We start from the raw sequence: 57,671 nt of genomic DNA on the forward strand, positions 1-57,671 counted from the left end.
GGACAACCCACACACCCACCCACACCGAGCACCCCCACACCGAGCACCCCCACACCGAGCACCCCCACACCAAGGACCCCTGAAGCGAGCCCACCGGAACAGGACCCACCACCAGGTCGATGACCACCAGCAGGCTGCCAGCGGCACACACGCTCCACGTGTGCCGCGCACAGTCATGCCCGCAGAAGCAAAGCAATGCGTAGTAGCAATATCAGTGCGCCACAGGGTCGATCATCGCAGCGGGCAGCGGGCAGCGGGCAGCGGGCAGCTGGCAGAGGGCAGCGGGACAACGCCGTGGCCTGAGCCCTAGCCCAAAGCCCGAGCCTAAGTCGTCGCTCGGTGCCGAGGAATTACCCACGTCGCCCGGGTAGTTCTACTCAGGACTCGGGGGTGGGCGACGACAACACTGAACCGCATGACAACACCAGGGATCGATCCGCGATTGGTTTCCGGCCTCGCGAGCCAGTTCGCCTCCTTGAGCGAGCAGATGCGCCGGGTGTCCGGCGACCTCGGCGTCCTGCAGAGTCAGCTGACTGTGCCTCGGACGGAACAGCCCAGCCCGGCTTCGCAGCCTGCGATCCACTACCCGTCGCAGGGAGTTCCGTACGCGTACCCGGGTTCGTCTCAGCAAATCCATCCGCATGCGCCCACGCACCAGCCTGCATCCATGCATCCACAAATGCCCGTACATCCGCAAACGCCCGTACATCCGCAAACGCCGGTGCGCCCCCAGGTGCCGGCGCAGCCTCGGACGCCGGTGAGGTCTCCGGTTGCTCCGAGGCAGCCTGCGCCGAAGGCGGAGCCCTGGTGGCAACGCGACGGTGTGATCAGCCGCGTACTCGCAGTCGCGGGTGCAGGAGTCACTCTGGTCGGCGTGGTCATGCTTCTCGTGCTCGCGGCACAGGCCGGATGGTTCGGCCCCGAGCTCAGGGTCGTAGCCGGGGGAGCTTTCTCTGTCGCACTGGTGTACGCAGGGTCGCGGATCTACCGCAAATCCGGTGGACGGGTCGGTGGAATCGCAACCGCAGCAACAGGTATCGCTGGGCTCTATTTGGACGTCGTGGCGGTGACCGTCATCTACGAGTGGCTGGAGCCCGCGATCGGACTCGTAGCGGCATTCGGGATCGCGGCGGCAGGCGTCGCGCTGGCCGTCTCGTGGCGCTCGCAACCGATGGCAGTCCTCATCCTCGCCGGCGTTGCGGTGTGTGGGCCGGTGGTCACCGGCGGAATCACGTTGTCGCTCATCGCGTTCTTCACTGCCACGTTCATCGCGAGCTTCGCTGCGCAGCTCGGCCGTGACTGGCCGTACCTCGCTGCCGTGCGGACGCTCCCCGTTGTGGTGGCCACTCTCGTCGGGATCGCTCAGGCGGTCAGCTTGGATGTGATGGGGAGCGACGCATTACCGCTCCTGATCGTTTCGGGGATCGTGGCCGCGTTCGGTGTCGGTAGTTCGGTGGAGTTGTTGCGTCGCAATGCAGCCGACGTCATGGCGTCGGTGATGGCCGGAGTATCCGCTGTTCCAGTCCTCGCGGTGGGGACGTTGTTCGAGCCGTGGACAGTGACCTTGGTCGAGGGTGTGGTCGCGATAGCCTGCGTCGTCGTGATCGCGATGGTCTCCTGGCTGCCTGCCTTCGCCCGTACGATCTTGACGGTCGTCGGCTCGCTTGCGCTGCTGCAGGCAGTGCTCGTACCGACGGCGACCGAACTGCGACCGCTTGCCCTGCTGGTCGTCTCCGCTGTGCTGCTCGCTACGGCGCACCGCGGAACCTCGAAGCCGGCGTACTACTCGGCCCTGGCGTTCGGCCTGTTCGGCGCACTGGGATATCTGGTGGTCTCCCCGCCCGCAGCGATGATGGATGCGCGTTATGCAACAGACGAATTCGGTGTCGTGCTCGCTGGCGTGCTTCTCGCGATCGTATCGGCCGGACTGGTACTGGTCGGTATCCAGCTGAAGATCGTGGAGAAGAACGCGCAAGCGTGCTCGGTGGTTGCCGGACTGGCGTCTCTCTACGCACTGGCGTCGGCAACGGTTGCCCTCGGAGTGGCGGCGATCGGCGGAACCACCGGATTCGTCGCCGGACACTGCGCCGCAACCATCGAAGCCATGGCGATCGCGATGGCACTGCTGGCTTTCGGCCTCAAGAGCGAAAAGTACGCGCACACTGCACTGTTGGCCGGACTGTCTCTGACCGCGGTGTCCGTCGCGAAACTGTTCCTCTTCGACCTCGTGGCCTTGGACGGACTGTTCCGAGTCGGAGCTTTCATCGTTGTCGGACTGCTGCTGCTCTTCGCAGGCACACGCTACGCAAAGGTGTTCGCCGACCGCGCCGCGAGCTGAATCAGCACGACGCTACCCGTCGCGGTTCCTGCTGCTCAGGAGCTGCGACGGGTAGCGCTGGCTACAGGTACTTCTCGCCGAGACCCAGCTTCTGTTGAACTTTCTTCATGGACTTCGGTGCCCACCAGGCGCTGTCGCCGAGCAGCTTCATGACCGACGGCACGAGGAACATTCGAATGACCGTGGCGTCGATGATGAGTGCGGCGATCATCCCGTACGCGATGTACTTCATCATCACCAAGTCCGAGAATGCGAACGACCCGGTGACGACGATCAGAATCAGCGCCGCAGCAGTGATGATTCGCCCCGAATGGGCTGTCCCGATGCGCACCGCGTCCGTGGTGCTGGCACCCTTCTCCCGCGCTTCGACCATCCGTGAGAGCAGGAACACTTCGTAATCAGTGGACAATCCGAACACGATGGCGCCGATCAACAACAGAATCATCGCCATGATCGGCCCTGGTGTGAAGTTCATCAGGCTCGCACCGTGGCCGTCTATGAAGATCCAGGTGAGGATCCCCATCGTCGCACCGAGCCCCAGGGCGGTCATGAGGACGGCTTTGATGGGCAGGACCAGCGATCCGAATGTCAAGAACATCAGCAACGTCACAACGAGGACGACGAGGACCGCCGTCAGTGGAAGTCTTTCCTCCAACGCCTCGATGGAGTCGTATTCGATTGCAGGAGTTCCGGTTACGGATACCGTCGCGCCGTCGGGAACCTCGATTCCGCGTAGGTACTCGATTGCCTCGGACGATTCGTTCCTGTCTTCGAGACCAGCTTTGAAGACGATGATGCCGTTCTTGCTGGTGCCCGTCGGTGAGAATTTCTCGACGAGACCGGGTGCCTCGTTCGCCTGCTTGGTGATCTGCCCGAGCGAAGATCCCTGCGCGCCCTCGATGACCAACTTCAGGGGCTCGGTACGTTGCCCGGGAAACAACTCGTCGAACTGAGCCTGGGCGACGCGTGTGGGGTTGTCCGGCGGCAGGTAGGTCTCGTTGATTCCGCCGAACTCGATCTTCCCGACGGGAAGAGTCAGTACCAGCAGGCCGAGAACGATGACCACGGCCACCTTGATCGGACGCCGCATGACCCAGGAAGTGAGCTTGCCCCACATCCCGTTCTCGATTTCCTCGGACGAGCGGGTCTTTCGCATGAACTTCAGACCCAACGCGTCCACGCGTGGCCCGAGAATTGCGAGGAGCGCGGGAAGCACCGTCACCGCGGTCAGGGCGGCAAGCGCAACAGTCGCAATCGACCCGTAGGCAACCGATTTGAGGAACCCGTGCGGAAAGAGCAGGAGACCGCCCAGGCTGGCCACGATCATCGTCGCCGAGAAGACCACCGTTCGCCCGGCCGTCATGACCGACCTCTTCACGGCGTCCGCGGTGGTGCGACCGTCTCCGAGTTCTTCACGGAAACGCGAGACGATGAACAGGCCGTAATCGATGGCGAGACCGAGACCGACCATCGAGACGACCGGGGCGACAAAAGTGTTCACCTCGGTGAAATCGGTGAACAGGCGCACGATTCCGTTGGCGCCGACAACCGTCAGGCCACCCACGATCAACGGCAGCGCCGCAGCGACCACACCGCCGAAGACGAAGAACAGCAGAACCGCGACAGCAGGGATGGCGAGGATTTCCATCCGGTGAATGTCTTCGGACATCGTCGACTGCAGGGCCCCTGCCACCGCCTGCAGACCGGTCACCTGGACATCACCGCCCTGGCTGTCGACATCAGGAATGTAGAACGCGTCCTTCACGTCCTGAAAGTTGTTGGTCAGCTCGGTGTCGTCGTCTCCGACGATGGCGATGCTGGCGATCGCGTGACGCTTGTCCTCGGTCGCGAGCGCCGCAGCGCTGACGACGCCGTCGACCTGGAAGTAGGTGCCGTTGATCTTGGCGATTCGATCCGGGTGGTCGGCGACGAGCGAACCGAGGCTCTTCGTCACGGCCGCGGTGAAGGCCGGATCGTCGACGGTCTTGCCCTCGGGCGCGGTGTACAGAACGATGACGTCGCCCTCGGTGTCGCGTCCGAACGTGGAGTCGGCGAGCGTAGCCGCAGCCACCGATTCCGAACCTGGATCGTCGAACCCGCCCTGGCTCAGATGGTTCTCGAAACCCACTCCGTACGCAGCCATCGCGAGGAGGCCCGCGACCATCACACCCAACACCGTGTACCGCCAGCGATGGACGAGATCTCCCCAGATGGCGAACACTCAGTCTGCTCCTCGTTGTCGTCGAAAATCGGCCACCGACGCCGACGAACGTGCAGCGTGGCGGGGTCCTAGGGGACAACGGCCGAGAATGCGTCGACGTTCCGATCGAGCGTTGTGACACCGAACAATGCTGCCCGACGAATCTGTGCCCGAACACGACGAAGGCCACCCGAGCCGCCTCGGGTGGCCTTCGACATGGTGAAGATTCGTTACTTGCGACGCTCGCGCGCCAACAGCTCGCTGACGCTCAGTGCCTGACGGCTGTCGCCTCCGCGGTGTCGACCGCTGTCCGGGTCCTCGGTACTGGAATTACCGTCGGCCGGGGCAGTCTGTTCGTCCGAACGACGTGACGAACCTGCCGGACGCTCGTCCGGTGTCGGTGTCGGTGTCGGTGTCGGTGTCGGTGTCGGTGCCGGCCACGACCTGGTCGACTGATCCTCCGGCGCTGGGGTGCGTGGAGCATTGCGCGTCGAAATGTCGTAGCGAGCCCGGGGAGCGGCCTGCGTGCGCGGCGGCGTCGGCTGTTCCGGTTGCGGGGTCTCCGGGCGTGACGCTGCAGAAGAAGCCTCGGCGTCACGGCTCTGATCCTGCGAGTACCCGCGAATCCCGCCGGTCCTCGGCGCGGTCGGCCCTGCTTCCGGCGGCTGGCCGGTGCCGCGCGCGCCATACGCCGAGCCGTTGGAGCCGGCGGAACCGTAACCCGAGCCGTTGGAGCCATGGCCGGAACCGTTGGAGCCTTCAGTGGAACCGTTGCTGGAGCCGTATCCCGAGCCGTTGCTGCCCGACGCGGAGGAACTGCGGCCGTTCGAACCGTTGCCGTTCGAGCCGCTGCCGTTGACGCCGGAGCCGTAGTAGCTGTTTCGTCCGGAGCCGTTCGTGCCCGAGCCGTTCGTGCCCGAGCCGTTCGTGCCGGAGCCATGTGTGCCGGATCCGTTCGCGCCGGAGCCGTTGGTTCCCGAGCCGTTCGGTGTTGCGCCGTACGCAGCTGAACCGTTGCGGCGTGGTTCGTCCGACCGACTGGATGCGTTGACGGACGTCCGGTCGGCGTCGGCGCGGGTGTTGTCCGTTGTCGAGCCGACGGGAGCCTGCGTCTCGGGTTTCGGCGTTTCGGGTTTCTGTGGCTCCGACGGCGCACGAAGGTCGGCCAACCAACTCTCGATGGACCGTGGGTCGGGGGAGGAGCTTCGGTTGCTCTGTGCGCGGACCGGTTCGCGCTTCGGAGGTTCGGGCCGCGGCACCGGTGGAGGTGTCGGCCTCTCGACGGCGGGTTGCTTCTGGGTAGCCGGCGGCAGGGGGCCGGGAGCGGAGCCTGCGGAGTGACCCAGGGGGCTGGGAGCGGAGCCTGCGGAGTGACCCAGGGGGCTGGGAGCGGAGCCTGCGGAGTGATCCTGAGTTTCGGGGGCTGCGGACGGCCTGCCGGTGGCGGATCGGCGTTCGTCCTCCCGGGCGGCGTGCGTTGCGCGGATCGGCCCGGATCCTGTCGGTGCGACGACGGGGATCGGTTCGGTCAGCGGTTCGCTTCGGCGTGGGGCGGTGCGCACCGGGGGTGCGACGGGTGCCGGTGCGCCTGCGGTGGCGAGTTCGGGGACGTCGGTAGGCATCAGTTCGTCCTCGAGGATGGTCTCGCCGAGGCCGAGCTTCTCCTGGATTCGCTTCATCCATTTCGGTGCCCACCAGCAGTCGTCGCCCAGGAGTTTCATGGTCGCCGGGACGAGGAACATGCGGATGAGGGTGGCGTCGATGATGAGCGCGGCGATCATTCCGTAGGCGATGTACTTCATCATCACCAAGTCGGAGAACGCGAATGCGCCGGTCACGACGATGAGGATCAACGCCGCCGCGGTGATGATGCGTCCGGTATGCGAGGTTCCGACGCGGATGGCTTCGCTCGTGGACGCACCTCTCTCCCGGGCCTCGACCATGCGTGAGAGCAGGAAGACTTCGTAGTCGGTCGACAATCCGAACACGATCGAGATGATCAACACCAGCACCGGGGCCATGATGGGCCCGGGTGTGAAGTTCATGAAGCTGGCGCCGTTGCCGTCGATGAATATCCACGTCAGGATGCCCATCGTCGCGCCGAGTCCCAGCGTCGTCATGAGCACAGCCTTGATCGGCAACACCAACGATCCGAACGTCAGGAACATCAGCAGCGTCACGACGAACACGACGAGTATCGCCATCAGCGGCAAGTTGTCGATGAGGGCCGCGATGGAGTCCTGTTCGATCACCGGAGTGCCGGTGATCTGCACCGACGAGCCCTCGGGGACATCGATGCTGCGCAGGTAGTCGATGGCGGGCTTCGACTCGTTTCGATCGACGAGGCCTGCCTTGAAGACGATGATGCCGTCTTTGCTGGCGCCGGTCGGGGAGAACTTCTCGATCAGGCCGGGAGCCTCGTTGAGTTGGCTGGTGATCGCAGCGAGGTTCGGACCCTGCGCGTTCTCGATGACGGCCTTGATCGGCTCGGTGCGCTGGCCGGGGAACAGTTCGTCGAACTCGTTCTGGGCCTGGCGGGTGACGTTGTCCGGCGGCAGGTAGGTCTCGTTGATGCCGCCGAACTTGATGTTGCCGACGGGCAGCGTCAGCAGAACCAGGCCGAGGACGATGGGAATCGTGACCTTCAGCGGGTTGCGCATGACCCACCGGGTCAGCTTTCCCCACATGCCGTTCTCGATTTCCTCGGACGACTTGGTCTTGCGCATGAACTTGAAGCCCAGCGCGTCGACCCGTGGACCGAGGATTGCCAGGATGGCAGGCAGGATCGTGACCGCGGTGAGGGCCGCGAGGGCCACCGTCGCGATCGATCCGTAGGCCACCGATTTGAGGAAGCCCTGCGGGAACAGCAGCAGGCCGCCGAGGCTGGCGACGATCATCGTCGCCGAGAAGACGACCGTCCGACCCGCGGTCATGACCGACCGTCGAACAGCCTGCTTCGTCGAATAGCCGTCACCGAGTTCCTCGCGGAATCTCGACACGATGAACAGTCCGTAGTCGATCGCGAGACCGAGTCCGACGAGCGAGACCACAGGCGCGACGAAGCTGTTGACCTCGGTGAAATTGGTGAAGACCTTGACGATGCCGTTGGCGCCGACGACGGTCAGGCCGCCCACGATCAGCGGAAGGGCCGCGGCGACGACGCCACCGAAGATGAAGAACAGCAGCACTGCGACAGCCGGAATGGCCAGCAGCTCCATGCGGTGGATGTCGCCCGCCATGGTCGATTGCAGGGCACCCGCGACGGCTTGCAGTCCCGTCACCTGCACGTCGACGCCGTCTATGTAGAAGACGTCCTTGACGGCTTGGAAATTGTTGGTGAGTTCGGTGTCGTTGTCGCCGAGCATCGCGATGCTGGCGATCGCGTGGGTGCGGTCTTCGGTCGCCAGGGCATTGACGCTGACCACACCGTCGACCCGGAAGTAGGTGCCGTTGATCTTCTCGATCTGCTCGGGGTTGTTCGCGACGAGCGAGTTGAGACTGTCGGTGACCTTGGCGTTGAACTCCGGATCGTCGACGGTCTTGCCCTCGGGCGCCGTGTACAGCACGATCACGTCGCCCTGTTTGTCGCGGCCGAACGTCTGATCGGCGAGGCGCGCGGCCTGCACCGACTCGGAGCCCGGGTCGTCCCAACCGCTCTGGCTCAGGTGGTCGTTCAGGTCGAGGCCGTATGCGGCGAAGCCCAGAAGCGCGGCCACCATGACTCCGATGACCGTGAACCGCAAGCGGTAGACGAGATCTCCCCATCTGGCGAACACTTAAGAAACTCCTTGGCGCCCGACGAGCAGGGCGGACAGTGGGCGGAACGGCTGCAACCATGCGCCCTCGTCCGGGAGCGAGTCCAGGCTCACCCGTGGCAGAGGCTCACGGAAGACGCCGGGGATGTCCTCGAGGTCGAGGAATTCCAGCGTCTCCGACGTCACCGCCCAGCTTGCGTGCTCACGGAATCCGAGCACCTGAACGGGTACGCCAGTTGCAGCGATGTCCTCCAACGGCTCGCGAAACGCTTGTCCGTCCGCAGACGCGACCATGACGCCGGCCAGCCCGCCGCCGCGATTACGCAGCTCGATGTGGTCCAGCATGTCGGCGTCGACATCACTGTCCTCGTCGACCTTCGGCTTGGCGAACACCGCGAAACCCACGTTACGCAATGCTTCGACCCACGGTCTAACCACATCGGCGCTGCCAGGGGCGATGTTGGTGAACACCGTCGCCTCGGGTTCGAGCGTCGACGTGCCGGTGGCGGACAGTTCCGCCGTCCGTTGAAGCAGCCATCGGCCCAGCGCATCGAATCGCGGGCGGTAGGCAGCCGTCGGCCGACCGCCGAGAATCGCGCCGAGGCCCATGTCGAGATTCGGCGCATCCCACACGAGGAGCACTCGTCTGGTGTGTCGAGTATCACCCGTGTCGATGTTCGGGATCGGGGCCAGCGACGTGTCGACGCTCTGCTCGCTGTACGTCATCGTGGACTCTTCCCCCATATCAGCTCCGTCACCGAGCTACCCACCAATTGGGCTTTGCCCTCGAACTTGGTGACGGGCCGCTCGTGTGTCATCGGAGATTCCCAGTCGAGAACGGTCAAACCGGGCTCTGCGTTCCCGGCTTCGGCAATCCACTCCGCATAGTCTGCGTGATCGGTCGCGACGTGCAGTACTCCGCCAGGTTTCAGACGGTCGACGATCATCGCGAACGTGGGGGCCTGCAACAGGCGGCGCTTGTGGTGACGCGCCTTCGGCCAGGGGTCGGGGAAGAACACGCGGACCCCGGTCAGCGACTCGGGCGTCAACATGTTCTCCAGAACGTCCATCGCATCGCCGCGGAGCAGCCTGATGTTCTCGATGTCGTCGCGCTCGATCTGCTGAAGGGTCTGAGCCAACCCGGGCCGGTAGACCTCGACCGCCATCAGGTTGACGTGCGGCTCGGCCTTGGCCATGGACGTCGTGGCAGTTCCGGTTCCCGATCCGATCTCGAGGATCGCCGGAGCGGAACGACCGAACCAGGCGTCGACGTCGATCTTCTCGTCGGCGACGTCACGGCCGATGCGCGGCCACAGCGAATCCCACGTGGCCTGCTGGGCATCGGTCAACGCGCCGCGCCTGGACCGGAAACTGGTGACGCGCGGGTACAGCCGAGAGCCTCGATTCGACTCTCCACCGGCCACGTCCGGCGAGTCCGGGGTCTCCGAATCGAGATGTTTGGCTGTGCTCCGTGCGTCGTTCACCGCACCATTGTCGCGCATCGACGGACTGTGTGACAGGTGGGTCTCGAGTTGAAGTTGAGACTTGTCGTGAAGGCGCAGGCCAGAGCCCGCGACCTCACGCCCGTGTCGCCGAATGTGTGCCAGAATTGCCCGGCGCGACGGGGTGGGGACCGCGCACGCGTGACGATGTGAAGGGGGATCACATGGGTGGGGACAGTGCGGGCGGGGATCGCGAGATCTCGGAGGGTCGGGTGCGAGCGCTCGCTCCGAGCGGAACCGTGCTGCGGCGGGAGGTCGATGCCGAGGCGGATGTGTGCTTTCGGGACATCCGCATCCAGGTGACCGGACGCGCAGGCGTCGGGAAGACGACGGTTCGGTCGGTGCTGGCGGCCCATCACGAGCTGCGCACGATCGCGGCGTCGATCGAGGAGACGGCGTCGATCGATGTCCCGCGGGTACCGGATCCCGAGCTCGACGGCGATGTCGTCGTGTACGTGGTGGCAGGGGACGCCCAGGTCGTCGACGTCGACGCGGCACGAGGCACACGCGGCGTCGTGGTCCCCGTTCTCGCGAAGGCAGACGCAGTGGACCGCCTTCAGGACGTCGTCGACGGTGTGTCGACCAAGCTGGGTTGCACTGTCCACCCACTGATGGGAACCATCGCGATCAGTGTCATGAACGGCCGGCCGTCGACGTTCGACCCGCTGCGAGAGTCGGCCGCGTCGGTGACGCCGGAGATGCTGCTGACTCCCGAGCGGTTCCTTCGAGCCGGCATTCCCATGTCGAAGCAATCGCGGGCCGAACTCGTCCGCAGTGTCGAGGTGGCGGGAGTCGGCATTGCTGCACGGGCTCTGACGGAGTCTCCCGGGATGGACGACGTCACCGTTCGGTTGCTGCTTGCGGAGAAGAGTGGAGTCGACGCCGTCGTGAAAGCCGTCCGGCGAGCAGTGGACGACGTTCGCGCCGCACGACAGGGTCGGTTGTTGCTTCGGCTGAACCAACTCGCGGCCCGGCACCAGGAGTCGATGGAGGTCGAGCGGTATCTGGCGTCCGACGAAGCCGTGTTCGCAGGCATGCGGGCGGCTCTGCACACCCTGGGCGAAAGCGAACACCCCAACCCGACCCTCGCCACCGTCCGCTCCTGGCGCGAACGCCGCGACACCGCACTCGAACCAGCGGTTGCGCGAGCAGCGACCGCTGTCGGCCGCGGGTACCTGAGGATGCTGTCGCGGTGATCGACCTCCCGAGCGACATGGACGGCGTGATCAAGCGGTGGTACCCCGCAGGAGTCGACGAGATCGCCTCGGGCCGAGCCGCGGATCCCGTAGGGGTGTTCGTGCACGGTTCGAGCGGAGCCGGAGTGTCCGCCGTCGACGCGCAACTGGACCTGTGGTCCGTGGACGGGGTCGACCGGGCGCCGGACGTCGAGTCGGCAGCGGTGGTCCTGTTCGTCGTCGACGCATCGGCGCCCATCGGCCGGACAACACTCGCCGCTCTTGCGCCGGTGCTCGAATCGACGGCAACCGGCGTTCTCGTCAACAAGGTCGACGCGCATCGCGGCTGGAGGGACGTGGTCCGTTCGGTCACCGAGTCCATCGCCGAGTTCGTTCCGCGAGCAGTGGACGTCGCGGTGCTGCCCACGTCCGCTCTGCTCGCCGAAAAGGCTCGGGCAGTGCAGGATCCACTGACTCGTACGACGATGGTCGAGGAATCGGGAATCAGGGACGTCCTCGATTTCGTGGAGAGCGCCGCAACGCAGCACACCGAGGTTCTCCGAAGACGCAAGTACGACGCGGCCGTTCGGCATGCCGCGGCCGGGGCGCGGCAGCGGATCGTGGACAAGGCCAGAGCGGTCACGAGCGCGTCGAACACCGCCGCGCTGCGTGCCGAACGGGCCCGGTTGACCGATGTTCGCGATCGGACCAGGGCAGAGCGGACCGCCGCGCTGCGGACCGGACTGCAACTCGCTCGCGCGGAATCGGTGCACGACGTGTCCGAGGCCGTTCGTGAATTCGCTTCGTCCGCACGACAATCGATCGATACTGCCGGCCGGTCCGAGCTTCGTCACCTCCAGCCGGAGATGACAGCACGGCTCGACGCGGTCGCGTCCACGGTCGACGCGCGGTTGTCCGACAGGCTCCGCGCGATCGACATCGATCTGGAATTGTCCGTCGAGCTCCCTGCGGTCACCGGTTCGCCACTCGCGCACCCCGAACCGTCGATTCGGCGCGGAGGGGTCGAGGACAAGATGATGATCGTCCTCGGTGCGTCGGCGGGAGTGGGGCTGTCGCGGCTCGTGGTGTCGCCGCTGTCCGTCGTCCCGGCGCTGGAGATCGCGGTGATTCCGTTGTCACTGCTGTTGGGCGCGTTCTGTGCGTGGTGGCTCGTCGGCTCGAGGAAGCTCGTCGCGGACCGGGCTCACCTGAGAACTTGGGTCGCCGACGCGTCGGCCGCGGCGAGGTCGACGCTGGAGCAGCGCGTCCTGGCCCGAATCCTGACCGCCGAATCCGCGTACTCGGCCGCCGCCCGCGAGACCTCCCGCGCAGCTGCGCGGGCTGCGGACACAGAGCTCGAGAGAGTCGAAGCGGAGCTGCGGGTGGTGTCGGAGAACCGCGCATCCGTGCTCGCTGCGTGCGACCGAGACCTCGCGGCGCTGGACCGCGGCGCCCTGAGGTTCGCCGCCGGTGGACGCGAGGAACCGGAGACGCCGCCGATGCGTCTGAACCAGTAGAGGCTGTGTCCGCGGAGATCGGAGAGATACGCGTGGAGTGGAACGAGTTGTTCGACGGCAGCGGTGACGGCGATGCCGTCGACCCGGCGCACGATCCGGTCTCCGGTCCGTCCGGTGTCGGCTCGATCGAGTTGTTCGATCTCGACGACGACGGGTACGAGGAGACCAGGGTCAGCCACACCGAGGCGGGAATGACCGTCGCCAGGGATCGTGACGGGGACGGTGTGATGGACACGTTCACTTCCATCCAGAGTGGCGGCCGTTACCAATCCTGGGAGATTTCTCGTGCCGACGACGGCACGGCGAGGTGGGAACAGACGTCCTCGGGGGACGCCTTCGAGTAGGAAACTCGCATTGTTTTTAATGTCCTTACAAGGAGATTCGGCTGCTGGGGGGCCTCGAATGCGCACGTAGGAGTAGCTGAATCGGTCTTGTGACCAATCGGACAACAGCCTGATTCCGGATTGGCAACTCACGGCGTTAACCTGAAACCAGGACACCCGGCGCCCGTGTCCTCGGTTTGACGTTGCCGCTATGATGCGGTATACGCAGATCGTGCGATCGGGCAGCTCCCCACCGAGAGGGGAAGATCGGATCTGCGTCTGCCTCGCCGAACTGCCCTGTGCGCGAGCAGACACCAGAATCTGGTTCCGGCTCACCCCAGGAGAGTTAGATGACCTCAGCGACCATTCCCGGTTTGAACGGCACTGACGCCGCGCCTCCCACCCAGCACAAGGAACTCCTTGCGTGGGTGCAGCAGGTAGCGGAACTCACCGAGCCGGATCGTGTGGTCTTTGCTGACGGATCCGACGAGGAGTGGGAGCGTCTGACCACCCAGCTGGTGAACGCCGGTACCTTCACGCGTCTCAACGACGAGAAGAAGCCCAACTCGTTCCTCGGCAACTCGGACCCGTCGGACGTTGCCCGCGTCGAGTCACGCACCTACATCTGTTCCGAGCGCGAGATCGACGCAGGCCCGACGAACAACTGGATGGACCCGTCGGAGATGCGTTCTCTGATGACCGACCTGTACCGCGGCTCCATGCGCGGCCGCACCATGTACGTCGTTCCGTTCTGCATGGGACCGCTCGGCGCCGACGACCCCAAGCTGGGCGTCGAGATCACCGACTCGGAGTACGTCGTCGTCTCCATGCGTGTCATGACCCGCATGGGCGCGGCAGTTCTCGACAAGCTCGGCACCGACGGCTTCTTCGTCAAGGCTCTGCACTCGCTCGGCGCTCCGCTCGCCGACGGCCAGGACGACGTCCCGTGGCCGTGCAACGACACCAAGTACATCACTCACTTCCCCGAGGATCGTGAGATCTGGAGCTTCGGTTCGGGTTACGGCGGCAACGCCCTTCTCGGCAAGAAGTGCTACTCGCTGCGTATCGCATCGGCGATGGCGCACGACGAGGGCTGGCTCGCCGAGCACATGCTGATCCTCAAGCTCATCTCGCCGGAGGACAAGGCCTACTACATCGCCGCGGCATTCCCGTCGGCCTGTGGCAAGACCAACCTCGCGATGATTCAGCCCACCATTCCGGGGTGGCGCGCCGAAACCATCGGCGACGACATCGCGTGGATGCGCTTCGGTGAGGACGGCCGCCTCTACGCCGTCAACCCGGAGTTCGGTTTCTTCGGTGTTGCACCGGGAACCAACTGGGACTCCAACCCCAACGCGATGAAGACCATCGACCAGGGCAACTCCGTCTTCACCAACGTCGGCCTCACCGACGACGGTGACGTGTGGTGGGAAGGCCTGGAGAACCGGCCGGATCACCTGATCGACTGGAAGGGCAACGACTGGACGCCGGATTCGGATTCGCTTGCCGCGCACCCGAACTCGCGTTACTGCGTACCCATGGCTCAGTGCCCGTCGATGGCCGACGAGTGGGACGACCCGAAGGGTGTCCCGATCTCCGCGATCCTCTTCGGTGGGCGCCGCAAGACGACGGTTCCGCTGGTCACCGAGGCTCGCGACTGGCAGCACGGTGTCTTCATGGGCGCCACCGTCGGCTCGGAGCAGACGGCCGCCGCCGAAGGAACTGTCGGCACCATCCGTCGCGACCCGATGGCCATGCTTCCGTTCCTCGGCTACAACGTGGGCGATTACTTCCAGCACTGGATCGACCTCGGCAAGAACGCCGACGACTCCAAGCTGCCGAAGGTGTTCTACGTCAACTGGTTCCGTCGTGGCGACGACAAGCGCTTCCTGTGGCCCGGATTCGGTGAGAACTCCCGCGTCCTGAAGTGGATCGTGGAGCGCATCGAGCACAAGGCCGCCGGCGTCGAGACTCCTATCGGTGTCGTTCCCACGGCCGAGGCCCTCGACATCTCCGGGCTCGACACCACCACCCAGGACGTCGCCGAGGCACTCGCGGTGAACGTCGACGAGTGGAAGGCCGAGATCCCGTTGATCGAGGAGTGGTTCGACTTCGTCGGCGAGAAGCTCCCCACCGGCATCAAGGACGAGTTCGACGCGCTCAAGCAGCGCTTGGGTGCCTGAGTGTCGTAACTAGCACCCTTTTCGTAGACCTGGCACCCCTGTTCCGATGCGAACAGGGGTGCCAGCCTCGTAAACAGGGTGTCAGGTTCCCGGCCGCTGAGCCGATTCAGCCACCGGACGCCAACACCGCTGCGCCCGTCAGGGTCCCGACGGCTCCGAGCTTCGCCGGCACGATCTCGAGGCCGTCGAGAAACTTGAGCTTGGCGTGCAGGGCGGCGGACTCCTGGATGGGATCCCACAGCGGTGGGCCCGCTTGAGCGAAACCGCCGCCGACCACAACAAGGTTCACGTCGACCAAGGCTGCCGCCGACGCGATCGCCTGACCCAGCGCGACACCGGCACGCTGAAGAGTGGTGATGGCGACGATGTCCCCGTCGCTCGCGGACTGTGCGAGGTCGGCGCCGGTGCTGCCGGTCCATCCCTGTTCCTGGGCCCACCGGACCGCCGACGGCCCGCTGGACACCGTCTCCACGCAGCCGAGGCCGCCGCACGTACAGGGCGTCGCCGATCCGGGTACGACGATGTGTCCGATGTGGCCTGCGTTTCCGCTACGCCCGTGCACGATGCGGCCTCCCAGCACCAATCCGCCGCCGATCCCGGTCGACACGACGAGGCTCAGTACGTCGTCGACGCCGACAGCAGCCCCGAAGCGGTGTTCGCCGAGCGCAGCGCACCCACCGTCCATCGCCAGCGTGACCGATGCGCTGTCGAACCGCGTCCGTACGGCGTCGGTGAGGGCGAAGCCGTCCTTCCATTCCGGGATGTTGATCGGCGCGACCGTGCCTGCGACGGTGTCGACCGGGCCGGCGCACGCTATCCCGATCGCGTCGACGTCCGAGCCGACGGACACCGCGTCCAGCAGTTCCTCGCAGGCTTGCCATACGTCCGACTGCGGGGTCGGCACGGTCAGCGGTTCCCCCGGCCTTCCGTCTTCGCCGACGACGGCTGCGGTGATCTTGGTTCCCCCGATATCCAGTGCCAGCGCTGTCATCGTTCCAACGTACCGGCGCGAGTGGAGCCTGCGGAATGAGCCGGGTGAGCGCCGCGAGTGGAGCCTGCGGAAAGAGCCGGGTGGGCGGCGCGAGTGGAGCCTGCGGAATGAGCCGGGTGAGCGGCGCACTCGCGTCAGGTGGCGCGGAAGACGAGGACGAGGTTGCTGGCGAGGAGTTCGCGGAGGCCGGGAACCCTCATGATCCACCATGCCCATCGGGGGTGGTATCGGGGGAATGCCGCGAGAAGGGTTCCGCTGGAAGTGTTTCGAGCCCAACGTAATCCGTCGCCTGCTCCGATGTCGAACAGGGATTCGCCGAATCTGTTCTTCGGCTCGTGTCCGTGTGTACGCAGGTATCGCCGGGCCGCGTATTCGCCGCCGACGTAGTGCCACGGCCGTGTTTCGTGCCCGCCGAACGGGCTGAGCCACAGTGTGTAGGACAGGACCGTCAATCCGCCGGGTCGGGTGACGCGGAGCATTTCCTCGGCCATGACCCAGGGCTCGCGGACGTGCTCGGCGACGTTCGAGGAAAAGCAGATGTCGACGCTGTCGGTGAGAAATGGCAGCGCCATTCCCGAGCCCCGGACGCTGCCGTGGACGGTCAGGCCTGCAGCGTGCAGTTCGGATGCGTCGGGTTCGACGGGGAAGTACCGAGCTCCGCTGCGTTCGAAGCCCTCCGCGAAGTAACCGGGCCCCCCGCCGACGTCGAGTACGACACGGTTCTCGAGAGAGTCGCCAGTCATGCCCCGGTAGAGGTCGCCGATCAATTCGACGGAGTCACGGGCGAGCGCGCCGTAGAAGATGTCGGGCGCGGTCTGCTCGTGCCCGAAGTCCCGGAGCAGCCCGACCGACCTGCTGAGGGTGGCGCGTTTCGCGAACAGTCGAGTGACCCGGTCCCTACGCACGAGGAAGAACACTAGGCGAGAGTCCATGTCGAGCGACCGCTGGGCCACACGAACGGCTAGGGTGTCCAGAAGTTTCAGCTGTCCAGAAGTTCAGCTGTCCGGAAGAGTCAGCTGTCCGGAAGAGTCAGCTGTCCGGAAGTTTCGGTGATGGTGTCGGCCGCGAAGGGGGTACGGGCGTGCGCGAGGTGCTGCTGCTCTGCTGGCGCGACACCGGGCACCCCCAGGGCGGCGGCAGCGAGCGGTATCTCGAGCAGGTCGGGGCCGGGCTGGCTGCCCAGGGAGTGAAGGTGACGCTGCGGACGGCGTCGTATCCGGGCGCGCCCGCCGAGGAGATCGTCGACGGAATCCGCATCAGTCGCGCCGGTGGACGGTTGAGTGTGTATCCGCGGGCACTCGCGTCGATCGTCGCGGGGCGCCTCGGGTTCGGTTCGCTTCGCGGAATAGCTCCCGACGCCGTCGTCGACACCCAGAACGGCATTCCCTTCTTCTCCCGGATCGTGTCCGGAGCACCGGTGACGTTGCTGGTGCACCACTGTCACCGTGAGCAGTGGCCCGTCGCCGGACCCCTCATGGCCAAGCTCGGATGGTGGCTCGAAAGCACGGTCTCTCCGCGGATTCACCGTCGTAACCAGTACCTGACGGTGTCCTTGCCGTCGGCCGACGAGCTGGTTGCCCTCGGTGTCGATCGCGAGCGAGTTGCCGTCGTGCGCAACGGCGCGGACGAGATTCCCGCAGGAACGCCGGTGGACACCAGAACTCCGTACCCGTCGCTGTCGGTGCTGTCGCGGCTCGTTCCGCACAAGCAGATCGAGGACGCACTGGCTGCGGTGGCCGCTCTGAGGTTCCGAGTCCCCGGACTGCACTTGGACATCATCGGAGGCGGTTGGTGGGAGGAGAACCTGCGTGAGCGGGTCGAGCAACTCGGCATCGCGAGCGCGGTGACGTTCCACGGCCACGTCGACGAGGTTCGCAAACACCAACTCCTCGGACAGTCGTGGGTGCACGTCATGCCGTCGAGGAAGGAAGGCTGGGGTCTCGCAGTGGTCGAGGCGGCCCAGCACGCAGTGCCGACCGTCGGATACCGCAGCTCCAAGGGCCTCACCGACTCCATCATCGACGGTGTCACCGGTGTGCTGGTCGGCTCGGACGGCGCCGATCGTGATGTCACCGCGCTGACGGACGCTCTCGCCGAGCTACTGCTCGACGACGACATGCGTGCCGATCTGGGTGAGAAGGCCAGGGTCCGCGCGCTCGAATTCTCGTGGAGGCAGACCGCTCGCGGTGTGCAGAGCGTTCTCGCGGCCTCGATGCGCGGCTCGAACGTGTCAGGTCTCGTGTCCGCCGGCCTTCCGGGTGCGGACCGCCCAGCCGAAGCCGCCCACCAGTAGCACCAGCCACACGAGGTGCGCGGCGACGACCGCCCGGTCGTCCGTCGGTTCGATGCGGATCTCGCCCGGCACCCGGTACAGCGCGAGCTCGTCGTCCTCGTACTCCACCGTCAGCTGCCGCAGCGCCGCGGCCGAGTTGCCCAGCTGCCCGGGCGTCGTCCGTTCGACGAGCACCCACCCGACTCCGAGCCCGGCCACGTCCTCGGGAGTACCGCCGTCCAGAAGAACCTGTTCGACGGCCTCCGCCCTGCTGCCTTCTCCGCGGACCGACCCGCCTGCGACGAGGAGCTCCCCGGTCTGCAGTACGTCCAGCGGCAGCATGCGAGGCGCAGGGTCGAGAACAGCGGCGTCCCCGCTGTACGGGAACCGGCGGAACATACCTGCGGGCAGCACGGCGACGTCTCCGTCCTCCCCGGCCAACTCGTCGGCGACCACCGACCACGACGCCGGATATTCGACGGGTTTCACCTGGCCTCCGACTCCCCAGGCGAGGTCCGGCAACGCGATCACCACGGCCAACGCCGCTGCGACTCCGGGAAGCCAGCGGTTCCCGAGTTTCGCGGCAGCCCACGTGACACCTGCCGCCGCGGCGAGAACGTAGAAGGGCACGGCGAGCGCAACCCACTTCTGGGCGTCGCGCAGCAGACCGGCGCCGGGCACCTCGGCGGCAGCCCATTCGCCGACGCGAATCCCTGGAGCCGTCGCGGCGAGGGCAGGCCCAGCGATCGCGAGGACGGCCGCCACGGCCAGAGCGGTCACGACGGGGTTGCGTCGGCGTCGCCACAGGGGTCCGATGCCGAGCGCGACGATCGCGAGCAGCAAGGCGGTGCCCAGGACCGCGAACGCCGATGTTCGCGTGACGGGAACGGCATCGGCGTTCCAGATGCCGCCGAGTCCCGCGAGGGAACCGACCGTCCCGAGTCCGGGCTCGGCGCGGGCTGCGAACGCGGCGACGCCGGCGGGGTCGGTACCGGTGGCCCCCGAGCCCGACACCGCCGTCGCGACGAGCCAGGGCGCCGACGCCAGCAAGGTCAATCCCGCTGTGAGCGGAAATGTTTGCCTGGACGCGCATAACCACGCACATGACGCGGCGAGCAGCGCACCCGTCGGCGTCAGGCCCGCGACGGCCAGACAGACCGCGAGCCACCCCCACCGGCCCGTCCGCCTGAGATCGAGCGCAGCGACGACCGTCCACGGTAACGCCGCGTACCCGATAAGAAGACTCCAATGCCCCTGCAGCAGACGCTCGGCGACGTAGGGATTCCAGATCGCGACCGTCGACGCCACCAGCAGTGCAGGCAGCGGTGCCGACGGCAGCACGGTCCGCGACATCTGCGCGGCACCCCAGCCGGCGAGCCACAGCGCGAGCAGCAGAGCAGCTTTCACGACGAGTCCGCCGTCGACCACCGTGGACAGGGCGGCCACCACCGCGTCCTGCGGGACCGCCCGGGCGGCGGCGTCGCCGACCCCGAGAGCCGAGTCGGTGAAGTAGGACCTGGGTGTACTGACGGCGTCGCGCAGAAGTAGATAGCCGTTGCCGAACAGTGGGCCGAGCACCACGGACGCGAGGGCGACGCTGTAGAGCGGAGGCGCCCACCGGGACCGGCCCGCAGCCCACCGACCACCCGACGCCATGTCCGGCACCCTATACCGTGGGCGCATGCCGACTCGCCCTGTCTCCGCCTCCGGGTCCGCAGGCAGAGCGATGGTCGCCGGAATGACGATGGTGACCATCGGATCGATGACGGCCAACATCGCCTCGTATCTCCTGCATCTTCCGGCGAGCCGCCTGCTGGGTGTGGCGAAGTACGGCGAGTTCGCGAGTCTGCTCGCCGCTCAGTTGGTGCTCGCAGTTCCGGCGCTCGCGTTGCAGTCGGTCGTGGCCAGGGAAGTGGTGCGCGGACGAAGCACCGGCAAGCTCCGAAGCCTCGGATACCGCTGCGCCGGCGTCGTCGCCGTTCTGTCGGTGCTGGCGGCACCGATAGTGGCGGTGGCGATGGACACGAGTGTTCTGGCGACGACGTCGGCGCTGGTCGTCGCCCCACTACTCGTGCTGCTCGCGACCGAACAAGGGCTACTGCAGGGCACCGCGCGGTTCGGCCGATTGAGCATCGTGCTGGCATCCGCGGGCTTCGGCAAGGTCGTTCCCGCGGTCGTCGCGCTGTTCCTCGGCGCGGGTCCCGGCACAGTGCTCGCAGTAAGTGCCGCCGGCACAGGACTGGTCGCCCTCGGCGCACGGCTGGCCAACCGAGAGCCACCCGGGCCCGATGGTCCGCACACCGGTGACGTGCGCATCGGCGTCGCCACCGTGCTGCGGGCGTCGCAGGTTCAATTGGTGCTGATTCTGCTGTCGTCGGTGGATCTGCTCCTCGCGCGCGCACTGCTGACCGAAGCCGACGCAGGCATCTACGCCCTCGGCGCCGTCGCCACGAAGGCAGCGTTCTGGCTGCCGCAGGCAGTGGGGGTAGTGCTGTATCCGCGTATGGCCAACCCTGCGCACTCGGCGTCGGCGCTGCGATCGGCACTGTCCGTCGTCGCCGGAATCGGTGCGGTTCTGATCCTCGGGGCGGCCGTCGCCGCGGGGCTGATCCCGCTGATCGTGGGCGAGGACTACGCAGCCGTGCAGGGATACCTGTGGATCTTCGCGTTGCAGGGCGCCTGTCTCGCGGTGCTCCAGAGCGCGTTGCTGTGGGCTATTGCAGGGGAACGCACGACGCTTGCGATCCTGGCGTGGCTCGGGCTGGCCGCCGAAGTCGCCCTGTTGACGCTGTGCGCGTCCACGGTGCTGCAGTTCGTCGTGGTCGCGGTGTCCGTGGCCGCGACAACTGCACTCGCGGTGTGCGTGGCCGCCCTGCGTTCCTGAGTGCACTCGAATCCGCCTCGGACGGCACATCCGGCCCTGCCGCATCGGTCTGTGTGCAACTGGGACCGGCCACCCTCGGCCTGAGAACGACCAACGGCGCGACCCGAATGGGCCGCGCCGTTGTTGTTCGTGAAGGTGCTACTCCTTGGAGAGGTTGGTCCTCGGAATGACCTCGGTCTGATCGGTCGTCCAGTCGCGGTTCTGCGGAGCTGCCGGTGCTGCACCGCCGCCTCCGCCCTGCTGCGGGCCGCCGGTACGCACGGGACGACGCGGGCCGTTGCCGCCGCGGAGTCCGAGCACGATACCTGCGATCAACGCGATGACGCCGAGGATTCCGGCGATGATCGGCACGGTACGTCCGAACGTCGACAGTTGGTCCTGGCCGTCCTTGGCGCGCTGGATCTGGTATTCGACGGTGTTCTCGTCGAACTTGATCGGCGCATTGAGCACGTCTACCTCGGGCTGGCCCGCAGTCCGCGAGTAGTACTGGTGGATCTGCTCTTCACCGTCGACGATGACACCGGTCTTGGGCTCCACCCACACCGTCCGTGTGTTCTCGTACCAGCGGGTCATGGTGACGGGAGCTTCGCCGCCCTCGACGCCCCACGTGTCGGCGGGGAGGGTGACCTTGTTGGTCGGGAGGTTGACGACGCCGGACAGATCTACGGGGCCGACGGTCTGCTCGTACTTGTAGACGGGCGTGCCGTTGATCTCGGTCTCTTCGACGAAGTCGATGTCCTGCGACGCGCGGGCGTTGATGTCGAAGAACGGGTACGCCTTCTGCTCCGCGTTGAACGGGAACTTGTACTGCAGGCCGGTGTGCGGAACTTCCTCGGCCGGCTTGTCGCCCTGGACCTGGATGGTGCCGACGGGGTTCTCGACGGGCTCGGACGACACACGATCGAGCGTCACACGGTCGACGCTGGCGGTGAGCAGCCCGGTGTCGCCCTGCTTGTCGGTGCGGCGCAGCGTCTGCCCGGCCTGCACGGTGATGTCGTCGGCGTTCGACGGCTCCTCGGTGGTGACGAAGCGCTGCGACACGAGGTTCACGTTCTCGTCCACCTGAGCGCGGCCCGCGGCCAGCGATGCAGCGTTGAGAACGCTTCCGGTGCCGGTCGATACCGTCGTGACCTCGAGATCCAGCGGTGTCTTCTCCAGGCGGGGCACGGTGTACGTCGGGATCAGAATCGCTGCTACCAGCAGGAATGCGCCCAATCCGACGAGTACGAGGGCAAGAATCCGGCTCGGCCCTGAGCGCTCCGCCATGTGAGAATCTCCTTAGTCTTATTTCCTTGGCGCGCCGCTGCTTCCACCCCCGACAGGTCAGGGTAGGAAACGCCCGTTCCTGGAGTGTCCGATTGGTATCGCCACGTCGCTGGTGACAGTAACAGTCATCACGTCGTACGGTCGCGGGCACGCCCGACGACCGTGGACTTTCACAAGCGGACGACGCGGGGTGCTTGACTGGTCGCGTCATGACTACGTCCACCGAATCGCTGCCGAAATCCGTCGCACCGCTGCGCGGATTCATCCCGTCGCTCGAGGGAATGCGCGCGTTCGCGTCGATCGGCATCATCGTCACCCACGTGGCCTTTCAGACAGGCGCCGCGAATTCTCCCGTCATGGGCCGAATCTGGGGCAGGTTCGACCTGGCTGTCGCGCTGTTCTTCGCGTTGTCCGGGTTTCTGCTGTGGCGTCCGCACGCGGCGCAGGCGCGCGGGTTGGGTCGTGCTCAGCCGATCGGCCGCTATCTGTGGTCGCGCGCCGTGCGCATCCTTCCGGCGTACTGGGTCGTGGTGACGCTGGTTCTGCTGTTCCTGCCCAACACGGGAAGCAGCTGGCGGGTGTGGGCCGCCAACCTGTCCTTGACGCAGGTGTTCGTGCCTCTGACTCTCACCGAGGGCATGACTCAGATGTGGTCTCTGTCGGTCGAGGTCGCCTTCTATCTGGTCTTGCCGTTCCTCGGCCTGGCGTTGGCTGCCCTACGAGGCGATCGAGCACGGTTCCGCATTCCCGTCGTCGCAGCTGTGGCCGCGATCAGTCTGTGCTGGGCGTTCGTACCAGTGTCCACACCCGAAGCGATTCACCACGACAACTGGTTGCCTGGATACTTCCCGTGGTTCGCGGCCGGAATGCTCCTGGCCGAGTACACGACCCGCCCCCCGACGTGGTTGCACCGTCTGGCGAGCCACCGAGTACTGATGGCCGCGATCGCACTGGTGGCGTTCGGCCTGTCGGCGACTCCGCTCGCCGGGCCGGAAGGGCTGGTGCGTCCCGAGCCGTGGCAGTTCGAGGTCAAGATCGTGCTCGGTGCAGTCCTCGCGTTCGCGTTGTTGGCGCCTCTCGTCCTGGCCGACGGACCCCGACGCATCCTCGAGCACCCGGTCACCCTTGCTCTGGGCCGCTGGTCCTACGGCATCTTCATCTGGCATCTGGTGATCCTGGCGATGGTCTTCCCCGTGTTCGGGATCATCCCCTTCAGCGGACACTTCCTGCTGGTTCTGGTCGTGACCGTCGCATTGTCGATTCCCGTCGCCGCCGCGAGCTACGCGCTGATCGAAGAACCGATGCGGGTGTGGCTTCGCCGCCGGTGACGTGACCGCCGGTTATCGGCGAGCCCGCAGAGCACTCACTGCCACGGCGACGAGTGCCACCAACGCGGCAAGCTGGATCAGCGACGAGTGGCCGATGTAGCCGTCGGGAGATCGCCACGGACCCTTCGACAGCAACGCCGTCGCGAGCAGCGTTCCGACCCCGGCGACCCACACCGCCGCCCTGGCTTCCGCCGATCGACCGAAGCGTCGGCCCACGGCCACTGCCACGGCCGCGACTGCGGCGACGACGGCAACTCCGGCCGGCCCGGAGATCACGGCGACGGCCGCGGTCAGTCCGAACCACCCGAGCACCGCGCTGAGCCAGGGCCGTGGTGCCGGGTCCTGGGTTACGCGACTTCGACGAAGAGCGAAGAACGCCAACGGGATCAGCAGGAACAATCCGCCGAAGATTCCGAGTCGGTACCACTTGTCCGACGGGAACGCGAGCGTCACCGTTCCCGACGTCCCGGCCGGCACGATCCAGCCTTGCTGCCAGCCGTTGACGGTGACAGCCTGCAGTTCTGGGGCGGGAGTGGAGCCTGCGGATGCTGCGGTTGCGTGCCAGCCGGTGTTGCTGCTTTCCGGTACCACGAGCAGTTGATCGACGTTCGATTCGCGAATGGTCACTTCTCGGTGGTCGGCGTCCCACGCCGTCGTCTCCGCGGTTCGGGGAGACGAGCTGGTTGCGCTGACGGCGGGGACGGGCATCGTGCGGAGTCGCACTCCGTCGACGACGAAGGCTGCACCTGGGTCGACGACGACGTCCTGTCTGCCTTCCGGCAGGGGTATCGGATTGAGCGTCTCGTTCGGAACGGGGAAGGGACCCTCGCAGATGGTCGCCTGCAGTGGTTCGCCCGACAGGAATTGCCGCGCCGTCGCCGTCACCGACGCCCGGATGGTCTGGCCCGCAATGGACATGATCGGCCCGACGTCGCAGGCGACGGTGATCGTGCGGTCATCGGCTGCGTCGGGAGCGGCGCTGATGTCGCGGCCCCCCGACAGCACGGCGACGTCGGCGAGACCGGGCGGTTGCGGGAGGACGAAGCCGAGGGAGTTCTTGTCCAGCCGATCGTCCCAGTCGACGATGGAGAGCACGATCCGATCCGTCACCTGTGGCGCGAGATCGATGGTCGTCGGCCCGTCGGGATCCACCTCGCGAACCTGCGGTCCGCCACCGAGATTCACGGCGACGGTCGTCGGATGAGCGGGCAGGTCGCCGAGGCTCGGGGTCACGGTGAGGCCGTCCACCAGCGTCGGCGCGGGCAGGTCGATCGTCAGTGTCGGCTGCGTTCCGGCTCGCTGCTCGATGCTCTTCTCGGGCGCGGTCCAGGATGTTCGGTCGTCGCCGTCGGTGGCCGCGAAGGCGGATCCTTGGAGGTCGCCGACGTCGGATGCGCCCGTTGCCACGGGTCGTCCCGGTTGTGCCAGCAGCGCTTCCAGCTCGGGGCTCTGTCGGGTGCGCAGGGTCAGTTCCGGCAGCACTGCGGTTCCGGTCGGCACCGACAGGGTGCGCGAGAACCTGCCGAGCTCCTCGGGTGCCGCGGACAGTCCACTGCTGCATCGGATTCGGTCCTCGGTGTCCAGGCAGGCCGGTCGTCCGGGGAACTCCTGGCCGAGGTTCCACGACGTGACGTCCGCTCCGGGCGTGACGCCCGGCAGCACCGCACGGTGCACGATCGACACGGGCTGCGGGTTGTCGCGGTCCGAGTAGTCCTCCACCGACAGTTCGCTGATTCCGAATTGACTTCCCCGAGTGCCGTCCACGGTCGATTTCGCCGTGATGCGCACCCACGGTGTCGATCCGCCGGGGAGCGAGACGGTCATGGGCTCACCCGCAGTGTCGACCCGCGCCGCGGTACTGCCACCCGGAGTGGTGATCTCGAGCCACTTCACCGGGTCACCGATGGTCCCCGGGCTGGTACGCAGATGCAGGAGCCCGCCGGAGATCGGCTCGTCGAAGTCGAGTTGAAGCCACTGTCCCACAGCGCTTTCGATGCCGTTGCTGACCCAGCTCGTCGCAAGATCGCCGTCGACGACCGCCGCGACCCCGCTTCCCGGTTTGGTGCCACCGATCTGAGTGGAATCCGATGCGGAACTCGAGGCGGTGATGCTCGCGCCCTCCCATTCGCCGTCGACGGTGTCCGCGCCCACGACGGGATAGTCCGCGACTTCGTTCAACGAGCGACGAGGATCGTCGGCGGTTCTCAGCGCCGAATTGTGGTTGTCGACCTGCCCGAAATCCGTCTCCCTGTTCATCGGAGTATCGGTGACAGTGACCGAATCGACGTCCAGGCCCGCGGTGGTGGCGTCGGACGCGAGGATGACGGGGCCTGCGGGCACCGGGTCGGGGACACCGGATCGCCGCTGTTCGTTCAGTCGCTGAACGGATTCCGGGCCACCTTGAACGAACGGGACACGGTTCAGATCGACGGTGTAGGGCCCCGAAACTTCAGGCTCCTTCGAGCTTGGCTCCTGCAGCTTCACCGAATAGATCTCGACAGCCGGATACGGCGGCCGCATGTCACCGTCGACCGTGATGCCGTCGACTGTTCCCGGTGCGATGTCCTCGCCGAACTCCGCGACTTTCTCGAGGCCGGGGGAGCCGTCGAGTGCGGCGTGGACCTGGACGGGGCGTGCGGAACGCGACGTCTCGGGATCGAGATCGTTGCGGACGACCACGTAGTGAATGCCCTGCCCGACGAGGGTGTCGGCCAAGCCGACCGAGGATCGGCCGTCGGCGATCAGTCGTTGGACGGAGTCGAGGGCCCGGATCGCACCGGGCGGGGTCAGTGGTACCGAGTCGCGGACGGCCCACGGCGTCGTCGCGAGGGCTTGGAGTGGTTCGTCGCGAGTCAGTCCCCACGTCTGAATCGCGAAGGGCGCGCCGGGAACAACGAGCGCGCGCTCGGCATCGGAGCCGTCGGGTGAGTTGCCCGACGCGTGAGCGGTGAGCCAGTCCGCGGCGTCGTGCCAGTACTGCGGGATGGACTGGTATGCCCCTCGGGGTGCGAGTTTGCCGGTCCACGCGAGGGAGGTGGAGAACGTCAGCGCGACGAGCACGAGCCCGGCGACGGCGACCATCTTGTCCTTCTCCGGGTGTGCGATGGCTGCTCGCCAGGTGCGCGTCGGTGCGGCACCGGGAAGCGGGACTCGGGCGAGAAGGTGAGCGAGTCCGAGTACCAAGGGGATTCGGACGAGCGGCTCGAGTTTGTGGACGTTGCGGAGCGGCGCGCCGCCCGAATCGAGGAACACGCGAACGGTGTCGGCGATCGGCGAGCCGAGTCCGCCGACGTATCCGGCTGTGAGACCGAGGATTCCGACGAACAGCATGACGGTCAGGCGGCCACGGGCGGGCATCGATCGCATCGCGAGACCGACGACACCGGCTGCGGCGACGACTCCCGTCGCGACGACGGCGGCCGGCTGCGTGACCAGCACTGCTCCGGCGACGCGCTCGGGCGAGACGAACGGTGTCCAGCTGCTCGTCCCGCGGAGGATCTCGATCAACGAGGCCCACTGGGTCGTCGTCCCCGAGGATTCGATGTAGTCCAGGAACGGTGGGCTGACCGCGCCGAGCAGAAGAAGCGGAACGATCCACCACAGGGTCGCGAGGGCCAGGAAGCCGGCCCACCACGCACCGAAGACGATCCACAGTCGGTTGGGTCTGTGGCAGAGAATCCAGACGACGCCGACGAGGCACGCGGCTGCCGTCGCGACAGCGTTGACGGCGCCCATCAACGCCACGGCCACCGCCGATTGCGCGGCGAGAGTGCGGGTGGAGGTGCTGCTGCGGAACGCCCGGACGATGGGAATCAGTACCCAGGGCGCCAGCATCATCGGCATGGATTCCGACGAGATCGATGCGAGCGTCGTGATGACTCGGGGAGACAGCGCGAACGCGACGGCGGCGATGATCCGCGAGCTGCGGCTGCCGATTCCCAGAGCTTCGGCGAGGCGAACGATGCCCCAGAACCCGGCTGTCAGCAGTAGCGCCCACCAGATGCGCTGTGTGATCCACGGGGGAATCGACGCGATGTCGCCGAGCGCGAAGAACGCGCCGTGCGGAAAGAAGTAGCCGTACGCCTGGTTCTGCACCTGGCCGAGGGGAGCTTGCGACGTCCACTGATGGGAGGCGCGCGCGAGGAAGCCGAGGGGATTCTGCGTCAGGTCGTACTTGGTGTCGGCAACGGTGTAGCCGGGAACCTGCAGGAAAGCGAGGAGAAACGCCAGAGTGGAGACGCCGAGCAACCACCTACGACCGAGTGGTTCGGAAGAGATCGAAGCAGGTGCGTCAGCGGCTGCCGTACTCAACCTGGTTCAGCAGGGACGAATCAGCGTTGCCGGAGCGATCGATCTCGGGACGCGTGTTGTCGGCCGCCGCAGCAGTGACTCCGAATACCACCCCGGCACCGAGCACAGCGCCGACTACCGCAGCAACAACTCCCGGGACAGCGAACTTCATCTCGGTTCTCCACTTTCGTCGACTGGCACGCGTGCGCGGCTCACGCTATCACCCGCAGGCCCGGTAGCCGGAGCGCACGCGCGGCTACTTTCCAGGCGGCACGATCAGAACAGGCCGGTGACTGTGGCGAAGCACATGGTCCGCGACCGAGCTCTGGAGAAGTGAACGCAACCCCGTCGTGCCGCGAGTGCCGGTGACGATGATGTCCACGTCGAGATCGTCGGCCTTCTCCACGATGGCACTCCAGATGGCCGTCGTGCACTCCGCGCAGTGGCCCTCGACCTGAAGGCCGGCCTGCTGGGCGAGGCGAACGCCCTCGTCGTTGGTCACCTTCGCGTCGGTGAGCGCCACATCCTCGGCCTCGTCGTCGGGAACCCATTCGGGCTGCATGACGCCGGACAGCCCGGACATCCGTGCTGCCTGGCGCACCATCGGCTCCCACGCGGTGACGACGATCGCGCGTGTCGTCGTCAGGAATCGGCCGGCGTACTCGATGGCGCGTTTGGCGTTGTCGGAGCCGTCGTAGGCAATGAGAATCAGGTCTGCGGACATCTCGTAGTCCCTCCTCGTGTCGCTTTTGTCCTTAGGTTACTGCGCGCGTACAGCGGTGTGGGACCACTCCGCTACGGTCGGGGGCATGAGGAAATTCCGATCGCCCGTCGCGGTCGCTGCAGTGGTGATCGGGGTCGGGTTCACGGCCTCGTGTTCGTCCGGTGACTCGGTTCAGGTGGCCACGGAGTCTGCGTTGCCGCCGACCACGACCACCACGACGACGCTTCCCCCCACCACCGACGCTCCGGTGAACTCCTGTGAGGCTTTCGTCGAGACACTCAGCGAGCGGCAGCGATTGGCGCAGCTGCTGACCGTCGGCGTGACCGGGACTGCCGATGCCGTCGACATCATGGCTCGTGAACAGGTCGGCGGAATCTTCATCGGAAGCTGGACGGACTCGTCGACGCTCGCGAACCGCGAGGTTCCGCAGATCGACGCCGCGGCAGCGGTCCCTCCGATGGTCACCATCGACGAGGAAGGCGGGCGTGTGTCCCGCGTCGCGGATCTGCTGGGCGAGGACCCGTCGGCGCGTCGGACGGCTTTGACGATGTCCGTGGACGCCACGTATCGGATGGCGCTCGAACGCGGCCGCGGCCTGCGGGACCTCGGGATCACCGTCGACTACGCGCCCGTCGTCGACGTCAGCAGTCAACCGAACGATTCGGTGATCGGCGACCGTTCGTACTCCGCCGACCCCATTCAGGTCGTCGCCTACGCCGGTGCCTACGCGCAGGGCTTGCGCGACGCCGGTGTTCAGCCCGTCATCAAGCACTTCCCCGGACATGGTTCTGCATCCGGCGATTCGCACACCGGTGCGGTGACGACGCCGCCGTTGGAGGACCTGATCCAGTCGGATCTGATCCCGTTCGCGCAACTGTCCGCCGGGGGTGTCGGTGTGATGGTGGGACACCTCGATGTACCGGGACTGACCGAGCCGGGTGAGCCTGCCAGCATCAGCCCGGCGGCGATGTCGCTGCTGCGCGACGGAGTCGGGTACGGTGCGGCGCCCTTCACCGGACCGATCTTCACCGACGACCTCAGCGGGATGGCGGCCATCACCGATCGGCTGGGCATCGTCGCGGCTGTCGAGGCAGCTCTCGTTGCAGGCGCGGACGTCGCTCTGTGGCTCACCACCGACGACGTTCCGCAGGTGCTCGACAACCTGGAGGACGCCGTGGTGACAGGTCGCCTCGATGCAGCGCAGGTCGACGAGTCCGCGGCGACGGTGGCTCGCTTCAAGGGTGTCTGCTAGAACTTTCCGGGTGCGTCCGGATTTCTTCGGCGCCGCGGCATGCATCCGGCAGGCGCAGTAGTGACGCAGGCCTCCTTACCGTGGAGTAAGGTCATGAGTTCGATATCGGTTTGGAGGACTCATGGCTGGTGGCACCAAGCGATTGCCGCGCGCCGTACGTGAGCAGCAGATGCTCGACGCGGCAGTCGACGTGTTCTCCGACAACGGTTTTCACGAGACCTCCATGGACGCGATCGCCAAGAAAGCGGCGATCTCCAAACCCATGCTCTATCTGTACTACGGCTCCAAGGACGAGCTCTTCGCGGCGTGCATCAACCGTGAAGGCGTCAAATTCGTCGAGGCACTTACGCCCGCGGCAGACCCCACCCTCACCCCACGTGAACAGCTCCGACGCGCACTTCTCGGCTTCCTCGGCTTCGTCGGCGAGAACCGTAAGTCCTGGATGGTGCTGTACCGGCAGGCAATAGGCCAGACAGCCTTCGCCTCACAGGTCCAGAGCAGCAGGGACCGACTGATCGAACTGACCGCCCGTCTCCTCGAGATGAGCACCAAGGAACCGGATCCGGACCAGAACTTCCCCCTCATGGCAGTGGCCCTCGTCGGTGCAGGCGAAGCCGTCGCCGACCGCGTCGCCGGCGGAGAAATCGAAGTCGACGCCGCCGCGGACCTGCTGGAAAACCTCGCCTGGCGCGGTCTGGCGGGCAAGAAAACCGCTCCGACGCAGTAGCCGGCGTACCCCTCGTTGTGGGAGCGGGCCGGCCCTGCTTTCGGAGCGAACGTGCCGTTCGGTCACTTGAAGTGACCGAACGGCACGTTCGGTCCCGGAAGGGGGTGAAACTGCACCTATCGCAGGGTTGCGGTGAGGTGGGGGTAACCCTTTTTCGGGTTCTTGAGTGACAGGTCCCAGCCGGCGCCGACGGATTCGGCGTAGAGGTTGACCGTTGCGGGCAGGACTATGGGCTTGCCGAAGCGGACGTTGTAGGTCACTTTGTCGGGGATGCGACCTTCGATGACCTGCAGTACTGCTGCTGCACTCCACATTCCGTGTGCAATGGTCCGCGGGAAGCCGAAGGCCTTGGCGCCCAACGACGACACGTGGATCGGGTTGCGGTCCCCGGAGACCGATGCGTACCTGCTGATCGTTTTCTGATCCACTCGCAGTGTGCGTGTCGGGGGCGGCGGGACCTCGTCGGCGGGCGGTGCTTCGCGAGGTCCACCGGACAGTGAGGTCTTCTGCAGGCTCAGGAAGCTCGAGGTCTGCTTCCAGACGAGCTCGCGTCCGACGCTGACTTCGCTGATCACGTCGATCAACAAGCCCTTGCGGTGTTCACGCAGGTTCTCCGCGTGCACACGTACATCCAGGGGCTCCGAGGAGGAGATTGCCCGGTACTGCTCGATGACGTTCTCGGCGTGGACCGATCCGATGGCGGCGAACGGAAATGCCTTGGACACCATCAGTTTCATGACCGTCGGGAAGACGAGCGTGAACGGATACGTCACCGGCAGAGTGTCGCCGAACCGCAGTCCGGTGGCCCGGCAGTATGCGGCCAGGTTGTCGGGGTCGACGCGAAGTCCGCGGAGCTCGTACACCGTCGACGGCGCCGTGGTGGACTTCGATCCGAGGAACGGCAGGGCTCCGAGCGCAGCGGAAGTGTAGATCTCCGACGTCTTCGGCTGCTCCGTGAGCTGGACGACGCTCATGCGCCGAGGAGGCTCTGGCCGCAGACTCGGACGATCTGTCCGGTGACGGCGTTGGACGCGGGGGAGGCGAAGTAGGACACCAGCTCTGCGACGTCGACGGTCTGGCCGCCCTGCAGCAGCGAGCTCATGCGTCGGCCTGCCTCGCGTGTCGCGAACGGAATCGCTGCCGTCATCGCGGTCTCGATGAATCCGGGGGCGACGGCGTTGATGGTGATGTTCTTCTTCGCGAGAACCGGTGCCGATGCGTGTACGAGGCCGATGACGCCTGCCTTGGACGTGCCGTAGTTGGTCTGGCCGCGGTTGCCGGCGATACCGGCGATGGAGGAGACGTCGACGACGCGTCCGCCTTCCTTGAGTGCTCCCGATGCCACGAGCTGGTCGGTGATGCGCTGCGGTGCAGCCAGGTTGACGCCGATGACGGAGTTCCAGCGGCTGTCGTCCATGTTGGCGAGCGTCTTGTCGCGGGTGATGCCTGCGTTGTGGACGATGATGTCCGCGCCGCCGTGGCGTTCGAGCAGATGCTTGGAGAGCACCTCGCCGGCGTCGGGTGCCGTCACGTCGAGGGCGAGGGAAGTGCCGCCGACCTTGTTCGCGGTCTCGGACAGTGCTTCACCGGCAGCGGGGATGTCGGCGGCGATGACCGTCGCGCCGTCACGAGCGAGAACTTCGGCGATGGTGGCGCCGATACCGCGGGCAGCGCCCGTGACCACGGCCACCTTGCCCGCGAGCGGCTTGTCCCAGGACGCGGGTGCTTCGGAGTCGGCGTCCCCGACGGCGATCACCTGGCCGTCGACGAATGCCGACTTGGCCGACAGTAGGAATCGCAGGGTGGATTCGAGGCCGGAAAGCCCGGTGGAGGCGTTCGGGGAGATGTAGACCAGCTGGGCCGTCGCGCCGCGCTTGACCTCTTTGCCGACGCTGCGGGTGAAGCCTTCGAGTGCGCGCTGGGCGACGTGCTCGTCGACGCTGGATGTCTCTTCCGGCGTCGTGCCGATGACGACGACGCGAGCCGACGGTGCAAGGTTGCGGATGACGGGCTGGAAGAACTGGAACAGCTGCTCGAGCTCGGCGACGTTGCCGATGCCGGTGGCGTCGAACACCAGGGCGCCGTACTTGTCGTCGTGTGCCTGGGCCTGCGGGTAGTCCGACAGCAGTTCACGCAGCGGCTCGACGAGTCGGCCCTGTCCGCCGATGAGCACGGGGCCGGCGAGAGGCGGCTCGCCTGCCTTGTAGCGACGCAGCTTCTCGGGCTGCGGCAGACCTGCCTGCTTGGCGATGAAGGCTCCGGGCGCGGACGCCAGGAACGTGGAGTAGAGGTCTGGGGCTCCCTTGGTGGCTGCCACTGTCCTACCTTTCGATTTGGCGCCTCCCTTCTGTGAAGCAGGGAGCGCACGACCGGGTGTCGACAACCAACTTACTCGTCAGTAAGATGATTCTCCACCAGGGTCTTTTTCCACGATGTTTGGAGACGAAAAGTGACAAGCAAGCAGCTACGACCGGTCGCAATCGTCGGTGGCAACCGCATCCCGTTCGCGCGCTCCGACAAGAAGTACGCTCTGGCTTCCAACCAGGATATGCTCACCGCCACCATCGACGGGCTGGTCAGCCGGTTCGGGCTGCAGGGCGAGCGTCTCGGTCTCGTTGCTGCCGGTGCTGTCCTCAAGCACTCGCGTGACTTCAACCTGACCCGCGAGGTCGTACTCGGTAGCGCGCTGAGCCCGTACACCCCGGCGTTCGACATCCAGCAGGCATGCGGCACCGGGCTGCAGTCGATCATCGCGGTCGGCGACGCCATCGCGTCGGGACGTATCGATGCAGGCATCGGTGGCGGCGTGGACACCACGTCGGATGCGCCGATCGGCGTCAACGACGAGCTCCGTGAATTCCTTCTGTCTCTCAATCGCGCGAAGACCACCACCGATCGCATCAAGCTGCTCGGCAACGTTCGTCCGTCCATGCTCGGCATCGAGATCCCGCGCAACGGCGAGCCGCGTACCGGCCTGTCGATGGGCGAGCACGCCGCGATCACGGCCAAGGAGTTCGGTGTTCGCCGCGAGGACCAGGACGAGCTGGCCGCCGCGAGCCACAAGAACATGGCAGCCGCGTACGACCGCGGTTTCTTCGACGACCTGGTGACGCCGTTCCTCGGTCTCACCCGCGACGACAACCTGCGTCCGGGATCGACCGTCGAGAAGTTGTCGACGCTCAAGCCCGTGTTCGGCAACAAGCTGGGCGACGCCACCATGACGGCAGGCAACTCGACGCCTCTCACCGACGGCGCGTCGGCGGCGCTGTTGTCGACGGACGAGTGGGCCTCGGAGCGCAACCTTCCGGTTCTGGCGCATCTGGTGGACTCCGAGACGGCTGCGGTCGACTACATCCACGGCAACAGCTCGTTCAAGGACGGACTGCTGATGGCCCCGACTTACGCCATTCCGCGTCTTCTGGCTCGCAACGGGCTTACGCTGCAGGACTTCGACTACTACGAGATCCACGAGGCGTTCGCATCCGTCGTGCTCGCGACGCTGCAGGCATTCGAGAGCGACGAGTACTGCAAGGAGCGGCTCGGGCTGGACGGTGCGCTCGGGTCGATCGACCGGAGCAAGCTCAACGTCAACGGATCGTCGCTGGCTGCCGGTCACCCGTTCGCAGCTACCGGTGGCCGTATCGTCGCGTCGCTGGCCAAGATGCTCGCAGAGAAGGGCTCGGGCCGTGGCCTGATCTCCATCTGTGCGGCCGGTGGTCAGGGCGTCACCGCAATCATCGAGCGCTAGGTAACCGGCGCTCGAACCAGGGGGCAGACGGTCGGCAGGAGTGGAGCCTGCGGAACGACCCGGTCGGCAGATCCGCAAGCGAGGGGTTTACGGATCTGTCGACCGTGACCTGCGAGAAGTCGTTCTAGCCGGGAATTCCGCTTTCGGGCGGGGTGGACTCTTCACCGGTGTACTCGACTACTTCCGAGTCTCCGATGTCCGTCTGTAGGACCGGTGTCAGGTACTCGGGTACGCCGTTCACGATTTGGTACACACTTGCGCCGGAGATGCCGAGGTGGCTGTCGTCCGAGTACCGGAAGGGCGCCAGTTGTGGTCCCTGGAAGTCCATGCCGCCCTCTTGGATGGCGGAGACAATCCCCTCGCGAGTGGGGTTCTCGCCTGCTGCTTCCAACGCTTGAACGAATGCGTATGCCTGGCTGAGGCCGTAGATGCGGTAGTTGGTGAGAGGTTGGCCATCGCCGTTCTCCGCCCACACCTTCTGCCACAGTTGGGTCCAGGGGTTCTCGGGTGAGTCGATTCCGGGGATGTATTCGAGCGAGATCATGCCTTCGAGCGATTGGTTTCCGTCGGTGACGGCGCCCTGGGAGAACCGTCCGAGGAGTGACCCGACGAGATCGACGTCGGATCCGATCGAGGAGTAGAACCATTCCGGGTCGTAGTTGAGGCGCATCGCCGTCAACTGGCTGAGGGCGGTGTAGGACGGGACGTTGAAACCGAGTACCAGGTCTGCGCCTGCGCCTTGGAGTGCGGCGATCTGCGGCGCGACGTCGGTGTTGCCGGAGGTGTAGCGGACCACCTCGACGATCTGGTCGTCGAGATATTGTCGGACCGCAGCTTCACTGTCGCGTCCGAGGTCGTCGTCCTGTAAGTACAGGCCCACCTTGGCATCCGGGCGATTCTTCTTGACCCAGTCGCCGATGATCTTGCCCTCGACCTGGTAGTCGGGTTGCCAGCCGAACGTGTTGGGGTACTTCGCCGGGTCGTTGCCCCACATGATCGCGCCGGAGGAGACGAACAGGTCCGGTACGCCTTCTTCGTTGAGGAAGTCCACCACCGCGCTGTGTGTCGCGGTGCCGAGTCCGCCGACGACGGCGAAGACCTCGTCCTGCAGAACCAGTTCGTTGACGACCTGCGTCGTGGTCGTCGGGTCGTAGGAGTCGTCACGTACGACGTACTCGATCTGCCTGCCGTTGATGCCGCCCGCGGCGTTGACGTAGTCGAAGTAAGCCTGTGCGCCGGTGGGGATTTCGCTGTATCCGGGGGCGGCGACACCGGTCAGCGGGAAGTGCGCACCGATCTTCACCGACGTGTCGGTGATGCCAACGGTCGAGCCCTCCGACGTTTCGGAGGCCTCGTCTCTACCTCCCGCGCCGCACGCGGCGGCAAGTGACACCACCGCGACCAAGGCGGTCGCCCGCGCTGCCAGCGATCTGGTTCTGTTCATCGTTCCCCTTTTCTCGTGATGCTCCGTGTGAGACGCCACTTTCGGTAGGTTCCGGTCAAACCGAGTGGAGCGAACAGGATCACGAGAACCGTGAAGATTCCCGTGACGAGTGGTGCGAGCTCGGCGGATTGGAGGCTGCTCAGTCCGGCGTCGAGTCCGAGGTTCGTCACCACCGGCGGAATGTAGGTCAGCAGTGCGGCTCCGATCAGGGCGCCCGACAGTGTTCCGAGCCCGCCGATCACCACCGCCGACAGCAACGTCAGCGACAGTGTCAGCGTGAATCCGCTCGGTGCGGCGATGCGGGCGGACATCGCGAGGACAGCGCCTGCGGCTCCGGCGCAGGCCGAGCTGACGACGAACGCCAGTATTCGTGCCCGGCCCAGGTCGATCCCGGCGAGTTCCGCGGCCACCTCGTCGTCGCGCACTGCTCGCCAGCGTCGTCCGATGCGGCTGGCGGACACGTTGGCGAGGAGGAAGAAGACGACGACGAGAAGGATCCAACTGACGTAGGCGACGAATTTGGTTCCGCTGAGCTCGTTTCCGGTGATGAAGTACATGACGTCGTCGATCGGTCCCGGTACTTTCGGAGCGGGAACCACGAGGCCCTGCTCACCGCCGAGGTAGTCCTTGAAGTACAACGCGAGGCCGGGAACGGCGACGGCCAGGGCCAGCGTCGCGCCCGCCAGATACGGTCCGTGGAGACGGGCCGCGGCGACGCCGACGACGATTCCGACGATGCCGGTCACGACGGTGGCGGCGAGCAGGACCAACGGTACGGACCACCCGGAATCCTGGGCTCGTAGCATCAGGGCCGCGGTGTAGGCGCCGACGGCCATGAACGCTCCGTGACCGAGCGAGAGCTGACCGCTCAGTCCGGTGAGGACGGTGAGGCCACCGGCCGCGATCGCGAGGTAGGCCACCGACGTCAGCTGGCTCTGCCGGAACGTGCTCAGCGATTCGAGAGCGAGAACGACGACGACCAGACCGATTGCCGCGCAGAGGAAGTGACGGCGAACCGGTGTGGATGTCATGCGGGTGAGGACAGCGTTCATGTCACACCCTCCGCGCCGCGGTGCCGGCGAACAGCCCGCTCGGTCTGAGCAGCAGTACGACGATGAGGATCACCAGTGCCGCGGAGGAGACCAGATCCTGGCCCAGGTAGCCGCTGACGAAGCTCAGTCCCACACCCATCAGCAAGCCGCCGACGACGGCACCACCCGGACTGTCGAGACCGCCGAGAACGGCTGCAACGAAACCGAATACGACGATCGAATCCATGTATCCGGGGTGGACCAACGAGCCTCCCGCGATCAGCAGACCCGCCAAGGATCCGACCACGGCCGCCAGTGCCCAGCCGAGGGTCAGCATGCGGCCGACGCGGACACCGAGCAGTTTCGCCACCTCCTGCTCGAAGGCGCTCGCACGCATCTTCAAACCCAGGTCGGTGAACCGGAACAGCAGCACGAGCAGTCCGAGGACGATCAGCACTGCCACGATCTTGAAGACGTCGTACCCGGTGAGCGCGATGTTCAGATCGCCGACCTTCTGGCCGGTCAAGCCGAACGGCGCAGGGAAGGAACGGAACTGGTTGCCGAACACGATGGCTGCCACCGCGTGGATGATGATGAACAGTCCCAGCGTCAGGATGACGGGGTTGATGTGCGACGAACTGTCGACGAACCGAACCACGAGACGTTCGACGGCTGCTCCCAGGATCAGACCGCAAACGAGAGCGACGCCGAAGCCGATCCAGTACGAGTATCCGGCGTCGATGACCACCAGCGCGACGTAGGTGGTGATCATGGCCATCGGAGCTTGAGCGAAGTTGACGATGCGTGTCGACCGCCAGATCAGAACGAGGGCGAGGGCGAACGCGGCGTAGATCATGCCGGTCGTCACTCCGTTGATGAGGATGGTGAGCAGTTGCTGCACTTGAGGTGGCGTCCTTTCAGCTCGCGTCAGAACCCGAGGTAGGCGTGTCGGAGGGCGTCGTCGTCGGCGAGTGTGGCTGCTGGGCCTTCGACGGCGACCTTGCCCAGATCGAGGACAACGGCGTGTTCGGCGATCGACAGGGCGCTTCGTGCGTTCTGTTCGACGAGAAGAACTGTCATGGACTCGGTTTCGACGAGTGTGCGGAGCGTGTCGAAGATCTGCGCGACGACTTTCGGCGCGAGACCGAGCGACGGTTCGTCGAGGAGGAGCACGGACGGCGTTGCCATCAGCGCGCGTCCGATGACGAGCATCTGCCGCTCACCGCCGGACAGGGTATGGGCGGACGACGTGCGACGACCGTCGAGTGGCGGGAACATGCCGTAGACCCGGTCGAGCGTGACGGCGTCGTGACTTCGGTTGCGTCCCAGAGCTCCGAGGCGGAGGTTCTCCTCGACGGTGAGCTCGGCGATGACGCCCCGTCCTTCGGGAACGTGAGCAAGTCCTTTGCGGGACATGCGGTCCGGCGGCACTCCCACCAGCTCCGTGCCCGCCAGACGAATGCTGCCCGACTCGGGCTTCAGCAGCCCCGACACGGTCCGGAGCAGGGTGGTCTTGCCGGCACCGTTGGCGCCGAGCACCGCGGTGATCGCACCGGCTGCGACCGTCATGGACACCGAATCCAATGCTGTGACAGGTCCGTAGCGAACGGTCAGGTCCGTGATGTGAATCTGGGCCGAGTCACTCACCGTGGGTCACCTCGTTCCCGAGATACGCGGCCAGAACGGCCGGGTCCTGACGGATCTCGTCGGGTGAGCCGTGGGCGATCACCTTGCCGAAGTCGAGGACGAAGATTCGATCGCACACGCTCATCACGAGGTCCATGTGGTGTTCGACGAGCATCACCGACGCCGGCGCGGAGGCGGCGGGAGTGGAGCCTGCGGAATGACCCGGGGAGGTGGGAGTGGAGCCTGCGGAGGGATTTGTTTCGGGGTGGGCGAGGGCTCGGATTTCGTTGCCCAGTTCTGCCATCTCGTCGGAGGACAGTCCGGATGCGGGTTCGTCGAGCAGGATCAGTGACGGTTCGCTGACGAGTGCGCGAGCGAGGGCGACGCGTTTCCGCACGGCGTAGGGCAGGCTCGGCGGCAAGCGGTCGGCGTACCGGTCGATTCGGAGTCGTTCGAGCGTGGCCATTGCGGCCGATCGCACTGCGGCGTCGTCGGATGCACTCGATGGCAGCCCGAGCAGTCCGGCGAGTATTCCGGTGCGTGCCCGTCTGTCGGCGCCGATCATGACGTTGTCCACGACGCTCATCCGGTCGAACAGGCCGAGTCCTTGGAGTGTTCGGCTCATGCCCAGCTTGGGGAGGTCGTGGGGTCGCAGCCGGGACAGGGGCTCTCCGTTTCGAGTGAGCGTTCCGGTGTGCGGGCGGACGAGTCCGCATGCAACGTTGAACAGTGTGGTCTTGCCTGCGCCGTTGGGGCCGATGACGCCGAGGACTTCACCGGGTCGAACGTCGAGACTGACGTTCGACAGTGCGACGACGCCGCCGAACGTGACGTCGACGTCGGTCATGGTGAAGATCGGACTGGGGGTAACCGTCGAACTCAAGTGATCCACCTCACAATCTGTGTGCGTTCACTATGGTTGCCGCGCACAACGGGCGGTATGGGCGCAGCGCACAGAATGTTTGGGTCCCGCGGCACCAGTACCGGTCAAATCGCCCTGCCGACTGGGCGGGATGCGCAAAACTGTGTCGATGGTTGCCTTCGACCGCCCCACCGACCGTCCTTCGGTGGGTGCTGCTCGTGTGCGGGTGCCTGCGTCGGATCAGGAGAAGATTCAACGGGCGTGGTCGGCGTTGATCGATCGGGCGGATTCGATTGCGGACTCCATCACGCTGGCGCTGATCGAGCAGGAACCTGCGTACCTGGCCAGCGCGACGCCCGACATTGCCGGCGAGATCAGGCGAAGTACCCGCGAACACATACGCCAGGGGCTGCGGACGCTGTCCGGTGTGTCGGCCGCGGACGACAACACCCGTGAGGTGTGGCGCCGCACCGGGCGGGAGCGTGCGCGTCAGGGCATCCCGATGGAATTGGTGCTCAAGGCGTACACGCTCGGCAGTCGGACGCTGTGGGAAGAGTTGGTTCACGCGCGTGATCGGCGGCGGTCCGACATCGACGAACATCTTCTTCTCGTGGCGGGTCAGCAGTTGTGGCGTGCACTCGACGGGCAGTACGAGACTCTGGTCGACGCGTACCGCCGCGAGAGCGCTCGGATGCAGCAACGCGATCTTGCCAACGTTCTGGTGGTACTGGACGGCCTGCGGTCCGGGCGTGGAGGTGATCCGTCGTTCGTACTCGAAGCGCGTGCGACACTGGGACTTTCGGCGTCGCAGCAGATCGCGTGTGTCGTCGGGCCCGTCGACGACCAGGGTTCACCGCCTCTCACTGCGCCGGAGGATGCGCTGGATCAGATCGGTGCGGTGTCTCATTGGAACATCCGCGACGGGCATCAGTTCGCGCTCGTTGCATTGACGAAGGGATCGTTGAATTCCGTCGTCGACGCGCTCGCAGCCAGGGCGGTGGGCCCGGTGGGTGTGGCACATTCGCCCGACGGTGTGTCCTCGTTCGCGGCGGCGTATCGGCTGGCGACGCTCACCGCGGACACGATTTCGGAGGAGGCCGGGGTGGCATTGGCGACCGATCGGCTGCCGCGCGTGATCATGGCGGCCGACGAGGAGTCCTCGGACCTACTGGTTCACCACGCGTTGGGGAACATGTGGACGCATCCCGAGCCTCAGCGTGGGACGTTGCTCGAGACGCTCGCCCACGTGCTTGCCAGTGATGGATCGCCGACGAATGCCGCGAAGGTGCTGTATTGCCACCGCAACACCGTGATCTACCGAGTCCGTCGTATCGAGGAGTTGACCGGCAAGGACCTCACCGATCCCAGGGATCGGCTTCTGCTCACGCTCGCACTGGTCAGGACCGGTCATTGGGTGCGTGCTGTCGGGCAGGGCGACAGCACGACACCCCGCCGATCATTCACCTGAATGAATTGGCGAGACACCGCGCGATCGGTTGTAACGCTTCACAAGCATGCGCGATACTCGTAGTGGCTCCACACTGCTGCCCGACCCCCGACCCGGCAGCGGTGTGGAGCCTCTTTCGTGGGCCTGCGGCGGCCGGGGTTTCCCGATGCTCGAGTCGATCCCCTCACGTGTCGATGCGTAAGCTCGTGCGCGACAGTGTCGGTGTTCGTCCGGGGTTTCGGGAGGGTCGAGAACGTGAGCGTCGGTGGAGACGGCAAGGGCAAGCACGAGCGCGGCTCCCGGTCCGACGAGGAAGCCCGTGACGAGGCGCTTCGTGGCGATGCGGGTGATGCCGGCGCGCACGGCGACCCACGGGACGACGTCGACACGGTCGACACCGAGCCCGGGCACGTTCTGCCGTACGAGGCCATCACCGAGGTGATGCGTGCCATCGATCCCGACGAGCCCCCTCCAGGGCAGTCCCCGGCTCAGTCGTCCGAATCAGCTGTCCCTCCTGGCCCTCAACCACCTCTACAGGAGCGCGTCGAGCAGGAGTCGGCCGAGCAGGGACCGGTGGCGGAAGACCGGTCCGACGAGATCTCAGCCCATGAGGTCTCAGCCGACGAGCTGCCAGCAGATGAGATAACAGCCGAGGACGAACACGGCGCCGACATTCCGGCAGAGAATTCTTCGGTCACGGACGCTGGGGCCGTTGCATCTCACGACGTTGCCGCTGAGAACGATGTCGCTGAGAACGATGTCGCTGAGAACGATGTCGCTGAGAGTGATCGACTCCAGGACGGACCAGTCGCGGGCCTCCCCGGTGAGGGATCGCCGACTCCGCTCACCTCCGAAGAGCCTGATGCCGACGAAGCGATTGCTCCCGAGCCCGACACGCAGGACCAACCCGCACCCCCTTCCGGGCTTCCGGCAGCAGGGCACGTCAGCTCGGTCGGGCCCGGTCCAGTCGAGTCGGCTCCGACGCAGGCGTATTCCGCAGTGGCACCGCCCGGTGATCGGGGGCCGATGGCCCCGGAGCCCGCGGGTGAGGACAGCGCCACCGTCGCGATTCCCGTCGTCGCAGCGTCGTCCGAACATCAGGCTGCCCCCACCGCGCAGCCTGCCCCCACCGCGCAGTTCGTACCTGCCGAGCCCGCTGACGGCGACACGGAGGGACAGCCCGCTGGCAAGGAAGAAGAGAAGTTCTCTCGCATGAAGATTGCCGTTCTCGCAGGCGCCGCGGTGGCGATTCTGGGAGTGTTCTACGCGGCGGACATGCTCTCGACGAGTGGTTCGGTTCCCCGGGGCGTCACCGTCGCCGGTATCGAGGTCGGCGGTCTGAGCCACGAGGACGCCGAGGCGAAGCTCGTGTCCGAGCTCGGCCCCCGTGTGAACGAGGCGGTCGTGGTCGACGCCGGTGATCAGCAGTTGCAGGTGGTGCCGTCGGAGGCCGGTCTCGGAGTGGATTGGGCGACGACGCTCGGCCGTGCCGGTTCGCAGCCGGTCAGTCCGTTCACACGTGTGATGTCGTTCTTCACCGATCGTGAGATCGGCGTCGAGTCGACCGTCGATGCCGCGCTGCTCGATGCCAGTGTGGAATCGATTCGGGCACAGACGGATCGAGCGCCGTCGGAGGGCGATGTGGTGTTCGAGGGCACTACTCCGGTCGGTGTCACCCCGGCGCCGGGGCAGACGATGGACGTGCAGGCTGCGCGGGACGAGATCGAGGCGAACTGGGCGTTCGGTGCGGTCGAGGTGCCGGTGGAGACCGTCGACGTGACCGTTCATCAGGACGAGGTCGATCGTGTTCTGGCCGAGGTCGCCACGCCTGCGGTGTCGGCGCCGGTGGTGTTCACCGGCCGCGACGGTGCGCGCGCGGTGCTGTCTCCGGAGAACGTGGCCGCGGTGCTGAGCTTCGAGCCGGACGGCGACGGTGTTCTCGCAACCAGGTACGACACCCCCGCCGCGACGGCGCTTCTCGCCCCGCAGTTGGCGTCGACGGAAACCCCGCCGAAGGATGCGACGTTCGCGCTCGGTGGCGGTGCCCCGACAGTCGTTCCCGCCGTCGTCGGTGAACTGGTTCAGTGGCCGAAGACGTTGGAGCAGTTGCCTGCTCTGCTCGGCTCCTCTGATTCCCGTTCCAGCGACGCGATCTACGAGCAGGCTCAACCCGCCTTGACGACGGAGGGTGCGCAGGCGCTCGGGATCCAGGAGGTGGTGGCGGAATACACCACGGGCGGTTTCGAATACGCGTCCGGTGTCAACATTCGGCTGACCGCCGACATCGTCAACGGCGCGTTGGTGAAGCCGGGTGAAACCTTCTCGCTCAACGAGTACACGGGCCCTCGTGGCACGGCTCAGGGTTTCGTGGAATCGGGCATCATCGACAACGGGCGACCGGACAGGGCTGTCGGAGGCGGAATCAGTCAGTTCGCGACGACGCTGTACAACGCGGCGTACTTCGGCGGCATGGAAGATGCCGGGCACACCGAACACAGCTACTACATCAGTCGATACCCGGAGGCCCGCGAGGCGACCGTGTTCGAGGGTGCGATCGATCTGAAGTTCACCAACACCGGCAAGACGGGTGTGGTGATCGAGTCGTTCGGGTCGAGTTCGGATGTGACAGTGCGTCTCTGGGGCACCAAGACGGTGGATGTCCAATCCATCACCGGGCCCCGGTCCAATCCGACGAGCCCGAACACCATCACTTTGCCGGCCGGCAATGCGTGTGTGCCGTCCGGTGGTGGGCCCGGTTTCACCGCCAGCGATACTCGGGTGATCACGGACATCGCCACCGGCAACGAAATCTCCCGTGACACGAGGACGGTCAAGTACGATCCGATCCCGATCGTCCGGTGCGAATCGCCCGAGCCCGAACCGGAGCCCGAGGACGAGCCGGCCGACCGACCGGCCGGAGCAGCTCCTCCGGCCGCGCCGCCCGCGGAGGACGGCGAATAGTCAGACCGTGATCGGTTGCGGGGCAGTGTGCTTCGGACTGATGTCGTCTCCCGACGACGCACCGCGGAGGCGTCGGGACACCCACGGCGCCGCGAACGATTTGACCCATTCGGCGTTCTCGCGTCGTTGGTGTGCCTTCTCGACAGGAGGCAGCGGATCGAGGGCCGGCAGCGAGATGGAGTGTTCGACGCCGATGAAGTCCAGCACTTCCGCAGCCATTCTCGTGTGTCCGCGGGTGGACATGTGGAGTCGATCCCAGTCCCACATGCGCGGGTCGTCGTAGCCGTCGAAACGCCAGTAGTCGATCAGTTCGACGCCTCGGTCGTCGGCGACTTCGCGGAGCAGTTCGTTGTAGATCGCGGTGCGACCGCGGAAGGTCCGGAAGATCGGTGACCATCCAGCGTCGTAGGCCGTGAATGCCACTACGCGTGCGCCGGTCGATGTCAGATCCGCGAGGGCGGCGTCGTAGCGCTCGACGATTCCGTCGATGTCGACCTTCGGCCGCATCATGTCGTTTCCGCCCGCGTAGATGGTGATCAGGTCGGGGGCGACGTCGATCGCGGTGCCGACCTGGTCTTGGATGACCTGATCGAGGAGTTTTCCTCGCACTGCGAGGTTGGCGTATCGAAAGTTCGGGTTGTGGGCGCCGAGTTGGTCGGCCACTCGGTCCGCCCAGCCCTTGACTCCGTTGGGGCTCGACGGGTCGGGGTCACCGACGCCTTCGGTGAAGGAGTCGCCGAGAGCGATGTAGGTGTCGATTGTCGGCACTGGACCGTCCTTTGTGAGTTCTGCTAACTACCTCAGAGTACGACGCAGGAACGTCGGCGATCATTCCCGGGGTTTCGATCTGCGTGATTCAGAACCTGGACACCCGTCCGCGGTGAGGTGTTGGCTGATGGGGAATGTGTTCTCGGATCGAAAGAAGGCTCATGACGGTCACCGTGGTGGCAGGCAATCCCAAACCCGAATCCAGGACTCTGGCGGCAGCGCATCTGTTGGCGTCGGAGATCACCGGAGGGCAGGCCGACGGTCAGGTGGACGTCATCACGCTCGGATCCGGGCTGCTCGGCTGGGGTGACGACGCGGTGAAGGCGGCTGTCGACCGGGTGGCGACGTCCGACATCGTCGTGTTCGCGAGCCCGACGTTCAAAGCCACGTACACCGGTGTGCTGAAGTTGTTCCTCGACCAGTTCGCCACCGACGAGGGTTTGCGTGATGTGGTGGCCGTCCCACTGATGCTCGGAGCGGGACCTGCTCACGCGTTGGCTCCGGATCTGCTGCTCAAGCCGGTGCTCGTGGAGCTCGGCGCCATCACGCCGGCTCCCGGTCTGTACCTCATCGATACCACTTTCACCGAGGACACTCGTATCGTGGACTATGCGCGGCGATGGGGACCCGTCATCACGGCCGCCGCAGACGCACGAAAGGGAGCTTCGGCATGACGCTCACACACACCGACCTCGACCAGGCGACGTTGCGCCAGGCGTACGCGCAGTTCCCCAGTGGGGTCGTCGCCGTCGCGGCGGAGATCGACGGGGTTCCGGTCGGGCTCGCCGCGAGCAGCTTCGTCGCGGTGTCGATCGAGCCGCCGCTGGTGGCAGTCTGCATTCAGAACACGTCGACCACATGGCCCAAGCTCGAAGGCGTCCCCAACATCGGAGTCAGTGTTCTGGGCGAGGCTCACAACGATGCTGCGCGGACGCTTGCAGCCAAGACGGGTGACCGCTTCGCCGGGCTCGACCTGACGACCACCGAGCAGGGCGCCGTGTTCATCGAGGGCGCGACAGCGTGGCTCGACACGACGATCGACCAGCAGGTTCCGGCTGGAGATCACCTGATCGTTCTGTTGCGCATCCATTCATTGAAGGTCCAGAGCGACATCGACCCCATCATTTTCCACGGCAGCAAGTTCCGCAAGCTTCAGGCGTAGCCGCGGCAGCGTTGTGCGGCGTTGCCGCTGCGGCTTTGTGCGGCGTTGCCGCTGCGGCGTTGTGCGGCCGGCTGCGGGCTGATGCCCTGGTCGGTTGCACGGCGGGGAGGTACCGGCGCGGCGCAATACGTCCGCCACATTCGGGTTGCATATTCGACACGACCTCGGTGTTGAGTAGCAGTCACATCAGGAATCGATGTGGCTGGAGGCCCGAAGTGAAACTGACAGTGGTTGCAGGCAACCCGAAACCCGGCTCTCGGACGTTGGACGCTGCGCGCCTCGTCGCCGAGGCCGTGGCCGGCCGTGAGGTCGACGAGATCATCGACGTCATCACCCTCGGTCCAGGCCTACTCGGGTGGGGCGACGCCGGTGTGGCGTCCGCAGTCGAGTCGGTCCGCGGCTCGGACCTCGTGGTGGTGGCGAGCCCGACCTTCAAGGCGACCTACACCGGTGTGCTGAAACTTTTTCTCGATCAGTTCGCAACCGGGACAGGGCTGGAGAACGTAGTCGTCGTGCCGGTGATGCTCGGCGCAGGCCCAGCGCACGCCATGGCGCCTGATCTGTTTCTCAAGCACACACTCGTCGAACTGGGCGCTGTCACTCCCGCTCCCGGTCTCTATCTGACCGACACCACGTACACAACGGACACCGCAATTGCCGATTACGTCGCACGCTGGGGCCGCGTGTTGACCGATGCGGTCACGACACGAACGGACATCTCATGACTCTCGCTACCACTTCCCTCGACTCGGCCGTTCTCCGTTCGGCTTTCGGCCAATTTCCCAGTGGCGTCGTAGCGCTGTGTGCCGAAATCGACGGTGTTCCAGTGGGTATGGCGGCCAGTAGCTTCGTGTCGGTCTCGATCGACCCGCCTCTGGTTGCTTTCTGCGTTCAGAACACGTCGACGACCTGGCCCAAGTTCGCGGCCGCGGATCGCATCGGTATCAGCGTCCTCGGTGAGGCACACGATGTCGCTGCTCGGACGCTGGCCGCGAAGACCGGCAACCGATTCGAAGGTCTGGACGTGACCACCACCGAGGACGGTGCCGTATTCATCGGCGGTGCGAGCATGTGGTTGGACGCAACCGTCACCGAGGAGGTCCCCGCAGGCGATCACGCGATCGTGTTGATGCGGATCAACGAACTCGAGATCAAGGACGTTGCGCCGATCGTGTTTCACGGCAGCAAGTTCCGTCGCCTGGCCGTGGAGGTCGAGCAGTGATGAAGGAAGCGCTCGACGCACTCCGTGCAGGCAAACCCGTACTGGTGACCGACGACGCACGGCGTGAGAACGAAGGCGATGTCATCCTCGCTGCGGATCGGGTGACGCCCGAATGGACGGCGTGGACCATCCGCAACACCTCGGGATTGCTGTGCGCGCCGATGTCCGGAGCACGCGCCGACGCATTGGAGCTGCCGCCGATGGTGGCGGACAACCAGGATCCGAAGAAAACGGCCTACACCGTGACGGTGGACGCTGCCGAGGGCGTGACGACGGGTATTTCCGCAGCCGATCGCGCCCGCACTCTACAGGTGCTGGCCGATCCGTCCTCCAGCGCAACCGATTTGATCAGGCCCGGGCATGTCATCCCACTGCGTGCGCGCCCCGGTGGAGTGCTCGAACGTCCGGGACACACCGAGGCCGCCGTCGATCTGTGCAGCTTGGCGGGAGTGCCCGCGGTCGGCGTCATCGCCGAGCTCGTCGCCGACGACGGGACGATGATGACCTTCCCGGACATCGAGCTTCTGGGGCGTCGGATGCAGCTTCCGGTACTGACCATCGAACAGCTGATCAACTACCGGCTGGCACACGGAGTGACGGCAGTTCCCGCTCCGCGACGCGTCGAACGAGTGGCAGAGACGGTCTTGACGACCGCGCACGGTGAATTCCGAGCAATCGGATATGCGGACAAGGAGACCGGGGCCGAACACATCGCACTGGTCAAGGGTGAGCTCGCCGGGTCACCGATAGTCCGTGTTCACTCCGAATGCCTGACCGGCGAATCTTTTTCGTCCCAACGATGTGAATGCGGACCACAGCTCGACGCTGCATTGGCGCGAGTCTCCCGCGAAGGTGGCGTTGTGGTCTACCTCCGCGGACACGAGGGTCGCGGCATCGGTCTGCTCAAGAAGCTCGCTGCCTACCGACTGCAGGATCAGGGCTTCGACACGATGCAGGCCAACCTCGAACTCGACGAACTGGCCGACGGTCGAGAATACGGCGGTGCCGCAGCCATTCTCGACGACCTAGAGGTGGCCGACGTCCGGTTGCTCACCAACAACCCGCTGAAGGTGGATGGGTTGCGGGAGAACGGTATCGCCGTGACCGCCGTCATTCCACTGCTCGTCGGAGCCGCACCCGCGAACGTGCGTTACCTCGAAACCAAACGTGACCGAATGGGCCATCTGCTCCCGGGGCACTTGGAGCAGAGCATGTGAACGCTCACCTACGTGCCGGACGCACGGCCGAGTGCTAGCACCTGGGTGAGCGTCCGGCCCACAGGTGAGCGTCTGCACCGACGACAACGGCCGCACCCTCGGGCGAGGGTGCGGCCGTGGTGACAGCAGGGATCAGAATGCTGCTTCGTCGAGTTCCATGACGTCGAGGTCGATGTTGGCGAGGATGTTCCGCGTTGCGGTGAGCTCGGGCAGGATATTCTTGGCGAAGAACGACGCGACGCCGATCTTGCCTTCGTAGAACGCCTTTTCCTTACCTTCGGCGCCGTTGTCGAGTGCCGTGATGGCGATCTCGGACTGACGGAGCAGGAGCCATCCGATGAGCAGATCGCCGAATGCCATGAGGAAGCGCACTGATGCGAGGCCGACCTTGTAGAGCTCGGTGGGCTGTTCCTGTGCACCCATGAGCTGCTGGGTCATCGTCGTGACGATGGCCTGCACGTCCTCGAGTGCGGTGGCGAGAAGCGCGCGCTCTGCCTTGAGCCGGCCGTTGCCTGCTTCGCTGTCGATGAACGACTTGATCTGTCCGGCAACGTGAGCGAGTGCAACGCCGCGGTCGCGAGCGATCTTGCGGAAGAAGAAGTCCTGCGCCTGGATGGCAGTGGTTCCTTCGTACAGCGAGTCGATCTTCGAGTCGCGGATGTACTGCTCGATCGGGTAGTCCTGCAGGAAGCCGGAGCCGCCGAGGGTCTGCAGGCTCTCGGCCAGCTGACGGTAGGCGATCTCGGAGCCGACGCCCTTGACGATCGGGAGCAGCAGGTCGTTGACGCGGTAGGCGATGTCCTCGTCGGCGTCGGAGACCTGCTTGGCCGTGATCGGGTTCTGGTGAGCGGCGGTGTACAGGTACACAGCACGCAGGCCTTCGGCGTATGCCTTCTGCGTGATGAGGCTGCGACGGACGTCGGGGTGATGCGTGATGGTGACGCGCGGTGCTGCCTTGTCGGTCATCTGCGTCAGGTCGGCGCCCTGGACGCGCTGCTTCGCGTAGTCGAGAGCGTTGAGGTAGCCGGTGGAGAGGGTGGCGATTGCCTTGGTGCCGACCATCATTCGTGCGTGTTCGATGACGTCGAACATCTGCGCGATGCCCTTGTGTACCTCGCCGACGAGCCAGCCCTGCGCGGGGATTCCGTGTCCGCCGAAGGTGAGCTCGCACGTCGCCGACGCCTTGAGTCCCATCTTGTGTTCGACGCCGGTGACGAAGACGCCGTTGCGCTCGCCGAGTTCACCCTTCTCGAAGTCGAAGTGGGTGTTCGGGACGAAGAACAGGCTGAGGCCCTTGGTGCCGGGTCCTGCGCCTTCGGGGCGGGCGAGAACGAGGTGGAAGATGTTCTCGAACAGGTCGTCGGACACTGCCGAGGTGATGAAGCGCTTGACCCCCTCGATGTGCCAGGAGCCGTCTTCCTGCTTGATGGCCTTGGTGCGTCCGGCGCCGACGTCGGATCCGGCGTCGGGCTCGGTGAGGACCATGGTGGCGCCCCACTGGCGTTCGACGATGACCTTGGCCCATTCCTTCTGCTCGTCGGTTCCGTTGTGGAACAGGACGTTGGCGAAGGAGGGTCCGGCGGAGTACATGAACGCGGCCGGCTGGGAGCCGAGCAGCATTTCGTTGAGTGCCCAGCCGAGGTTGCGGGGAGCGGCGATGCCGCCGACCTCGTCGTCGAGGCCGACGCGCCACCATTCACCGTCGTAGAGGGCCTTGAAGGACTTCTTGAACGAGTCCGGCAGCTTCAGGGTGTGGGTTTCCGGGTCGAACACCGGCGGGTTGCGGTCCGCGTCGGCGAAGGATTCGGCGAGGGGACCCTCGGACAGGCGTACTACCTCGCGCAGCATGTCGCGCGCGGCTTCGCCGTCGAGGTCTCCGAAGTTGTCACCTGCGAGGGACTCGTCGAGCCCGAACAGCTCGAAGAGGTTGAACTCGAGATCCCGAAGGTTGCTCTTGTAATGGCCCATTGCGTCGCTCTCCAGTCAGTGGTGCGGTCTCGTGAGTACCGCCCAAGCATCTAGCTACTCGGTATAGCTACTCGTCGGTAACATAGGGCATATTACCCCCGTTCATTCGCGCTGCCAAGGCGGGACCTACTGGCGAGTAGTAACGAATCGATTGCGGTACCGCTGTCTGTCGTTCTGAACCTTGTTTCGCAGAGGTTCACGACGGCTCGATCGCCGACGTCGATTGCCAATTCCTCTGGCGTATAGAGTAGTTCGACTTCCTGGGGTCCGCCCACTCCATCGGTGATGTTGTTCGAATGGTGACCGAGAATCATGAGGATTCCATCAGGTTTCAGCGCATCGAGTGCCGTCGAGATTGCTTTGCGGCGTTGCTCGTGGGGTAGATGTAGATAGAGCGCGAGAACCAGGTCGTATCCCGGTTCCGGTAGGACGGTCGTCACATCCGCGTGGACCCAGGTGAGCCTGTTTCGGACGGATGCAGGCGACGCCGACGCGACGCGGTGTGCTCGGGTGAGTGCCACCGACGAGAAGTCGACGCCGGTCACCTCCCACCCCCGCGTGGCCAGCCAGATGGAGTTGCGTCCGGCGCCGCACGCCAGGTCCAGGGCGCGTCCACGGGTAAGCGACGTCGCGATCTCGACGAGTGTCTGGTTGGGCGGTTCGCCGGGGACGGCGTCACGGCGTTCGTACTTGCGGTCCCAGTCTTCGGCATCCATCCCCCGATGATGCCGCAGGATCTGCGCGCTCGGAGGGTCGGCCGTGCGCGCCCTGTTCGTTCGGCACGCTAACCTGTCGGGATGAGCTCGGAATCGGACACGCACCTGGCCAGGGACTTGTCGGTGTCGGCGATGCGCCTGAATCGTCGGCTTCGTCTGCGGCACGCCAGCGACCGAATTCCCGTCGCTCAGCTGTCGATCCTGACGACCCTCTTTCGGGAAGGTCCGATGACCACGGGCGAGCTGGCCGTGCGTGAGCGGATCAAACCGCCGTCGGTGTCGAGATCGTCGCACGCCCTGGTGGAGATGGGTTTACTCGAGCGTGTGCCGCACGCGACCGATCGGAGACAGGTGGTTCTGACCCTGACGGACTCGGGACGGGCTGTGGCGGACACTGACGTCGCCGAGCGTGAGCGGGTACTTGCCGAGAGACTGGGTGAGCTCAGCGACGACGAGCGCGCCACGCTCGCAGAGGCGGCACAGATCCTGACGGAAATCGTGGAGAAGAACGAGTAGGCGCTCGGAAGCGGCGTCTACCGGTCGTGCTGTACGGCCTCGTCGATCTCGTCGGTGTCCCAGCTCAGGGTCGATCCGAGTTCTTCGCTGTCCGCGCGCTGAGAGACCCGACCCAGCACGACGGCGACGACGAGAGCCATCGCCATCCAGATCGCCACGCCTATGAGTACCCCGGTCACACATTGTTTGTAGCACTTGGTCCTGAGAAATGACTGCGAAAGCGGCTATCGGATTGTTGCAATCCGGTCCTGGAGCGATAACCGATTGGGAACGAACCATATGTGTCGGCCCCGATTGGATTCGGCCACGAATGCGCGTAGCGGCTCGCTGACCTCGGTATATGGCTGGATATCGCCTTCGATGACGAGGAGAATCCGGTAGTTCACTAGTTTCTGTACGAATTCACCGGCGAGGCGGGTGCTGAGATCGAAGAATTCCGGCATCAGCCGCTGCACCGGGACCACGGCGACGCGCGCCTCGATGCCGAATGCCTCGCCGACGATGTCCAGTGCGTCCTGTTCCGTACCGATCGGGTGTCCGTCGGCGGAGACGTGGAGAACGTTCATCGGCTTCCCTCGACGAAGGTGTCGATCAAGCGCAGAACCTCGGCGACGTCGCCTGCACCGCCGAAGACGACGATCTTCAGCGTCGACGTCGATGTGTCGTATGCGGTGTCGATCCGAAGCCGCCGAGCGCTCGGACCACGGCCGGTGGCGGCGGTGGAGAGAAACAGTGCGAGACGCGAGGCAGTGTGCTCGTCGATGGCGGTGGCGTCGACGATGCTCGTCACGTCGACGCCGATCTCCGACGCAGGGGAGTCGCCACTGGTGAGTGCCGCCAGGCCGGCGGGGGTGATGCGGTATTGCTTGCCGATTCTGACGGCGGGCAGACGTCCGTCCTGGATGTAGTTGCGCACCGTCCGGACGTGAAGGCCGAGTAGTTCGGCGACTTGCTCGGCGGTATAGAAGTCGTTCGCCACAATTCCCCAAAATACCCTATGAGGGAATTTCAGGTCAGTCTTCGGTGGTCGCCCCGCTACGCGTGAGCACCAGAGCACTTCCGACGACGCCGATCAGGGTCACCGCAATGGCAATCGACGACCAACCTTCGTTCTGCCAGTACACGTCCTCGAGTGTGATGAGAAGAGCTGCTTCGTCGACGATCAGTCCCAACGCAATGCCGAGTGCGATGCCCATCCACGAGCGAGTTCTCGGGCTGCGGTCGACCAACCCGAAGATCGCGACCGCCGCCAGCAGGAGAATTCCCCACAGATAGTGGTGCAGGTGAACCCCGCCGGCACTGAGATCGCCGACGCCGCGGGTGTCGATCTGGATCAGCCACGTGACCAACCTGGCCCCGCCGAACGTGACGGTGAAGGCCAGCCACGCGAGGACGATTCCGCGGCGCGCGGGATCGACCTGTCTCAGCCGACGGGGAAACCGGATCCGAGCAGGTTTCTTGTCAGACACTGGTGTTCTCCGAGAGCATCCATCGATCATTGCAGACGCGGTACGTACCGCTCGGCCGCGGCCCGAAAACGACTGCCCGACGCGCACTCCGCGGCCACGTACTGCAGGTCGCTCTCGTGATCGACGTCGCGCAGGACGGCCAGGGTCCGCACGCGAGCGCCCAAGTTCTCCAGTGCGGTGCGCGTCGAGGCTCCGGTGGTGGGCGTGGACATGGGAACGTCTCGTAACGCCTGGGCAAGAGCGGCATTCGGCAGTCCCAGTGCCCACCATCCACCGTCCTCGGCGAGACCGAGCACCGACTGCTCCGGTTCCGTCAGGTGCATCGCCGACGCGTCGAGCAGTTCCGCGGTGATCTGTGGGGTGTCCATTCCGATCTGGAAGACAGGGGTACCCGACGCGTCCTCGTGTGCATGGATCAGGCGCTCGGCGAACCCGTCGCCGCGCTGCCTCACCACGGTGTACGACGCCAGTGCCGCTTCCAGTTCTTCTCGGCGGCTTGCTTTGTCGAGGTCGCCGGTGATGGCGACGACGCGGTGATCGAAGTCGGCGGCGGACACGGCGTCGAGGGTGTCGAGCAGTGCGGCGGCGGCGATGTCGGCGGCGGCGTCGGTGCCGAGGGTTGCGGCGAGCCTTGTCTTGGCCAATCCGGGAACGGGGGATTTAGCGACGACCAGGGCGGTGACCTTCATGACAACACCTTCCAGAAGTCGAGTGTGGCAACGATCGTCCCCTTGATCGAGCCGGATACCTTCGATTTACCGGCGGTTCGCGGATTGTAGGTGACGTCCAGTTCGCGGACGGTCAGCCCGGCCTTGGATGCGAGCACCAGAAGTTGCAGGGGGTATCCCGATCGTCGGTCGGTCACGTTCAGGTCCAGCAGTGTTCGTCGGTGTGTCGCCCGCACCGCGCCGAGGTCGTGGACCGGTAGCGAGTACTTGGTTCGCAGTCGGAGGGAGAGAACGGCATTCCCGAGCCGTGCGTGCAGTGGGGAGTGGCCGGACTGTCTACGGCCGACGACCAGGTCGGCGGTGTCCAGCGCGCTCACCAGGGCAGGGAGATCCTGCGGATCCATCGACCCGTCTCCGTCCATCACGCAGACGATGTCGGTTGTTGCTGCGAGCACCCCTGCGTGCACTGCCGATCCGTATCCGGGAACGGATTCGTGTACCACGGTGGCGCCGTGTGCTTTCGCGATGTCCGCGGTGCCGTCGGTGGAGTTGTTGTCGACGACGAGCGCGACGTACCCGGTGGGAATTCGTGCCAGCACGCCGGGAAGTGATCCTGCTTCGTTCATGCACGGCAGGACGACCGTCACGTCAGACACGAGGTGCACCGGTGCCTTCCGCGTCGCGCAGTGGTGCTGTCGCGAACTCGCGGAGGCCCTGTTCCGGGGACACTGCGGCGACGAATCCGAGTGTCCTTTCGGCTTTTTCAGGACTGGCGACGATGTGTCGCACATCGCCCGGTCGATACTGGCCGGTGATCTGTGGGGCCGGGCCGCGGCAGGCGTCGGACAGCGTGGAGGCTACTTCCCCGATGGTGATCGGGTGCCCGGACGAGACGTTCAGGGCAGTGAATCCCGGTAATGCGGCGTCGATGGCTGCGGTGTTCGCGGCGGCGATGTCGCTGACGTGTACGAAGTCTCGCGCCTGGTGCCCGTCCTCGTAGACCTGGGGAGCCTTGCCGGCTTCGAGCGAGGACCTGAACATTGCGGCGACTCCGGAGTACGGGGTGTTTCTCGGCATGTGAGGCCCGTACACGTTGTGGTACCGCAGTGCGGTCACCGAACCGCCGGTGGCGAGCGACCAGGCGAGGGCATAGTTCTCCTGGGCTACCTTGCTCGCTGCATAGGTGCTGCGTGGCCGCAGCTCCGAGTCTTCCTCCACGAGTGCCCAGTCCAGGACCTCGCCGGTGGCGGGGTCGGTGTTCTCGAAGATGCCGTCCGCCAACCTCGTACGGGGCCCCGGCACTACGAGGTCGCCGGCGGCGTTGCGGTATTTTCCTTCGCCGTACACGACCATCGACGATGCCAACACCAGTCTGGTGCAGCCGGTTTCTGCCATCGCTGCGAGCAGAACGGCGGTCCCGAAATCGTTGTGGCTGGCGTAGGCAGGCGCATCGGCGGAGTCCACGCCTGCGCCGACGACGGCAGCTTGGTGGCACACGACGTCGACGCTCGCCAGAAGCTCGACCAACGCAGCGTGATCGCGCACGTCGACTCGGGTGATGTCGCTGCTGGATTCGACGCTGCTGGTATCGACGCTGCTGGAATCTAGGCTGTGGCCGTGAGCCGACGCGAGCATCGCGTCGATGGCGACGACGTCGTGATTCGGTTCGAGCGCCGATCGTATGTGTCCGCCGATGAAACCGGCTGCGCCGGTGAGAAGGACGCGGGTCATGGCAGCTCGATCGGCAGCGTCACGCCGTCGTGGACCCGGCAGGACTCGCACGGACCCATCAGCGCGGCGTTGACAGCGCTGCGCACCAGTGCTTTCAACGGTTCGATGTTCTTCTGGAATTCCGCGAAGACATCGACGGCTCGGACGCCCTGCCCGGTTTCGATTCCTGCGTCGAGGTCCGTGACGAGGGCGATCGGGGTGTAGCAGAGCTCCAATTCTCGGGCGAGCACGGCTTCGGGATGGCCGGTCATGTTGACCAGGGTCCATCCCTGTCGAGCGAACCACTGGCTTTCGGCGCGAGTGGAGAAGCGAGGCCCTTCGACGACCACCATGGTGCCGCCGTCGACCACCCCGTCCTGCAGTGCTGCGGCGCGTAGGTCGCCGCAGTAGGGATCGGCGAACTCCACGTGTACTCCGCCGCGGTCGAAGTAGGTCTGCACGCGCCCACTGGTTCGGTCCACCAGCTGGTCCGGCACCACCACGGTTCCCGGCCCGTACTCGGGAACGAGGCTGCCGACGGCGCACGGCGCGAAGACTCGACCGACGCCGAGCATTCGCAGTGCCCACATGTTCGCGCGGTACGGCAGTGTGTGGGGTGAGTACTCGTGGTTCGCTCCGTGACGAGGCAGAAACGCGACCGGTCGGCCGTCGACGTCGCCGACGGTGATGGGGCCGCTCGGCGCTCCGTACGGGGTGTCCATCTCGATACTTTCGGCGTCGGGCCCGAAGAACGAGTAGAAGCCGCTGCCGCCGATGACGGCGATGTCCGCTCGTTGTCGTGAACTCATGGTGTCATTCTCTTCTATGCTTCAGGGCGACGCTGTATCGCACGAGAAATGGGTGGACGTTATCCGATACTGGAGAGAAGCTCTGGCAGGCGGACTCGCCGCCGTGCTGGTCGCGGTGGCATTCGTCGTACCGTACCTGGGAAACGAACTGATCACCCCGATCATCAACCGGACACCGCAGCAGGTTCGTGATTTTGCGGACGCTGCACCGCTTTTCGGCTTCCGCGAGCCTCATTACGGGTGGGGCACCCCGTTCGCGATTGTCGTTGCGATCGCCGGTGTTCTGTGGGGACCGGAGTTGGCGCGACGTCTGCCGTGGCGTCGGCTGCTGTTCGTGGTGTGGGGATCGTCGGCGGCGTGGACGATGTCGCTGGCGATGATCGACGGATGGCGTAGAGGATTCGTCGATCGGCTCGCGTCCACCGACGAGTATCTGCACGAGGTACCCGGCATCACCGACATCCCGGAGACGCTGAGAGGCTTCTCCGATCGCATTCTGGACTACCAGGTCGATTCCTGGACCACCCATGTGTCCGGTCACCCGCCGGGCGCTCTGCTGACGTTCGTGTGGCTCGATCGGCTCGGGCTGAGCGGTGGAGCGTGGGCGGCGTCGCTGTGTGTCCTCGTCGGAACCAGCGCTGCCGTAGCGGTTCTGGTGACCGTCCGTGCCCTGGGCGACGAGACCATGGCCCGTCGGGCAGCGCCCTTCGTGGTGCTCGCGCCCGCTGCGATCTGGGTCGCGGTGTCCGCGGACGCCTTTTACATGGGCGTCGTTGCCTGGGGTATCGCGTTGCTGGCCGTATCGACACGGAAGAACTCGAGACTTCTCTGGCCCGCGTCCGTGGCTGCTGGTGTGCTGCTCGGCTTCGGGATCTACCTCAACTACGGTTTGGTCTTGATGGGCCTGCCCGCGGTGGCTGTTCTGATCGCGGCGCGCACAGCGTGGCCGCTCGTCGGAGCTGTGGCGGGTGCGCTCGTCGTCACGGCGGTGTTCACGGCCTACGGATTCTGGTGGTTCGACGGTTACGAGTTGGTCCAGGAGCGTTACTACCAGGGCATCGCGACGGATCGTCCGTTCGCATACTGGGGTTGGGCGAACTTCGCTGCGTTGTTCTGTGCACTGGGCCTGGCTGTTCCGGCTGCGCTGCCCAGGATCTTCACGCGGCTGCAGCCGATCAATCTGCTGGTCCTCGCCGGCCTCGCGGCGGTGGTGATGGCTGACGTGAGTCAGCTGAGCAAGGCCGAGACCGAACGTATCTGGCTTCCGTTCGCGATGTGGATGTTGCTTGCTCCTGCTGTTCTGCCGCAGCGTTCGCACAAGTTCTGGTTGGCACTGCAGGTGGTCGCCGCACTCGCGATCAATCATCTGCTGTTCACGAATTGGTGATCCGCCAGGCTCATGCGCGCGAAGTACCGTCCGTGAACGGGTGCGACGTCGACGACGGTGAGGCCCGCGGCGTGTGCGAGGTCGGCCGTCGCGTCGACGCTGACTCGGGCCCATGCGAACCACTCGCCGAATGTCGTGTCGGTTTCCCATCGAACGGATTGCTCGATCACGTGATTCGATCCGGGCGCGTCGACCTCGGCGATGACCGTGCCG

50 protein-coding genes (1 of these 50 running past the window's edge) are annotated in these 57,671 nt (G+C 65.7%); 20 read left to right on the forward strand and 30 right to left on the reverse strand.

Features of this window, described 5'->3' with window-relative positions; genetic code table 11:
- The first annotated feature begins 823 nt into the window (after positions 1–823).
- The gene (locus tag CH290_RS07000; protein ID WP_033188868.1) at positions 824–2,338 is read left to right on the forward strand and encodes a DUF2339 domain-containing protein; all 1,515 of its coding nucleotides are present in this window, start codon (positions 824–826) and stop codon (positions 2,336–2,338) included.
- A gap of 61 nt (positions 2,339–2,399) precedes the next feature.
- On the opposite strand, the gene CH290_RS07005 is transcribed toward CH290_RS07000, so the two are convergent.
- The 4 genes from CH290_RS07005 to trmB form a co-directional block, all read right to left on the reverse strand.
- Positions 2,400–4,559, reverse strand: a complete 2,160-nt coding sequence (locus tag CH290_RS07005; protein ID WP_033188869.1) for an MMPL family transporter — start codon at positions 4,557–4,559, stop codon at positions 2,400–2,402.
- 209 nt (positions 4,560–4,768) lie between these two features.
- Complete coding sequence (locus tag CH290_RS07010; protein ID WP_033188870.1) at positions 4,769–8,314, reverse strand: MMPL family transporter; 3,546 nt, start codon at positions 8,312–8,314, stop codon at positions 4,769–4,771.
- Positions 8,315–9,019: an NYN domain-containing protein gene (locus tag CH290_RS07015; RefSeq protein WP_019665556.1), complete on the reverse strand. Its 705-nt coding sequence runs from the start codon at positions 9,017–9,019 to the stop codon at positions 8,315–8,317.
- Positions 9,016–9,795 carry a tRNA (guanosine(46)-N7)-methyltransferase TrmB gene (gene trmB / locus CH290_RS07020; RefSeq protein ID WP_033188871.1) on the reverse strand — a complete coding sequence of 260 codons (780 nt, stop codon included), beginning with the start codon at positions 9,793–9,795 and terminating at the stop codon, positions 9,016–9,018. The genes CH290_RS07015 and trmB overlap by 4 nt, the downstream gene beginning before the upstream one ends.
- 164 nt (positions 9,796–9,959) lie before the next feature.
- On the opposite strand from trmB, the gene CH290_RS07025 reads away from it, so the two are divergent.
- The 4 genes from CH290_RS07025 (at position 9,960) to CH290_RS07040 (ending at position 14,993) form a co-directional block, all read left to right on the forward strand.
- Complete coding sequence (locus CH290_RS07025) at positions 9,960–10,991, forward strand: hypothetical protein (RefSeq protein WP_052083110.1); 1,032 nt, start codon at positions 9,960–9,962, stop codon at positions 10,989–10,991.
- On the forward strand, positions 10,988–12,487 hold the full coding sequence (locus CH290_RS07030; protein WP_020110473.1) for a hypothetical protein: 1,500 nt from the start codon (positions 10,988–10,990) through the stop codon (positions 12,485–12,487). The genes CH290_RS07025 and CH290_RS07030 overlap by 4 nt, the downstream gene beginning before the upstream one ends.
- Before the next feature lie 5 nt (positions 12,488–12,492).
- A complete protein-coding gene (locus tag CH290_RS07035; RefSeq protein ID WP_019665559.1) occupies positions 12,493–12,831 on the forward strand; it encodes a DUF6802 family protein in 339 nt (112 codons plus the stop codon).
- A gap of 329 nt (positions 12,832–13,160) precedes the next feature.
- On the forward strand, positions 13,161–14,993 hold the full coding sequence (locus CH290_RS07040) for a phosphoenolpyruvate carboxykinase (GTP) (protein ID WP_019665560.1): 1,833 nt from the start codon (positions 13,161–13,163) through the stop codon (positions 14,991–14,993).
- Between the two features lie 106 nt (positions 14,994–15,099).
- Here CH290_RS07040 and CH290_RS07045 read toward each other — a convergent pair whose 3' ends face one another.
- Both CH290_RS07045 and CH290_RS07050 read right to left on the reverse strand, forming a co-directional pair.
- Complete coding sequence (locus tag CH290_RS07045) at positions 15,100–15,984, reverse strand: ROK family protein (RefSeq protein ID WP_020110476.1); 885 nt, start codon at positions 15,982–15,984, stop codon at positions 15,100–15,102.
- Between the two features lie 134 nt (positions 15,985–16,118).
- Positions 16,119–16,916: a class I SAM-dependent methyltransferase gene (locus CH290_RS07050; RefSeq protein WP_170947516.1), complete on the reverse strand. Its 798-nt coding sequence runs from the start codon at positions 16,914–16,916 to the stop codon at positions 16,119–16,121.
- 149 nt (positions 16,917–17,065) lie between these two features.
- On the opposite strand from CH290_RS07050, the gene CH290_RS07055 reads away from it, so the two are divergent.
- The gene (locus CH290_RS07055; protein ID WP_033188873.1) at positions 17,066–18,277 is read left to right on the forward strand and encodes a glycosyltransferase family 4 protein; all 1,212 of its coding nucleotides are present in this window, start codon (positions 17,066–17,068) and stop codon (positions 18,275–18,277) included.
- On the opposite strand, the gene CH290_RS07060 is transcribed toward CH290_RS07055, so the two are convergent.
- Positions 18,215–19,912 (reverse strand): MmpA family trehalose lipid delivery protein, encoded by a 1,698-nt coding sequence (locus tag CH290_RS07060; RefSeq protein WP_230620928.1) that lies wholly within the window; start codon positions 19,910–19,912, stop codon positions 18,215–18,217. The two genes, CH290_RS07055 and CH290_RS07060, sit on opposite strands and share 63 nt — an antisense overlap.
- Before the next feature lie 25 nt (positions 19,913–19,937).
- Here CH290_RS07060 and CH290_RS07065 point away from each other — a divergent pair, with 25 nt between their 5' ends.
- The gene (locus CH290_RS07065; RefSeq protein WP_249305835.1) at positions 19,938–21,140 is read left to right on the forward strand and encodes a lipopolysaccharide biosynthesis protein; all 1,203 of its coding nucleotides are present in this window, start codon (positions 19,938–19,940) and stop codon (positions 21,138–21,140) included.
- Between the two features lie 138 nt (positions 21,141–21,278).
- Here CH290_RS07065 and pgfA read toward each other — a convergent pair whose 3' ends face one another.
- Complete coding sequence (pgfA, locus tag CH290_RS07070; RefSeq protein WP_019665566.1) at positions 21,279–22,406, reverse strand: cell envelope lipid trafficking protein PgfA; 1,128 nt, start codon at positions 22,404–22,406, stop codon at positions 21,279–21,281.
- 209 nt (positions 22,407–22,615) lie between these two features.
- On the opposite strand from pgfA, the gene CH290_RS07075 reads away from it, so the two are divergent.
- Entirely contained in the window at positions 22,616–23,734 is a 1,119-nt protein-coding gene (locus CH290_RS07075) for an acyltransferase family protein (RefSeq protein ID WP_033188876.1), read from the forward strand.
- 12 nt (positions 23,735–23,746) lie between these two features.
- Here the strand turns inward: CH290_RS07075 and CH290_RS07080 are convergent, their stop codons facing one another.
- The 3 genes from CH290_RS07080 to CH290_RS07090 all read right to left on the reverse strand — a co-directional run bounded on the left by CH290_RS07080 (position 23,747) and on the right by CH290_RS07090 (position 28,748).
- Positions 23,747–28,045 (reverse strand): alpha-(1->3)-arabinofuranosyltransferase, encoded by a 4,299-nt coding sequence (locus CH290_RS07080; RefSeq protein ID WP_033188877.1) that lies wholly within the window; start codon positions 28,043–28,045, stop codon positions 23,747–23,749.
- Complete coding sequence (locus CH290_RS07085) at positions 28,026–28,196, reverse strand: DUF2613 domain-containing protein (RefSeq protein ID WP_019665569.1); 171 nt, start codon at positions 28,194–28,196, stop codon at positions 28,026–28,028. Before CH290_RS07085 ends, CH290_RS07080 begins: the two co-directional genes overlap by 20 nt.
- An 84-nt stretch (positions 28,197–28,280) precedes the next feature.
- Positions 28,281–28,748, reverse strand: coding sequence for a universal stress protein (locus tag CH290_RS07090; protein WP_019665570.1), 468 nt, complete (start codon positions 28,746–28,748; stop codon positions 28,281–28,283).
- 85 nt (positions 28,749–28,833) lie between these two features.
- Here CH290_RS07090 and CH290_RS07095 point away from each other — a divergent pair, with 85 nt between their 5' ends.
- Positions 28,834–30,000, forward strand: a complete 1,167-nt coding sequence (locus tag CH290_RS07095; protein ID WP_033188878.1) for a glycoside hydrolase family 3 N-terminal domain-containing protein — start codon at positions 28,834–28,836, stop codon at positions 29,998–30,000.
- A 121-nt stretch (positions 30,001–30,121) separates the two neighbouring features.
- Positions 30,122–30,727, forward strand: a complete 606-nt coding sequence (locus CH290_RS07100) for a TetR/AcrR family transcriptional regulator (RefSeq protein WP_019665572.1) — start codon at positions 30,122–30,124, stop codon at positions 30,725–30,727.
- Positions 30,728–30,843: 116 nt separating this feature from the next.
- Here CH290_RS07100 and CH290_RS07105 read toward each other — a convergent pair whose 3' ends face one another.
- Both CH290_RS07105 and CH290_RS07110 read right to left on the reverse strand, forming a co-directional pair.
- The gene (locus tag CH290_RS07105; RefSeq protein WP_037158859.1) at positions 30,844–31,701 is read right to left on the reverse strand and encodes a MaoC/PaaZ C-terminal domain-containing protein; all 858 of its coding nucleotides are present in this window, start codon (positions 31,699–31,701) and stop codon (positions 30,844–30,846) included.
- Positions 31,698–33,044, reverse strand: coding sequence for a 3-oxoacyl-ACP reductase (locus CH290_RS07110; RefSeq protein WP_033188880.1), 1,347 nt, complete (start codon positions 33,042–33,044; stop codon positions 31,698–31,700). Before CH290_RS07110 ends, CH290_RS07105 begins: the two co-directional genes overlap by 4 nt.
- A gap of 132 nt (positions 33,045–33,176) precedes the next feature.
- Here CH290_RS07110 and CH290_RS07115 point away from each other — a divergent pair, with 132 nt between their 5' ends.
- Positions 33,177–34,475, forward strand: coding sequence for an acetyl-CoA C-acetyltransferase (locus CH290_RS07115; RefSeq protein WP_020110485.1), 1,299 nt, complete (start codon positions 33,177–33,179; stop codon positions 34,473–34,475).
- A gap of 124 nt (positions 34,476–34,599) precedes the next feature.
- On the opposite strand, the gene CH290_RS07120 is transcribed toward CH290_RS07115, so the two are convergent.
- Genes CH290_RS07120 through CH290_RS07140 form a run of 5 tightly spaced genes read right to left on the reverse strand, consistent with a single transcriptional unit; the run spans position 34,600 to position 39,459 of the window.
- Positions 34,600–35,919, reverse strand: a complete 1,320-nt coding sequence (locus CH290_RS07120; protein ID WP_019665576.1) for an ABC transporter substrate-binding protein — start codon at positions 35,917–35,919, stop codon at positions 34,600–34,602.
- On the reverse strand, positions 35,916–36,971 hold the full coding sequence (locus CH290_RS07125) for a branched-chain amino acid ABC transporter permease (RefSeq protein ID WP_020110487.1): 1,056 nt from the start codon (positions 36,969–36,971) through the stop codon (positions 35,916–35,918). The genes CH290_RS07120 and CH290_RS07125 overlap by 4 nt, the downstream gene beginning before the upstream one ends.
- 1 nt (position 36,972) lies before the next feature.
- Complete coding sequence (locus tag CH290_RS07130) at positions 36,973–37,851, reverse strand: branched-chain amino acid ABC transporter permease (protein ID WP_019665578.1); 879 nt, start codon at positions 37,849–37,851, stop codon at positions 36,973–36,975.
- 26 nt (positions 37,852–37,877) lie between these two features.
- Positions 37,878–38,597 (reverse strand): ABC transporter ATP-binding protein, encoded by a 720-nt coding sequence (locus CH290_RS07135; protein WP_019665579.1) that lies wholly within the window; start codon positions 38,595–38,597, stop codon positions 37,878–37,880.
- A complete protein-coding gene (locus CH290_RS07140; protein WP_249277805.1) occupies positions 38,590–39,459 on the reverse strand; it encodes an ABC transporter ATP-binding protein in 870 nt (289 codons plus the stop codon). Before CH290_RS07140 ends, CH290_RS07135 begins: the two co-directional genes overlap by 8 nt.
- A gap of 148 nt (positions 39,460–39,607) precedes the next feature.
- Here CH290_RS07140 and CH290_RS07145 point away from each other — a divergent pair, with 148 nt between their 5' ends.
- Positions 39,608–40,906, forward strand: a complete 1,299-nt coding sequence (locus tag CH290_RS07145) for a PucR family transcriptional regulator (RefSeq protein ID WP_269210580.1) — start codon at positions 39,608–39,610, stop codon at positions 40,904–40,906.
- A 195-nt stretch (positions 40,907–41,101) separates the two neighbouring features.
- Positions 41,102–43,846: a VanW family protein gene (locus CH290_RS07150; RefSeq protein WP_033188881.1), complete on the forward strand. Its 2,745-nt coding sequence runs from the start codon at positions 41,102–41,104 to the stop codon at positions 43,844–43,846.
- Here the strand turns inward: CH290_RS07150 and CH290_RS07155 are convergent, their stop codons facing one another.
- Positions 43,847–44,614 carry an SGNH/GDSL hydrolase family protein gene (locus CH290_RS07155; protein ID WP_020110491.1) on the reverse strand — a complete coding sequence of 256 codons (768 nt, stop codon included), beginning with the start codon at positions 44,612–44,614 and terminating at the stop codon, positions 43,847–43,849.
- Between the two features lie 161 nt (positions 44,615–44,775).
- Between CH290_RS07155 and CH290_RS07160 the strand changes: the two genes are divergently transcribed.
- The 5 genes from CH290_RS07160 to CH290_RS07180 all read left to right on the forward strand — a co-directional run bounded on the left by CH290_RS07160 (position 44,776) and on the right by CH290_RS07180 (position 48,215).
- Positions 44,776–45,288 carry an NADPH-dependent FMN reductase gene (locus CH290_RS07160; protein ID WP_019665584.1) on the forward strand — a complete coding sequence of 171 codons (513 nt, stop codon included), beginning with the start codon at positions 44,776–44,778 and terminating at the stop codon, positions 45,286–45,288.
- Positions 45,285–45,776 (forward strand): flavin reductase family protein, encoded by a 492-nt coding sequence (locus tag CH290_RS07165; RefSeq protein ID WP_019665585.1) that lies wholly within the window; start codon positions 45,285–45,287, stop codon positions 45,774–45,776. The genes CH290_RS07160 and CH290_RS07165 overlap by 4 nt, the downstream gene beginning before the upstream one ends.
- A 215-nt stretch (positions 45,777–45,991) precedes the next feature.
- On the forward strand, positions 45,992–46,501 hold the full coding sequence (locus tag CH290_RS07170; protein ID WP_033188882.1) for an NADPH-dependent FMN reductase: 510 nt from the start codon (positions 45,992–45,994) through the stop codon (positions 46,499–46,501).
- A complete protein-coding gene (locus CH290_RS07175) occupies positions 46,498–46,998 on the forward strand; it encodes a flavin reductase family protein (protein ID WP_020110493.1) in 501 nt (166 codons plus the stop codon). The genes CH290_RS07170 and CH290_RS07175 overlap by 4 nt, the downstream gene beginning before the upstream one ends.
- Positions 46,998–48,215: a bifunctional 3,4-dihydroxy-2-butanone-4-phosphate synthase/GTP cyclohydrolase II gene (locus CH290_RS07180; protein WP_033188883.1), complete on the forward strand. Its 1,218-nt coding sequence runs from the start codon at positions 46,998–47,000 to the stop codon at positions 48,213–48,215. Before CH290_RS07175 ends, CH290_RS07180 begins: the two co-directional genes overlap by 1 nt.
- Before the next feature lie 132 nt (positions 48,216–48,347).
- On the opposite strand, the gene CH290_RS07185 is transcribed toward CH290_RS07180, so the two are convergent.
- Positions 48,348–50,183: an acyl-CoA dehydrogenase gene (locus CH290_RS07185; protein WP_020110495.1), complete on the reverse strand. Its 1,836-nt coding sequence runs from the start codon at positions 50,181–50,183 to the stop codon at positions 48,348–48,350.
- 92 nt (positions 50,184–50,275) lie between these two features.
- Positions 50,276–50,899, reverse strand: a complete 624-nt coding sequence (locus CH290_RS07190; protein ID WP_033188884.1) for a class I SAM-dependent methyltransferase — start codon at positions 50,897–50,899, stop codon at positions 50,276–50,278.
- Between the two features lie 81 nt (positions 50,900–50,980).
- Here CH290_RS07190 and CH290_RS07195 point away from each other — a divergent pair, with 81 nt between their 5' ends.
- Positions 50,981–51,415, forward strand: a complete 435-nt coding sequence (locus tag CH290_RS07195; RefSeq protein WP_019665593.1) for a MarR family transcriptional regulator — start codon at positions 50,981–50,983, stop codon at positions 51,413–51,415.
- A gap of 17 nt (positions 51,416–51,432) precedes the next feature.
- Here the strand turns inward: CH290_RS07195 and CH290_RS30170 are convergent, their stop codons facing one another.
- From CH290_RS30170 to CH290_RS07230, 8 genes are read right to left on the reverse strand one after another with little or no spacing between them, the layout of a single operon-like run.
- The gene (locus CH290_RS30170) at positions 51,433–51,594 is read right to left on the reverse strand and encodes a hypothetical protein (protein WP_019665594.1); all 162 of its coding nucleotides are present in this window, start codon (positions 51,592–51,594) and stop codon (positions 51,433–51,435) included.
- Positions 51,595–51,639: 45 nt separating this feature from the next.
- A complete protein-coding gene (locus tag CH290_RS07200; protein ID WP_020110498.1) occupies positions 51,640–51,981 on the reverse strand; it encodes a DUF4180 domain-containing protein in 342 nt (113 codons plus the stop codon).
- Positions 51,978–52,394 carry a helix-turn-helix domain-containing protein gene (locus tag CH290_RS07205; protein ID WP_019665597.1) on the reverse strand — a complete coding sequence of 139 codons (417 nt, stop codon included), beginning with the start codon at positions 52,392–52,394 and terminating at the stop codon, positions 51,978–51,980. The genes CH290_RS07200 and CH290_RS07205 overlap by 4 nt, the downstream gene beginning before the upstream one ends.
- Before the next feature lie 34 nt (positions 52,395–52,428).
- Entirely contained in the window at positions 52,429–52,884 is a 456-nt protein-coding gene (locus tag CH290_RS07210) for a hypothetical protein (protein ID WP_019665598.1), read from the reverse strand.
- 26 nt (positions 52,885–52,910) lie between these two features.
- The gene (locus CH290_RS07215; RefSeq protein WP_033188885.1) at positions 52,911–53,573 is read right to left on the reverse strand and encodes a TIGR04282 family arsenosugar biosynthesis glycosyltransferase; all 663 of its coding nucleotides are present in this window, start codon (positions 53,571–53,573) and stop codon (positions 52,911–52,913) included.
- A complete protein-coding gene (locus CH290_RS07220; protein ID WP_033188886.1) occupies positions 53,570–54,217 on the reverse strand; it encodes a glycosyltransferase family 2 protein in 648 nt (215 codons plus the stop codon). Before CH290_RS07220 ends, CH290_RS07215 begins: the two co-directional genes overlap by 4 nt.
- Positions 54,201–55,283, reverse strand: a complete 1,083-nt coding sequence (locus CH290_RS07225) for an NAD-dependent epimerase/dehydratase family protein (protein WP_033188887.1) — start codon at positions 55,281–55,283, stop codon at positions 54,201–54,203. Before CH290_RS07225 ends, CH290_RS07220 begins: the two co-directional genes overlap by 17 nt.
- Positions 55,280–56,071, reverse strand: coding sequence for an S-methyl-5'-thioadenosine phosphorylase (locus CH290_RS07230; RefSeq protein WP_020110502.1), 792 nt, complete (start codon positions 56,069–56,071; stop codon positions 55,280–55,282). The genes CH290_RS07225 and CH290_RS07230 overlap by 4 nt, the downstream gene beginning before the upstream one ends.
- A gap of 16 nt (positions 56,072–56,087) precedes the next feature.
- Between CH290_RS07230 and CH290_RS07235 the strand changes: the two genes are divergently transcribed.
- Positions 56,088–57,458 (forward strand): hypothetical protein, encoded by a 1,371-nt coding sequence (locus tag CH290_RS07235; protein ID WP_033188888.1) that lies wholly within the window; start codon positions 56,088–56,090, stop codon positions 57,456–57,458.
- On the opposite strand, the gene CH290_RS07240 is transcribed toward CH290_RS07235, so the two are convergent.
- Positions 57,434–57,671: the final stretch of a methyltransferase domain-containing protein gene (locus CH290_RS07240; protein WP_033188889.1), read on the reverse strand. 437 nt of this gene lie beyond the right edge of the window; only the last 238 of its 675 coding nucleotides appear in the window; its start codon lies off the right edge, out of view; its stop codon occupies positions 57,434–57,436. The genes CH290_RS07235 and CH290_RS07240 overlap by 25 nt on opposite strands.

Origin of the sequence: Rhodococcus sp. 06-156-4 (assembly GCF_002259345.1) — a bacterium.
GTDB classification, from domain to species: Bacteria; Actinomycetota; Actinomycetes; order Mycobacteriales; family Mycobacteriaceae; genus Rhodococcoides; species Rhodococcoides fascians_E.

Coding starts and splice junctions, on each gene's coding strand:
- CH290_RS07015 (WP_019665556.1), bottom strand. CDS start 9,019: ATGACGTACAGCGAGCAGAGCGTCGACACGTCGCTGGCCCCGATCCCG.
- trmB (WP_033188871.1), bottom strand. CDS start 9,795: ATGCGCGACAATGGTGCGGTGAACGACGCACGGAGCACAGCCAAACAT.
- CH290_RS07025 (WP_052083110.1), top strand. CDS start 9,960: ATGGGTGGGGACAGTGCGGGCGGGGATCGCGAGATCTCGGAGGGTCGG.
- CH290_RS07040 (WP_019665560.1), top strand. CDS start 13,161: ATGACCTCAGCGACCATTCCCGGTTTGAACGGCACTGACGCCGCGCCT.
- CH290_RS07045 (WP_020110476.1), bottom strand. CDS start 15,984: ATGACAGCGCTGGCACTGGATATCGGGGGAACCAAGATCACCGCAGCC.
- CH290_RS07050 (WP_170947516.1), bottom strand. CDS start 16,916: ATGGACTCTCGCCTAGTGTTCTTCCTCGTGCGTAGGGACCGGGTCACT.
- CH290_RS07060 (WP_230620928.1), bottom strand. CDS start 19,912: ATGGCGTCGGGTGGTCGGTGGGCTGCGGGCCGGTCCCGGTGGGCGCCT.
- CH290_RS07065 (WP_249305835.1), top strand. CDS start 19,938: ATGCCGACTCGCCCTGTCTCCGCCTCCGGGTCCGCAGGCAGAGCGATG.
- pgfA (WP_019665566.1), bottom strand. CDS start 22,406: ATGGCGGAGCGCTCAGGGCCGAGCCGGATTCTTGCCCTCGTACTCGTC.
- CH290_RS07075 (WP_033188876.1), top strand. CDS start 22,616: ATGACTACGTCCACCGAATCGCTGCCGAAATCCGTCGCACCGCTGCGC.
- CH290_RS07085 (WP_019665569.1), bottom strand. CDS start 28,196: ATGAAGTTCGCTGTCCCGGGAGTTGTTGCTGCGGTAGTCGGCGCTGTG.
- CH290_RS07090 (WP_019665570.1), bottom strand. CDS start 28,748: ATGTCCGCAGACCTGATTCTCATTGCCTACGACGGCTCCGACAACGCC.
- CH290_RS07095 (WP_033188878.1), top strand. CDS start 28,834: ATGAGGAAATTCCGATCGCCCGTCGCGGTCGCTGCAGTGGTGATCGGG.
- CH290_RS07100 (WP_019665572.1), top strand. CDS start 30,122: ATGGCTGGTGGCACCAAGCGATTGCCGCGCGCCGTACGTGAGCAGCAG.
- CH290_RS07105 (WP_037158859.1), bottom strand. CDS start 31,701: ATGAGCGTCGTCCAGCTCACGGAGCAGCCGAAGACGTCGGAGATCTAC.
- CH290_RS07120 (WP_019665576.1), bottom strand. CDS start 35,919: ATGAACAGAACCAGATCGCTGGCAGCGCGGGCGACCGCCTTGGTCGCG.
- CH290_RS07125 (WP_020110487.1), bottom strand. CDS start 36,971: ATGAACGCTGTCCTCACCCGCATGACATCCACACCGGTTCGCCGTCAC.
- CH290_RS07145 (WP_269210580.1), top strand. CDS start 39,608: ATGGTTGCCTTCGACCGCCCCACCGACCGTCCTTCGGTGGGTGCTGCT.
- CH290_RS07160 (WP_019665584.1), top strand. CDS start 44,776: ATGACGGTCACCGTGGTGGCAGGCAATCCCAAACCCGAATCCAGGACT.
- CH290_RS07165 (WP_019665585.1), top strand. CDS start 45,285: ATGACGCTCACACACACCGACCTCGACCAGGCGACGTTGCGCCAGGCG.
- CH290_RS07175 (WP_020110493.1), top strand. CDS start 46,498: ATGACTCTCGCTACCACTTCCCTCGACTCGGCCGTTCTCCGTTCGGCT.
- CH290_RS07180 (WP_033188883.1), top strand. CDS start 46,998: ATGAAGGAAGCGCTCGACGCACTCCGTGCAGGCAAACCCGTACTGGTG.
- CH290_RS07185 (WP_020110495.1), bottom strand. CDS start 50,183: ATGGGCCATTACAAGAGCAACCTTCGGGATCTCGAGTTCAACCTCTTC.
- CH290_RS07190 (WP_033188884.1), bottom strand. CDS start 50,899: ATGGATGCCGAAGACTGGGACCGCAAGTACGAACGCCGTGACGCCGTC.
- CH290_RS07195 (WP_019665593.1), top strand. CDS start 50,981: ATGAGCTCGGAATCGGACACGCACCTGGCCAGGGACTTGTCGGTGTCG.
- CH290_RS07200 (WP_020110498.1), bottom strand. CDS start 51,981: ATGAACGTTCTCCACGTCTCCGCCGACGGACACCCGATCGGTACGGAA.
- CH290_RS07215 (WP_033188885.1), bottom strand. CDS start 53,573: ATGAAGGTCACCGCCCTGGTCGTCGCTAAATCCCCCGTTCCCGGATTG.
- CH290_RS07225 (WP_033188887.1), bottom strand. CDS start 55,283: ATGACCCGCGTCCTTCTCACCGGCGCAGCCGGTTTCATCGGCGGACAC.
- CH290_RS07230 (WP_020110502.1), bottom strand. CDS start 56,071: ATGAGTTCACGACAACGAGCGGACATCGCCGTCATCGGCGGCAGCGGC.
- CH290_RS07235 (WP_033188888.1), top strand. CDS start 56,088: ATGCTTCAGGGCGACGCTGTATCGCACGAGAAATGGGTGGACGTTATC.